Below are 42,866 nucleotides of genomic sequence, written 5' to 3'. Positions count from 1 at the left end.
GGGCAGAACCCCTCCCCCGCGACCGTCATGCGGATGCGGGGTGAGAACGACTAGCCGACGGCGGCGGAACCGCACCAGCGGCGGTTCCAGCGCCGGGGGCCCGAATCCGGGCCCGCGGCGCGGGCGTTCGCGCGAACGGCCTGACAGTCAGTTCCAGCGCAGCAGATACGTCAGGTGATGCGGCGCGTCGCCGGGCTCCTGCACGTCGGCGATCTTCACGGGCTCGCCGCCGGGGACGAAGTCGGCGCGGAACAGTCCCCACGGGCCGCTCTCGCCTTTGGAGAGGAACGCGAAGCTCTTGCCGTCCGGGGCGAGGACCGGGTCCGAGTTGGAGCGGTCGTTCGCCGGGACCAGCTCCTCGGTCTTTACGACCTTCTTGTAGTCGGCCGAGAAGGTGACCTGCTGGAACTCGTCGCAGACCAGCGTGGTGGCGTCCCGCCAGAAGACCGGCTTGCAGCCGAGCTCCGGGGCGTCGAGGCCCGCCGTCTCGATCGGTTCCAGGAACTCGTTCGCGCCGACGCGGCCCTCGGCCCCGATGCGGGAGAGCCACAGGCTGTCCGCCGAGCCCCCGGCCACGATTCCCCCGTCCGGGGCGGCCACGTAGTCGCCGTCATCGGTGGCCAGCACGGTCGTCGCGGTGGGCCCGTCCTGCTTCATCAGATCGCCGAGCTTCGCGTAGGCGACCCTCTCCTCGGACGTCAGGCCCGCCTTCGGGTCGCGGGAGGCGACGTCGTCGCTGGACTGGAAGTCGTGCTCCCCCATGTCGTACCAGAGCCGGCCGGTGACCGGGTGGAAGGCCACCCCCCGGTTCTTCGGGCGCTTGCTGAAGGCGTCCTTATCGGGCGCGCCGACCTCCTTGCCGGTGGCGACGTCCCAGGCGCCGGCCCGCGACATGCCCTTCATGCCGGCGACGAGCGTGTAGTCCTTGTTGAAGGCGAGGGCGACCTGGTGCTGCGGACCCCCGCTCTCGCTGGTGGGGCAGCCACGCGCCGGCTCCACGCCGTTCGGCAGGATGGTGCTGCGCGTGGCCACGATCGAGCCGTCCTTGAGGGAGAGCGACTCCACGGTCAGCGCGTAGTCCCACCCGCCGCCGCCGTACTCGATCTTGTGGCAGAAGGAGAGGGTGACGGTGTTCGGCTGCGCCAGCGACGCCGTCTTGACGTCGCCGCCCCCGGCCTCGCCCTTCCCGCCCCCGGAACCGGAACTGCCGACCGTGGTCGGGTCCGTGCCTCCGCCGCAGGCAGCGAGCAGCAGCGCGGCACTTGCAGCGAGTCCGGCCTTGGCGATACGTCGTCCCATGTCAGGAACCCCCGTGCAGATCGCGGCGCCGGGTCGGACCCGGCCTCGCAGTCGAACTCGGGGAACGCCCGCCGCCGTTGACAGTGTCTTATCAACAAGCTGAAGCAGACGATCATTAAAACAGGCCGGGTCGGCGCTACCGAATCCGGTGTCCGGGGCCCGTCCGGTGAACAGCTCGGCACGGGCCAGGAGATTGCGCCGCTTGACCCGGGCGCCTTCGCCGAGTGCGTGAGGAACACGGGTGCCGCCATCCACCCGGTCACGGGCCGGCTCTGGTACGCGGAGCAGTCTCATGGCTTCGAGTCGAACGACCCCTTCGTCTCGCGTGACCCGAAGGCCGGCTACGCGACCGTGGAGAGGATCCCCTTCGAGAAGATCCCGGACCTCCTCAAGAAGGACGGCGCCACGGCGGCGACCATCTTTGCGACGAACGACGTCTAATGCCCTGCCACTCCCACCACGGCGATCGTGGCCAGACGGGACATGGGGATCCGGGTTGCCGCTCGCGGCTCAGGCGCCGGCTCCATGGTCAACCATTCCCTGTTCGTGGCTACGGCGAACCCGCTCGAACACCACCTGCTCTTCGAGAGGTTCTTGAGCGAGCGGCGGACATCGCTGCCGGACATCGACGTCGACGTGGAGTCCGCGCGACGCCTTGAGGTCTACGACCGGATCATCGAACGCTTCGGCCGCGAGCGAGTCGCGGTCACCGGGATGCCCGAGACCTACCGCGCCCGCCACGCGCTCCGCGACACCAGGCTCGCGCTCGGTGCGCCCCGCACGTCGTCGACAAGGTGGCGAAGGCGTTCCCGCACATCCGGGCCTGCGACATCCGCAGCGCGTTCGCCGAGCTCCCCGAGCTGCGCCAGCTGAACGCGGAGGCCGGCTCGTACGGTCTGTTGTGGGAGCTGGCGGAGGGCCTGGACGCGATCCCGCGCGGGATCGCGATGCACCCCTGCGGCGTCATCCTGTCCAACTCCACCCTCCTGGACCGGCTGCCGGTACAGCCGACCCCGGGCGGCCAGTACCCGATGGTCCAGGCCGACAAGGAGGACGTCGAAGACCTCGGGCTGCTCAAGCTCGACGTCCTCGGCGTCCGGATGCAGTCCGCCATGGCACACGCGGTCGGCGAGATCCGCCGTACGACGGGGGCAGATCGACCTCGACAACCCCGACCACGTACCGCTCGACGAAGTCTTCGCGTTCAAGATGATCCAGGACTCCGACACTGCGTCGGCAGCTTCGGGGCATACGGGTTCTGCCGCGCACACGCGGTCGCGTTCGCGGTCCCAGCCCCGCAGTCCGCGTGGCTGAAGGCCCATCATCCAGCAGCGCTGTACGCCGGCCTCCTCGAGCACGACCCCGGCACGTGGCCGGCCCGCGTCATCGTCGCCGACGCCCGCCGCCACCACGTGCCCACCCTCCCCGTCGACATCAACAAGTCCGCCGCCGCATACACCGTGGAGGACACCACCACCGGATGGGCGGTACGGATCAGCCTCTCAACGGTGAAGGGCATCTCACAGGCCGAGGTCGAGCGAATCGCGGCAGGCCAGCCCTACAACTCCCTGCAGGACTTCTGGCAGCGCGCCCACCCCTCACTCCCGATCGCCGAGCGGCTCATCCGGATCGGCACCGACCCCACTCCAGGGCGACCTCACCAGGCGCGACCTCATGCTCCAAGCCGCCGAACTCCACCGCCACACCCGCACCCGCCCCGGCGCCGGGCAGCTCCCCATCGACGACACCCTCATGACCGCCGGACCCAGCGGCCTGCGGGAGATGACGAGCCGCGAAGTCCTCGACGCGGAACTCCAGGTACTGAAGATCGACGTATCCCAGCACCTGATGGAGCACCACCACCGGCTCCTGCGCGAGATCGGCGCCACCGACGCCAAGCACCTGCGTGCCATGCATCCAGGGCAGTCGGTCCTGGTCGCCGGCGTCCGCGCCTCCACGCAGACCCCACCCATCCCGTCCGGGAAGCGGGTCATCTTCGTCACCCTCGAAGACGGCTCCGGACGCGTCGACATCGCGTTCTTCGAGGACTCCCACGAGGACTGCGCCCACACGATCTTCCACAACGGCCTCCTCCTCGTCCGCGGCACAGTCGAGGCCCGCGGCCCGCGCCGCACGGTCGTCGGACAGATGGTGTGGGACCTCGAGGAACTCGCCGCCGCCCGCCGCGACCACGGCCCCCAGGCCGTCCTCGACATCCTCGGCCGCACTACCCCCGCACCGACCCCGGCCCAACCGGCCACTTCACCGCGGACACTCGTCGACGGAACCGCAGCGCGAAGCTCCACCCCTACGCCGACCTCCAGCCCGCCGGCACCCGCTCGGTAGCCGCGCTTGTGGCGGCGGTCGTCGGCGTCCGCAAGACCCGGCAGGTCGCAAGGCCGGTTAGAACCGAGCCGTAACGTGCTGTAGCGCCTCGGAAGGACATCACAGAAGTTGAGCCAGGACCCGAGAAGGTTCTGGCTCAGTTTCTGTGGTGTGGTCAGAAGCGCCAGCGTCTGGCCGTGCTGCGGGATGGCCGAGGGGTTGCCTCCGACGGCCCGATTCGGCTGGCAGTCAGGGGAGGGGGATCCGGGTCGTACGGGCACAGTGGCGAATGAGGGCCCTCCTGCCGCTGCATGGCGCCACGTACCAGGACGCAGTAGTCGTGGCGTACCCGCGGGTTTCCCCCGCCAGAGTGGGGAGTAGGGGCAAGGGAGCGGCTAGTGCGGCCGGCCAGGGACTCAAGAGTGTCCGCGAAGTGCCAGCTCGTCGCATACTCCTGGCCTTGGTGGTGCCACTCCGTGCGGCTGACCGGTCTTTCGAGCACAGCCTCGAACCATTCCGCGCACCGCTCAGCCAGTTCCTCGGTTGTCCCCGACGCCCGGAAGTAGCCTCGGTCTGGGCGCTCATGAAGGTTGAACAGCTGGTCGCAGACCGTCCCGGCCTCCACGTGCCCGCCATAGAAGTGCACGGCCCACTCACCCAACAACGTGTTTCGCTCGTCGTCGATCAAGGCGAGGTGGACCAGGAGCGACGAATCGTCCTCGGGACGACCCACGCCGGTGTGTGCCAGTGCGGCGGTCCAGGATTCGGCCCGAGCCTGCAGACCCGCGATGAAGTCAAGTTCGTCCGGGTCGAAGTCCCAGGGTTCCCCGCCGTACTCCTCGGGATCTTCCACCAGGAACCAATTCTTGCTCACGGGAGCGACTCTAAGTCATCGTTTCTGTTGGTGCGTGGTGCCGGGCATCGTGGTCGTCGGCGGGAGCCGATGGCGAGGGGACGGGTGCGGCAAGTGTCTGGAAGCGTACAAACGGCTTTGACCGAGTTGTGGCAGCAGCACTGGCTCAACTGTCCTCCGGTCGGGTACAAGCTCCGCAATCCGTACCGGGATCTCTGGGTGCGCTTCCACAGCCTGCCGGAGTCGAAGCGATACGCAGAGGACGAGAGCGAATACGCCGTCGTCCTGGAGCGGTACAACACCGTCCTCGATGAGTTGTTCGCCGGTGGGGATGTCTATGTGATCACCCCGGTTTGGGCGACCGAAGCCGAGGTTCCGCCGTTCCAGCCAGGCGATGGCTACTGGCAGACCCTGCTGGTGAAGGACGATCCAGACCCGGAGTTCCGTACCTACTGCCACCTCTTCGCCGCCCGCCGCCCTGGCGATACGGCTGCCTCGACGAGTTGCTCCGTGACATCGCGGACGACAAGGTGGCGAGAGTTCTCATCACCGACACCCAGATGCGGCGCATCTACCACCCCTACGACGGCAGCGCCGATGTCTTCCTCACGACGCCCGGGGAACGGGATCGGATGCGCGATCGGCATGCCGACTGGCTTTCCAGCCACCCGGTCGGTCTCTGACGAGACAGGCTCGCTACCCCGCCCACGTCACCGGGTTCAGGCAGTCAGCCGACGGAAGCAGATGCGGAGTGCCGCTATGCCGACGAAGGCGAGGAAGTGTTCGGCCTTGCGTTCGTTGCGTCGGTGGAGTCGTCGGCATCCGGCCAGCCAGGACACGGCCCCATTCTCGGCAAGGTCGTCGCCTTGCTGCGCTCGCTGTGACGCATGCCGCCCAGCGCGCTGGACCGCGCCGCCCCTTCCCCGGCTGCCCACGGCAAGGGCCCAGGCGCGCCCGGCCGTTCTCGTGGCCGGGGCAGTGGAACTCAGCGACGCAGCATGTCGACCAGCTTGTCCGGGTCGAGGATCGGGGCGCCGTCGGGGCCCTTGAAGTGCTGGTCGATCCAGATCGGCGGGTGGGCCTTGCGCGCGGGGTAGTAGTGGTTGCGCCAGTGGCCGCGCACGATCCACCGGTGCCGGTCTCCACGCCCTACGCCCGCGCTGACTCCGGCCTGCTGTGGCACGTCGTGGTGGCGTAGGCGGACGCAGCGGACGGCAGTCAGAAGGTTCGGGTCGATGCGAGTGATGTGCTTCGCCGGCGATCTCGGGGCCGCAATGCCCTCCTCGCGGGCGAGAGACTGCACCGGCCGCGCTGGGCCGGGTCCGGCCGGAGGAGCGAGCAACGAATGCAAGCGTGTTCATGAACACAAGGGCTTGAAAAGGCACGAGCGCAGGTGCCGATGGAGACCTTGCGCTTCTCGAAGTGCGTGAGGAAGGCGTCCCATTCCTCCTCGGTGGGGATTCGATACTCATCGCTGGGCCGGGTGGCCCTGCGGCGGTCGGGCGGCGCCACGCCACGCGAAGCACCCCGACCTTCGTGGTCGAGCCTTCACGCTCACCCCGGCCGAGCACCTTACGGACGGGTGGAATCGTTTCGGCTTCGTCCCTTCGAGCGGAATCCGAGTCCGAGGTGCGGAGGGGCGGCCCCGCCCGCTGGCACGATGCGTCACGAAATGATCCCTTGCTCCGCACTCGCCTGGTTCGCGTGTCAGTAGGGGATTCGTGTGCACGCGGGAGACAGAATGCCGAGTCCTACCCCACCATCCTCCACCCCACCAAACACCGGCCCGGCCGCGCCACCGGCCGCTCCGCCGTCATCACGGAGGTCCACCCGGCGTTGTCTGGGACGACGCCTGGTCGCGGCCGCCGCTGCGACCGCCCTGCTCCTACCCGGCCTGTGGCTGATGCCCGGGCTGCCAGCCCCGGCCGAGGCCGCCGACCCACCGCCGCTGGCCATGACCGTCACCGTGAGCCTCGACTGGTTCGAGCGCTTCGAGGTACCGGACGACGGCATCAACGAGGAGGGCGAGTTCTATCCGGAGGTGAAGATCGGGGACAACGCGCTCCAGACGGGCAGGATTGTCTCCGACGACGCCTTCCACGCCAGCACCCTCTCCAACCCGTGGGTCTTCACCCAGCAGGTCACCCTCTCCGGTATCCAGACCACGTTCCCCGTCGGCATCCAGATCAAGGACGAGGACGGCGGAACGAACTTCGCGGACGACCGGATGGACATCAGCCCGCAGAACCAGGACATCGACCTCAACCTCACTTACAACGCCCTCAACGACACCTGGACCGGCGACTCACTCGCCTACGGGTTCATCCCACCGGCCCCGCCGTGCACCGACCGCGCCGGGAACCCGCAGGGTCAGGTGTGCGCCATCGGCGACGGCGACCCCAACTTCCCCAACGACGGCGACGGCAAGCGGGCCGCGGTCGGCGTGACCATCACCACCAGCAAGCACAGCGACGCCGACCAGGACGGCATCGCTGACCGGTACGAGCGCTTCGGCGTGCGCAACCCGGACAACTCGATGGCCGTCGACCTGCCGGCTTTCCAGGCGGACCCGCTGCACAAGGACATCTTCGTCGAACTCGACTACTCGGACCGCTCCCAGCCGTCCCACGAGGCGATCCAGGCGGTCGAGCACGCCTTCGCGGCGGCCCCGCTGTCCAACCCGGACGGCGCGGACGGCATCACGCTGCACGTCGACTCCGGCGGCCTGCACGACAAGACGGCCATGGAGGGCCCACCGGAAGGCACCTGCACCGACGGACGGGACAACGACGGCAAGGACGGTGTGGACGGCGCCGATCCGAACTGCAACGACCGCGAACTGGGCGTCGAGGACTTCAAGGCTGCCACCTGTGACAACGGCATCGACGACGACACGGACGGCAGGCCGGACGACCAGGACCCGGACTGCATCGTCGGCGACGACCTAGGGGGCGGCAACCCGATCGCATTCCCGCTGGCCAACTGCAACCTCGACGCTGACTACCGCGACACGAAGGCGCGCAATCTCCAGCTGCTGCGCCAGAAGGCGTTCAACTACGTCCTCTACACCACCCGGGATGTCGACACCGACGGCGCCGGCCCCGACACCGGCTGCAACAGCGGAGGCTGGGGCGCCGGAACCGACGTCATCCTCTACCGCACCGACGCCGGGTCGCTGATGCACGAGCTCGGCCACAACCTCGGGCTCCACCACGCGGGCACGGACGCGAAGCCCAACTGCAAGCCCAACTACGTGAGCGTCATGAGCTACTCCATGCAGGACGGCATCCCGCGCGTGGGCGGCGGAACAATCGTCGACTTCTCCCCGGCCCGCATCACCTTGTTCGGCCAGCCGCCCAGCGAGACCGAGCCGGGCCGGTCCGAGGCAGTGCTGCCCGAGCTCAAGGAGGACGACCTCCGCGAGAACCGGGTGCTCGACCCGAGAGACCGCCTGAACCAGTTCGTCTTCTCGGACGGCGCGGGTGCCGTGCGCACCGTCCCCCTGAACCAGAACCCCGACTGGAACGGCGACAACCGGCCGGGCTTCGGCGACGACGGCGACGCGGTCCAGGTCGTCAACATCGACGCGACCGGCCCGGACGACTGCGCGAACGCCAGCACCGACGAGAAGCTCCAGGGCCACAACGACTGGGCCCGCGTCCAGGCGTACATGCCGAACCGCTTCCCGGTGGCCGGCGGCGCGCCGCCCGTGAGCGAGGGGCCGCCCCTCCCGACGGCGGAGGAGGCCGCGCGGATCCGCGCGCTCCGCAACACCACCGACCTCGCCCTGACCCTCACCGACGTCCCCGACCCGGTCGCCGCCGGTGAGCGTCTGACCTGGACGGTCGGCGTGACCAACAACGGTCCGAACTCCTCCACGTCCACGCAGATCACCACCGAGCTGCCCGCCGATGTCACCGACCCGGCCACGACCGGCCCCTGCCTGATCTCCGGCCGGACCGTCACCTGCAACCTCAGCGAGGTGCCGCAGGGCGCGCACCGCCAGTACACGATCAGCGCGCTCGTCCCCGCCGACCTCGTCTACCGCAACGGCAGTCCCAAGACGATCACCACCACCTCGGCGGTGGCCAACCTCGCCGGCCCGGACTCCCGGACGGTCGACAACACCGCCACTGCGGACACCAGGGTCATCGCCAAGGCCGACGTGTCGATCAGCGGTGCCACGGCCACCAGCCCGCTGGAGGTGCTCATCGGCGAGCCCGCCACGGCGACCCTGGAGGTCACCGTCGCCAACGCCGGACCGTCCAGCCCGGTGGGCACCCTGCTGACCACCCGGGCCACCACCGACGCCGGGGTGAGCGTCTCACCGGCGACGGAGACCGTCCAGCAGACGGCACTGCGCGTGGGCACGCCGCAGAAGGCCACGTACACCGCGCGGCTCTCCTGCACCACGCCTGGCGTCAAGAACGTACGGCTCGACTCGACGCTGGCGCTGAAGAACCCAGAGGACGTAGACCCGAACCCGGGGAACAACACCGCGTCCACCACATTCCGCGTCGACTGCGTCGTGCCGATCGCGATCAACGTGCGGCCGGGCGGCTTCCCGAACTCCATCAACCTCAACACCGACGCCTCACTGGCCGCGCTGACCACGCGGGGCGGCGAGTACGGCCTGCCGCTGGCCTTCGACGCGGCGGCGATCGACGTGTCCCAGACTTACTGGGGCCTGCGGGAGCGGCTGTTCAATACCGCCACCCCGGCCGGCGCCCGGGAGGCCCATGGCAGGGGCCATCCAGGTGACTCCTACGAGCTGGACGAGCGCACCCGCGACGGCGACACCGACAACGTTATGCACTGCAGGCCGAGTGAATCGGGGCTGACCCTCACCTCGACCCGCGCCTGTCTGAAGGGCAAGTACCGGGCCCCGGGCGGCCAGGTGTACACCTACCTGGGCTGCGACTCCGTGAGGGTGGTGAACTGACACCCGGACCGGACATGCCGTGGGCACCCACCTCCGGGTGGCGGCCCTGCGGCCGGTCGGCGACGGGCAAGCCCGTCGGCGGTCAGCCGACGGCCCCGCTGCCGGACACCATCACCCCGGGGTCGCCGGCCGGGCCATGAACGCGTTTTTGCCTGATCCACGCCACAGTCGACCGCGGCGCATGGGTGTGCCAATCGCGGAGCGCGTATGCGCCGCCGGCGCCGACCGTGGTCGCGCGGCCGCGCTGCTTGCCGAGACCGCGAACGGCCGACGAGTGCGTCGTCGACCCCGTCGCCGATCTCGGGCTCGGTACCCCGCACTTCCCCGAGCCGACCGTGGTCGGCGCTGATCCGGCGACGGGCGGGGCGATGCGGCTGCTGCGGCAGCGGTGCGAGGCGGGGATGGTCGCCCGCGGCCTCGACCTCGACCAGACGGCGATGGACCAGCTCGACTACGAGCTCGGCATCATCGACCGACTCCGCTACGAAACGTATTTCCTCTCGGTCGCCCAAGTCGTCGCCAATGTACGGGACATGGGGATCCGGGTCGCCGCCCGCGGCGCCGGCGCCGGCTCCGTGGTCAACCATTCCCTGTTCGTGGCCACGGCGAACCCGCTCGAACACCATCTGCTCTTCGAGAGGTTTAGCCGTCTGCGTACCTCACCATCGGCGAGATGCTCAACTTCAAGGGGTTCGGCCACGGCCTGCCGATGGAGATCGTGATGGACCATCTCCTGACCGGCGGCGGCCGGACGGAAAGGACGCGTCAAGGTCGTCCCTGTCCAGGTGGTACGTGGCGACGAACCGCGCGCGTGGACGGACATCCACGCGGCGATCGTGGACCTGCTCGCGGGCCATCTGCCGGCAACGGACCGGCGGTAGCGCTCTCCCGGGGGACGCCTGTGCCGGAACTCTTCGTGGGGCGGCCACGAGGGCTGTTGTCAGAGGCGATTGGCAAGATTGCGGCCATGAATGTCACTCCTGTCACTCCGCCACGGCCGATCGACGTTGCCGCGGTCTTTCCCCAACTGGCTCCGCTGGCCCGCACGGCGACCCGCCTACACCCCCGCCCTGGGGCGCCGACGTGGCACGACAGCTCGATCGGCGGGCCGCTGCTGTGGCCCGCCGAGGAGCCGTGGCCGCACTGCGAGGAACAGCATGTGGTGGATGGCATCAACCCAGCCCAGTCCCCGGCGGATCTGCGGCTGGAACGACGGATCTTCGCCGCCTCGCACGGCCGGGACCTGACTCCGGAGGAACGGGAGACTCTCGAGCGGATCCGACCCCCTCTGACGTATCCGGTGAGGCTGGCGGTCCAAGAGTACGACGGCCCCATAGCGATGCTGCCCGTCGCGCAGCTGTACGTAAGGGATGTGCCCGATCTGAGCCCGCCGGAGGGCAAGGACCTGCTGCAGGTTCTGTGGTGCCCCTTCGATCATCCGATCATGCCCAGGACCCTGCTCTTCTGGCGTTCGGCAGCCGCCGTCACCGACATTCTCGACACGCCCCCCGAGCCGCCCGCAGTGCAGTTCGACGGCTATCTACCGGAACCGTGCGTGCTCGAACCGGAGCAGATCACCGAGTACCCCGACCATCTGGAGCTGAGCGAAGAACTGCGGGAGCAGCTCAAGCAGTGGAATGTGCCGCAGGCAGCAGAGGAAGACATGGACCCGGACACGTACTACGACTGTGTGCTGTCCAACGCACCCGGCTGGAAGGTCGGCGGCTGGCCCGCTTGGAACTCCACCGACCCCAGCTCGCAGCCCTGCTCCGAGTGCGGCACCGGCATGGAGGTCCTGATGACCGTCGCCACGTTCGAGGAAGGGGACGACGCCGGGAACAGCTGGTCTCCGCACCCCCACCCAGGTGCTGGACCGTACCCCGGCCACCGCGGCTACAACGCGACCGGTGTCCAGATAGGCAGCGGCTACCGGCAGCACCTGTTCGTCTGCCCGGCGGAGCCCGAGCATCCGCACATCGAGTTGATGACGTAGCCCGTCCGCAGTGTGCAGCCGGGGCGTCACGGTGCGCGCATGCCGTGGCGCCGGGTGGCCGCGAGGCTCAGGGTGCCTGGCTGCGGCCCCGACATCCGAGAAGGAAGCAGGCCATCCCTGACGCGACCGCGACGCATCGCCCCAGGGCGGCGGGCGTCGCTGCCGGACATCGACGTCGATGTGGAGTCCGCGCGACGTCTTGAGGTCTACGACCGGATCATCGAGCGCTTCGGGAAGGAGCGGGTCGCGGTCACCGAGATGCCCGAGACCTACCGCGCCCGGCACGCCCTCAGGGGCACCGGGCTCGCGCTCGGACAAGGTGGCGAAGGGTAGCCCGACTCCTCGCACTGCCGCCCCGTTCCGTCCCGGAACCGGATAGCGTCGGGGTGTGCGCATTCGCTCTGCCGCGCCCCCGATCACAGACCCCGCAAGGCCGGTGCGTCGCCGCCGGCCGTGCTGCGCCGCCCTGAGACGGTCACCGACCACCGCCGGTCAGTAGCCGCGCCAGATGTTGTCGAACGCGGAGTCCTCGATCGCCTTGCGCTGGCGTACGGCCCCCAGCTCCTGGACGGCGTCGCCGACGGCGGCCAGTACCGCCGCGACCGCGTCCGCGGCGAGCTCCGGCGCGTCCTCAGCCGGCGCGTCACGGATCCCGACGACGGACGCCAGAGCGGCGAGCACGGGCCCGCCCGCCGCCCAGCGCTCCTCGGCCCGGCGCCGGACCGTCGAGTCGACCGGCTTCGCCGGCCCGGTCCGCAGCGGATTCCGACGGCGAGGCGGGGGTGCCAGACCCTCCCGCGCCAAGTCGTCGACGTACGCCGAGGAGAGCCCGCGGCCCCGCCGCCACAGCCAGTCCTCGACCGACTCGTACGGCTCCTCGCGCTTGAGCGCCACGACGGCTTCGTCCAGCAGCGGGTCCCCGGTCGGCGCCTGGGCCCCCGGCAGGATGCGGTCGCCGTCCACGACCAGCGCCCCGGCCTCGATGAGGTCGAACACCTCGGCCCCCGCCAACGCCAGCGACAGGTCGCCCTGCTCCACGGGGCGGTCGGGCGTCACGCCCAGGGCGACGATCGAGAGGTCCCATGCAGTGGTCATGAGCGGCTCCACATCGGTCGGCCGATTACGGGGCGAGAGCGTCGGGGCGGCCACGGCGGGCATCCCCGGGTCGATTCTCGCCGCACCTCGGGCATCGCGCGCCCCGTTCACGCAATCGGCCCCGCCGACACGACCTCAGCCGCGGTGAGCGGCCGCGTAGTTGCGGAGAAAGAGCGCTTCGACCTGGGCCATGTGCTCGATCTCCGTCGGGTCGACGCTCTCGTTCGGAGCGTGAATGAGGCACCGGGGCTCCTCGACACCCATCAGGATGATCTCCGCCCGCGGGTACTGCTCGGCAAGGACGTTGCACAGCGGGATGGAACCGCCCTGTCCGAGGAAGGCCAGGGGCCTGCCGTAGACCTCGCTCATCGCGTCACCGAGGGCCGCGTAGGCAGGCCCGTCGGTCGCGGCCCGGAACGGGGAGCCCGAGCTCTCCGACTCGATCGACACCCGGACGCCCCAGGGCGCGGCGGTGTCGAGGTGCTCGGCGAGTGCGGCGGAGGCGGCGGGCGCGGACATGCCGGGCGGGATCCGGAGGCTGACGCGGGCCCTCGCCGTGGCGGGAACGGCGGCCGCGGACCCGACGACCGGCGGGCAGTCGATGCCGAGGACGGTGACGGCGGGGCGTGCCCAGAGCCGGTCGGCCACCGTTCCGGTTCCGGTGAGGCGGACCCCGTCGAGGACGCCGGCGTCCGCCCGGAACTGCTGCTCGTCGTAGCCGACTCCGTCCCAGACCCCTTCGCAGTCGAGGCCCTCGATCCGGGTGGCCCCGGTCTGCGGATCCCGGAGGGTCGAGAGCATCTGGACGAGGGCGGCGAGCGCGTCCGGGGCCGGGCCGCCGAACATCCCGGAGTGCACCTCGCCCTGGAGGGTGTCGACCGTGACGACGACGTTGGCGAGGCCCCGCAGCGTGGTCGTCGCGGTCCCGACACCCACCGCGGCGTTGCCCGTGTCGCAGACGAGGAGCGCGTCCGCGACGAACTCCTCCGGGTGCTCGGTCACGTACCGCTCGAGTCCACCTGTGCCCTGCTCCTCCGAGCCCTCGGCCACGAACCTCAGCCCGACCGGGATGTCGTCGCCCAGGGCGCGCAGTGCGGTGAGGTGCATGACGATGTTGCCCTTGCAGTCCGCGGTGCCGCGCCCGTACCAGCGACCGTCTCGCTCGGTGAGGGTGAAGGGCGGCGTCGTCCACGCGGCGTCGTCGAGCGGGGGCTGGACGTCGTAGTGGCAGTAGAGCAGCACCGTGGGCGCGCCGGGAGGCGGCGGACGGTGCCCCAGGACGGCGTGGCTCCCGTCGGGGGTCTCCACCAGGCGTACGTCGCTCAGCCCGGCGGCGCTGAAGGCGTCGGCCACCCACTGCGCCGCCCTGCGGCACTCCTCGGGCGGGTACTGGCGGGGGTCGGCGACCGAAGGGATGCTCACCAGCTCGGTGAGGTCCGCCTTCGCCCGGGCCATCAGGCCCGAGATCCGCGCCGTGAGACCGTCGTCGGCCATCGTCAGCTTCTCCGTACGGTGTCGTCGGTCTTCAGGTCGTCCAGGTCCTCGTCGAAGTCGTCGACCTTGTCGGGGCAGTACACCTCCAGCACGATTCGCTCGATCTCGACCGCCTTGCTGTCGGCGATGACGGGACGCATGCCCGGGCCGGTGGCGCCGTTGGACAGCTGCTGGACCTTCCACAGGGCGTTGTTGAGAGCGGCGCCCGGGTCCTCGCAGACCGGGCCGCCGTCGGTGCCGAGGATGCTCTCGGTGATGTCCGTGTCCGGCGCCGGGTAGCCGGCCGCGACGAGCTTCGCACTCAGCTCGTCGGCCTTGGCCGCCGTCTGGTTGTTCTTACGGACGGCGCTGTACTGGACGAGTCCGACGACCACGAGACCGACGAGGACGACGATCGCGCCGATGTAGATCCACTTGTGCTGCGCGGCGAACTGGGTGGGGCTCACGCCATGTCTCCCTTCGCTTCGGCGGTGCGCCAGCCGGGCTTGCGGAACCGCAGGAACAGCCAGGGGATGAGCAGGCCGAGGACGCCCAGGCCGCAGCCGATGAACAGGACGTACGACCAGACGCTGCTGCCCCCGAACTGCGAGGGCGGGACGAAACCGATGACGAGCGCCGCGAGCGAGGCGAGCAGGCCGACGGTGCAGATCAGACCGATCGCGGGCACCCGGTAGCCGCGGGGATGGTCGGGCTGGAGCTTCCTCAGCCGCATCGCCGCGACGAACATCAGCAGATAGACGATCAGATAGACCTGGGTGGTGATCGTCGAGAAGATCCAGTAGACGCTCGACACGTTCGGGATGAGCGCGTACATCAGCGCGATCACCGAGGTGACGACGCCCTGGGTGACGAGGATGTTCTGCTGGACGCCGAACTTGTTGAGCTTCTGCAGGAACGGCGGCAGATAGCCCTCGCTGCGCGAGATCTCCAGCAGCCCCTTGGACGGACCCGCCAGCCAGGTGAGCATGCCCGCGAGGGAGGCCGAGATCAGCATGACGGCGGCGATCGGGGTCATCCATCCGATGTCGAAGTACGCGAAGAAGGCCTCGAACGCCTGCATCACACCGGCGGTGAGGCTGAGCTGGTCCGCCGGGACCACCCAGCTGATCGCGAGCGCCGGAAGGATGAAGATCAGCAACACCAGGGCGACCGCCAGGAACATCGACTTCGGGTACTCCTTGGCCGGGTCCTTCAGCGACGAGACGTGGACCGCGTTCATCTCCATGCCCGAGTACGACAGGAAGTTGTTGACGATCAGCACGAGGCTGGCCAGGCCCGTCCACTGGGGGAGCAGATGGCTGGCGGTCATGGGGGCGGCCGAGGGGTTGCCCTGGCCGAGGAAGACCATGCCGAGGACGACGAGGATGGTGCCGGGGATCAGGGTGCCGATGATCAGACCCCAGCTCGCGAGTCCTGCCAGGGCCTTCGTCCCGCGTGAGGAGACCCAGACGCCGGTCCAGTACAGCACCATGATGACGATGGCGGTGTAGACGCCGTTGGAGGCGAGGGCCGGGTCGATGATGTACGCGATCGTGGAGGCCACGAAGGCCAGCAGGCTCGGATAGTAGAAGATCGTCATCGCGAACTGGCACCAGACCGCGAGGAAGCCGAGCGGCTTGGACAGGCCCTCGCTCACCCACCGGTACACGCCGCCGGTCCAGCCGGAGGCGAGCTCGGCGGAGACCAGGGCGGTGGGCAGCAGGAACACGATGGCCGGGACGAGGTAGAGGAAGACGCAGGCCAGCCCGTAGACGGCCATGGTGGGGGCGGCACGGAGGCTGGCCACGGACGCCGTCGTCATCAGGGCCAGCGTCACCCACGTCATCGTGGGAGCCGACGCGGTTCTCGCGTCGGCTCGGGCCACCGGCTTCGGCACATCGGCCGGTACGTCCATCGAACTCATAGGTCCCTCCCGCACGGGCGACTTGGGTGCCGCCAGTCTTCGTACGGGAGGGATCGTGCGCACGACGGGTCGGCCATCGGAGTGACACCGAGGCCCCGCGAGGCCGAGCGCCGGAGCGCGATCCATGCCCCGAAGGCATGCGTCGAGGTGCGTCCCAGGAGTCGCCGTAGATACGAGGGCCAGGATCCGTGTGACCTGCCCTCCGGCCTGCCCGGCGAGTCCGCGCTACGGGCTGGTGGTGGGCGTCTGCCCGGCGGCGACCGGGTTCGGCTCCGGCCGTCGGGCTTCCTGTTCGAAGGTCCGGAGCAGGTCCGCAGCGACGCTCACCGCGATCGTGGCCGGTTCCTTGCCCGCGATCCCGGCGATGCCGATCGGAGTCTTGATCCGGTCGATGGTGGCGGCGTCGTGGCCGCCCTCGGTGGACAGGCGGTGCCGGAAACGCGCCCACTTGGCGGCCGAGCCGATCAACCCGATCGAGCCCAGACCACTGACGCGCAGGGCGGCGTCGCACAGCGCGGCGTCCTCGGCGTGATCGTGCGTCATGATCAGAGCGTGGGTGCCCGGCGGCAGCTCCGTGAGCACCTCCTCCGGAAGCAGTGGCACGTGGTGCACGTGGATCTGCGCCACCGCGTCCGAGAGGACGCCGAGCCGTTCGTCGGTGAGTACGTCCGGGCGGGTGTCGACCAGATGCAGATCGAGGTCGTGACGGGCCAGGATGCGTGCCAGCTCCAGCCCCACGTGCCCGACGCCGAAGATCGCCACTGCCTGGACCACCGGCAGCGGTTCGAGCAGGACGCTCACGGCTCCGCCGCAGCATTGGACGCCATGACGGCTGGTGACCTTGTCGTTGAGGGCGAACTCGATCAGCTCCGACTCCGGATCGGGCGAGCCGATCAGCTCTCGGGCCCGGTCGATCGCGACGGCCTCGATGTTGCCGCCGCCGATCGAGCCCCAGGTCTCGGTCCGTCCCACGACGAGTTTGGCGCCGGCCCGGCGGGGCGCGTGGCCGCGCACGGTCGCGACGGTCACGAGCGCGCCGGGTTCCCGGCGGGCCCGCAACCGCGCGACCGCGGCGACCCAGGTCATGTCAGGCATTGCTCAGCGTGCTCGTGTCGGTGGGGATGTCACCGGCGTCACGAGCGTGGTCGTCACGCCGCTTGCCGCTCCCGCGGGCCGCTTCGACGGCCCAGTACACCGCCTCCGGTGTTGCGGGGGACGCGAGCTCCACGCTCACTCCGGCGGGCCCGAACGCCGCGGCCGCCTGCCGCAGCGCTTCCCGTACCGAGAACGCCAGCATCAGCGGAGGCTCACCCACGGCCTTGGACCCGTAGACCGCGCCCTCCTCCGTCGCGTTCTCCATCAGCCGTACGTTGAACTCCTCGGGCATCTCCGAGAAGCTGGGCAGCTTGTACGTACTCGCCGCCTGGGTCAGCAGCCGGCCGCGGTTCGGCCCGTCACCGGTGTCCCAGCGCAGGTCCTCGAGCGTCAACCAGCCCGCGCCCTGCACGAACCCGCCCTCGACCTGGCCGATGTCGATCATCGGGGACAGGCTGTCGCCGACATCGTGCACGATGTCCACGCGCCGGATGCGGTACGCGCCGGTGAAGCCGTCCACCTCCACCTCGGTCGCGGCGACGCCGTAGGAGAAGTACTTGAACGGCGAGCCCTTGAACGACTTCACGTCCCAGTGCAGCCCCTCGGTCCGGTAGAAACCGGCCGCCGACAGCTGGACTCGCTGGAAGTACGCGGTCCGCACCAGATCGTCCCAGGCCACCTCCGCGTCGTTGCCGAGTACGCGCGCCACGCCGTCGACGATGCGCACATCCGAGGCGTTCGCCCCCAGCAGGGTGCCGGCCACCTGCAGCAGTCGCCCGCGCAACTGCTCGCAGGCGTCCTTCACCGCCGCACCGTTGAGATCCGCGCCGGAACTGGCGGCGGTGGCGGAGGTGTTGGGCACCTTGTCGGTCCGCGTCGGGGCGAGCCGCACCTTGTGGAGCGGGATACCCAGGGTGGTCGCGGCCACCTGCAGCATCTTGGTGTGCAGGCCCTGCCCCATCTCGGTGCCGCCGTGGTTGATCAGGACCGAGCCGTCCTTGTAGATCAGCACCAGCGCGCCGCCCTGGTTGAAGGCGGTGAGGTTGAACGAGATCCCGAACTTGATACCGGTGACGGCCAGCGCCCTCTTGGCGTGCGGGTGCGCGGCGTTGAAGGCCGCGATGTCACGCCTGCGGCCGGCGATGTCGGCGTCGTCCCGAACCTGGTTCCAGAGGAGGGAGATCCGCTCCGGGTGAGTGACCGGCTGTCCGTACGGCGTCGTCTGGCCCTGCCCCTTGCGGTAGAAGTTCCGCTCCCGCAACTCCATGGGATCCAGGCCGAGCAGCGGCGCGCACCGGCCCAGGATGTCCTCGATCACCAGCATGCCCTGCGGTCCGCCGAATCCGCGGAAGGCGGTGTTGGAGACCTTGTTGGTCCGGGCGATGCGCCCGACGACCCGCGCGTGGGGAATCCAGTACGTGTTGTCGATGTGGCACAGCGCGCGGGCCACCACCGGCTCGGACAGGTCCAGACTCCAGCCGCCGTCCGCGGTCAGGGTGGCGTCCAGGGCCTGGATGCGTCCTTCGGTGTCGAAGCCGATCCTCCATGTGGCCTGGAACCCATGGCGCTTGCCCGACATGGTCAGGTCCTGCGTCCGGTTGAGCCGCAGCCGAACCGGTCGGCCGGTCAGTGTGGCGCCGAGCGCGGCGACGGCGGCGAATCCGTGCGGCTGCATCTCCTTGCCACCGAAGCCGCCGCCCATCCGCAGACACTGCACGGTCACCTCATGGCTGTGCAGGCCCAGCACGTGCGCGACGATCTCCTGCGTCTCCGACGGGTGCTGGGTGCTGCTCTGGACGAACACCTGCCCGCTCTCGTCGACGAGCGCCAGGGCGGCATGCGTCTCGAGATAGAAGTGCTCCTGGTCGGAGAACTGGAACTCGCCGGTGAACACGTGGGCGGAGTCGCCGAAGCCGGCGTCGACGTCGCCCGTCACCATGACGGGCCGGGCGCCGTGGAAGCTGTCGGCCGCGATCGCGTCCTGCAGCGTGATCACGGAGGGCAGTTCTTCGAGTTCGACCTCGACAGCCGCCGCGCCGAGCCGGGCCGCCTCCAGCGTCTCGGCGAGCACCCAGGCGACCGCGTGGCCGTGGAACATGACCTCGTCGGGGAACAGCGGTTCGTCGTGCTTCATCCCGGCGTCGTTGACACCGGGCACGTCGGCACCGGTCAGCACGCGGACCACACCGGGCACGGCGAGCGCGGGCTCGGTGTGCAGTGCCGTGATCCTGCCGTGGGCCTTCATGACCTGGACCGGGTAGGCGTGCAGCACGTCCTTGGTCCGGTGCACCAGGTCGTCGGTGTAGAGCGCGGCGCCGGTGACGTGCAGGTTGGCGCTCTCGTGCGGCATCGAGACGCCGACGACGGGCCTTTCGGGACGCTCGGACAACTGGCTCATGACGAGACCGCCTCGGTGGTGTGCGCGTACAGCTTCAACAGGCTCTGGCCGAGCATCGCGGAGCGGTAGCCGGCGCTGGCGCGGTGGTCGTCCATGGGTGTGCCCTGGGCCCGTAGCACCCCGGCCGCCGCCTCGGCGGTCTCCGCCGTCCACGGCTTGCCCTCCAGGGCCGCCTCGGTGGCGAGGGCGCGGATCGGGGTGGCCGCCACGCCGCCCAGGCCGATGCGCGCCTTGCGGACGACCCCGTCCTCGATGTCGAGCGCGAAAGCGACCGCCACGCTGGAGATGTCGTCGAAGCGCCGCTTGGCGATCTTGTGGAAGGCCGTGACCGGCGACAACGGCAGCGGGATGCGTACCGCCCGGATCAGCTCCCCCGGTCGGCGCACGCTCTGCCGGTAGCCGGTGAAGTAGTCCGCCAGCGGGACTTCGCGTTCACCGTCGGCGTCGGCGAGCACCACCGACGCCTCGAGCGCCAGCAGCACCGGCGGACTGTCACCGATGGGGGAGCCGGTACCCAGGTTGCCGCCGAGGGTCGCGCTGTTGCGGATGAGCCGGGACGCGAACTGCGGGAACAGCTCCGCCAGCAGGGGGACACCGCCGTCGAGGCGTCGTTCGATCTCGGTGAGCGTCAGCGACGCCCCGATCTCGATGTGGTCCGACTCGACTCGAAGCCCCCGCATCTCGGGCAGCCGGTCGACGGCGATCACACAATCGGCCCGGCGGGAACGGATGTTCACCTCCACGCCCCAGTCGGTGCTTCCGGCGACCACCACCGCGTCGGTCCGCTCGCGCAGCAGCCGCAGCGCTTCGGCGAGGGTGCTCGGCCGCAGGAACGCGCGACCGTCCTGGACGTACTCGGTGGCGACCGGCTCGGGCGGGGACTGCTCGCGACGCTGCGCCAACGGGTCGCCCTCGGTGGGCGTGCCCACGGCGAACGCCGCGTCCCGGATCGGGCGGTAACCGGTGCAGCGGCACAGGTTCCCGCTCAGCGCGTGCAGATCGAAACCGTTCGGGCCGTGCTCGGAGTCGGCTTCCTCGGCCGAGTCGGCGTGCGCGCAGCGGTCGGGCCGGTAGTACTCGGCGGCCATGCTGCAGACGAACCCCGGTGTGCAGTAACCGCATTGGGAGCCGCCGCGGACGGCCATCTCCTCCTGCACGGGGTGCAGCGTGGGCGTCCTGCCGGTTACGCCGGCGGTGGCGAGACCTTCGGAGGTGACGATCTCCTGACCGTCGAGCGCCGCGGCCGGGAGCAGGCAGGCGTTGACCGCCACCCAGTCCGTGGGCTTGTTCACGCCGACACGGGCCACCAGGACCGAACAGGCCCCGCACTCACCCTCGGCACAGCCCTCCTTGGTGCCGGTGAGGCCACGCTCGCGCAGGAAGTCCAGCACGGTGGTGTGAGGGGCAGTCGGTGAGAGTGGAGTTTCTTCCCCATTGACCGTGATCCGCGCCGCTACCATGGCACATCCTCATTTCGGTGCGCGGTCGATCCAATTGTCCAAGTCGCCATTTCGGGAGCCTTCTGTTTCGGTGGCGCAGCTCGAGAACCCGGCGCGTAGACCAGCATGCAAAGGCATGCCGAAGCCGGTGACAGAGATCGGAAGATACCGGGGCCACAAAGGGGCACGCCGGAAAAGGGGGCTGTTCAGCAGCCGTGTGCTACACGGCCCGGAGCCCAGGCGGTCTCGTGAGCGAGGCGATGCGCTTCGGAGATGATCGACATCCGAATTCGCCTCCTTCCATGAACTCACGAACCGGTGCGCCCGAAGCTACGTCGCCGCAGGTCCACCGGTCAAGCCTAGGGTGCGGAGACGGGGCGTTTCCGGCGGAATCCTGGGTCGGGGCACAGGGCACAGGGCACGGGGCACGGGGCACGGGGCGCGCACGGGGCTTGGGGGACGCCGGGCCCGGGGCGGTGGGTGGCGGAGCGGGTGGGCGGGACCCGGCGACGACACCGCCGTCGCCGCCGGCCGCGCTACGACGGAACGGCGTCACCACCTCAGGTGGTGACGCCGTGACCGGCTAGAACAGTCGTCGGGGCAGCGTCACTTGCCGTACCACGCGTTGTGGACGCTCAGCGTCGACGTGTTGCCCTGCTTGTCCGTGACCACGGCGGAGAACGAGATCCCCTTGTCCTTCGCCGGATTCGTCACGGAGATCCTGCCGTTCTGGACCTTCACCGGCTGCCAGGTGCCTCCGTCGTCGTAACTCACGGACATCTTCAGCGACTTGAGATTCCCTCCGGCCGCCGAGCCCTGCACGGTCACCGGGACCACGGCCGGCGTGCGCTGCGGGGCGCGCGAGGCGAGGTCGACGGGGGCCGCGAAGCGGACCGTGGACACCGGCAGCGCCGTCGTGGCCGCGACCTGCTTCGAACGGAAAGTGAAGGAGGTCTCGACGCGGGTGGAGGCCGAGGCGGTGTTCGCCGAGCGCTCCACGGACGTCACCAGCCGGTACTCGGCGTCGGCGGCGTCGACCGTGAAGGGCCGCGAGCCGCTCAGCGGATCGTCGTTCCGGCCGACCTCGACGCCGTCGCGGTACAGCGTCGACGTGGCCGAGGTGTACGGCGTGGACCCCGAGTGGCCCTGGCCGTCGGCGAACAGGGGCACGGCGCCGATGAGGTGCTGTTCGCCCGTGGTCGCGTCGGGCGCGGTGCGGAAGACGCCCATCCGCTCGCCAAGGAGCGGGCCGAAGACGCCCGTGTTGAACGTCTCCCGATACGTCCTGCCTGCCTCGTAGCGCTTCGGCCGGAGCATCTCCCAGCTTCCCTCCCAGGCCGGGTAGCCCCACTCGTCGGGCTCGCCGAGCTGGTCGAGCTTGGTGAGCCACTCGACACCGTCGGCGGTGGAGACGAGGAACGTGCGCATGCCCGGTGCCGCCTGCGGTGCGGAGAACCCGTTGCCCTCCGGCGCGCCGGGGATATGGGCGAACGGCGAGACGAGGGCGGACTTCCCCGGGGCGGAGGCACCGAGACCGACCTTGAGCGTGGCCAGCTCGTCGGCCTTCACGTGCTTGGTGTAGCCGGTGGTGACCCTGTCGGTCCTGCCACCGAAGGCCACCGAGTACTGGGTGGTGGCGTCCTTGAGGAAGTGCGCGTCCCAGGTCTGCAGGAGCGAGCCGTCGGTGACGGCCGGACCCATGTGGGCGGTGCGGAAGCCGGTGAAGCCCCTGAGGACCCAGCCGTTGCCGACGCGACCGATCCCCTCGGTGGCGACCTCGTAGTAGGTGCCCCCGTAGTCCGCCCGGTCGATGCCGGGGACGGTGAGGTCCACCGGCTTGGTGGTCCGCGCGTCGGCCGCGACCGTGGTGTCGCCGGTGATGTCCAGCTTCGGCTGGGCGATCCAGTCGGTGCCCTTGGTGAAGTCCGACGGGTCCTGGTAGACGGCCGTGTTCAGGGTGTACGAGCCCTTGGGCACACGGATCGTGTGGCTGCCCGGGTCGTTGTCGACGCGGGCCTCGAAGCCGGCGGCCGGGCCGGCGACGCCGATCAGCGTGCTGGAGAAGTTCTCGGCGTCGGTGCCGTCACGGCCGACGGTCCTGAGAGTGAGGTCGTACGACTCCGCCTCCCGCACGGCCACGGCGGCCGTGCGGACGGACTGGCCCCCGTCGGTGGCGGTGACGTAACCCGAGTACGTGCCGTCGGCGTCGCCGATCCTGGTGTCCGCGACGAGGTCGACTTCGGCCCGGCCTCCGGCGGGCACGGTCACCTTCGAGGCGCCGAGAGCGAAGAACCCGGCCGGGGCGGGCTTGCCCTTCGGGTCCAGGGTGGACACCGACAGGTCGAGGGTGACGTCGGTGGTCCCGAGGTTGCGGTAGGCGACCTTCCGGCTGACGGGCTGGTCGTCGGTGTGCGGCCACCGCGCCGTGCCGAAGTTCAGCGAGACCGGATCGGCGATGACGCTCTGGACCAGTGCCTTGTCGACCTGGACGCGCCCCGAGCCCTGCTGGAGGGCGGTGTGGTCGCCCCCCTTGGTGGATGCGGTCAGCGCGCCCTTGAGCTCGGTGGACTTCCAGCTCGGATACCGCTGCTTCAGGATCGCCGCCGCGCCCGCGACGTGCGGGGTGGCCATGGAGGTGCCGTCGAGCTGCAGGTACCCCGGTGCCGGGTGCGGTGTGCCGGGGCGCGTGTCGAGGAAGCTGCCGGGAGCGGCGGCCGCGGTGATGGCGACGCCGGGGGCGGTCACGTCCGGCTTGACGGCGCCGTCGCCGACGCGCGGGCCGGTGCTGGAGAAGGGCGCCAACGTGTCGTCCTTGTCGACGGCGCCGACGGTGAGCGCGGCGTCCGCGCTGCCCGGCGAGCCCACCGTCGACGCGCCGGCCTCGCCCTCGTTGCCCGCCGCGACGGCGAACAGGATGCCCTTCTCGGCGGACAGCCTGTCGACCGTGGCTTCCAGTGGGTCGACGCCGGGGCTGTCGGGGCCGCCGAGACTGAGGTTGACCACGTCCGCGCCTTCGGCGGCGGCCCACTCCATGCCCGCGATGACGGCCGAGTCGTCGCCGTAGCCCTCGTCGTCGAGGACCTTGCCGCTGATCACCTTGGCACCGGGGGCGACGCCCTTGTACCGGCCACCGGACTTGGCGCCGCTGCCCACGGCGATCGACGCGACGTGGGTGCCGTGTCCGACGCGGTCGACGGCGTCGGCGGAGGCGGAGAAGTTCTTCTCCCCGACGACCTGTGGCTTCAGGTCGTCGTGGGTCTTGTCGACGCCGGTGTCGAGGACGGCGATCTTGACGCCCGTACCGTCGTATCCGGATTCCCACGCCTTGTCGGCGCCGATCTGCCGGACGCCGTTGTCCAGCCTCGCGGCGCGCACCCCGTCCAGCCAGACCTTGCCGATGCCGGATGCGGTGGCGCGCGCACCGCTCCGCTGCCGGTCGGTCAGCGCGTCCCACACCCTGGCGACATCGTCCTTCGACGTACGGATCGCGTCGGCATCGATGGTCGGGAACGTGCGCCGCAGCTGGGTGTCACCGGCCGCGCGCACCTCGGCCCGTGCGGCGCCGGCGCCCCCTTCGTACTGCACGATCAGCTTGAGCCCGTCCCGATGGCTCTTGCGCAGTCGCGCGTCGGTGAGCACGTCGAGGTCGAAGAGCCGCTGGTCCAGCCTGCCGGCGGCGATCAGGCGCTGGGCGTCGCTGGGCACCACCAGGGTGTGGTCCTTGAGGCGCCGCACCTGTACGGGTATGTGTTCACGGCCCTCGGCGGACTCGAAGCCCACCATCCGGCCCTTGCCGTCCACCACCACGCGGTCACCCGTGATGAGCGTGATCCGCGGGTTGCCGTCGACGTGTGCGATGTCTGGTGCGGCCGTCGCGGCGGCGATCGTCGCCGCGGGACCGGTCATGCCTGCCAGCAGTGCCACCGATGTGGCCGCGGCGATGGTGAAGGCGCGTGCTCTGTGCACGTGTGCGCGCAAGTCTCCCCCAGGAGCTTGGGATGAGGTCGGGTGGTCGTCACCGGCCGGGGGCGCGCAACGGCGCCCGTCGCCGGTCAGCGCAGTATGTGAGGCGATCAACGCCCGTGCCGGGGAGGGGGATTGAGCTGCGTGGTTTCAAGCCATCCGGAAGACCGCGAGTTCGATGGGGCCACGACGGCTCCGTGACGGGACTGTGACGCCCGAGCGATCCTTGCGCGACACCGGCGCTCGCCGACCCCTCCGGATCGCAGTCCCCGCACGCCTTTCGAGCACCGGAGTCCTCGCGGTCGGAGCGTGTCCCTCCAGTTGGCTGTTTCCGCATGCGGATGAAACGGCCTTCCGCCCCGGCCACGGCCGGGTGCATCGTCTGCGCCGGTCAGGAACCGGGAGCGGGCCGGACGAGGCCCGCGCGCATGTGCGGCGTGTGGTCCTCGAGGATCTTCAGAAGCCACGAGCTCCGGACGGCAGGCAGCCGGACCAGGGTGTGCCGGAACGCTCCCGCGTCGACTCGGAACACGTGATCCGGACGCGACGTGGGCGGGTCGAAGTCGTCGCGGAGAACGCCGTCGGGCCTGCCGCCCGACCTCGGGACGGGCAGATCCGGCTCGGGTGAGACCAGCCAGAGCCACACCCCGACCGGCAGTGGCACCAGGTACGCCGAGGCGCCCGGGGCCTCCGAGTCGGCCGGGTCCCAGACCTGCCCCGTCTGCGGATGGGTCGGTACGAGGAGGATGTCGGCTCCCTCGTCGGGGGCGGGCCGTCCGGGTCCGGCGAGGACGGCCCGCCGCGCCGACGGGCCCGCGGGCAGCAGATCGTCGATGGCCCCCTGGAACACGTCCCCGATCAGACCGTCCGGGACCGTCACCGGCCGACCCTCCGATGCCACCAGGAGATGCGCGAGTGCCCGGCCGGCCGCAGCCTCCCACTGCGGGCTCCACGACCAGAGGCGGTGCGACCCCGCCGGGGACCCCCACGTGGTGACCGGCTCGAACGGAGGCGTGCCCTTCGCCACCGCCATCAGCTCCGCCCACGACAGCGGGCCGGTATCGGCGATGTCGACGGGGAGCCGGCGCACGCGGTCCGGCGCGAGCCATACCGCCTGCCAGAGCGAGCAGTCGTCGATCCGAGTCGCCACGGGCAGGCCGCAGGCCTCGCAGGCCATGTTGGGGCCGTCGGCCCCGTCGAGACCGCAGCAGGCGCCGCCACGTCTCTCCGGGATCAGGCGGGTGTCGCGGGTGTCTCCCGGTGCGATGACGATCGCGCCGGGGGCGCCGTCGGACAGGGCGTAGACCGGCGCGTGGACACCGCGGGCGACCGCCTCGTCCGGACCGATCTCCTCCCACCTTCGCCATGGTGGCCCCCAGGGTTCCGGGTCCACGGCGAACGTGCCCGACTCCATGAGCACCGGAAGCTGAAGCCCGTTGCCGTACTTCTGATGGGCGTGGGCCGGAAGGGCGACCTGGGACAGCGAGGCGGTGAGCTCCGCACCGCATCCCGCACACACGAAAACGAACAAATGCCCTCCGTCTGGGAAACGGAGGCATCATCGCAGCTCGTCAGCGGCCGGCCAATCGAGTTTGTCGCGCCACGTTCCTCCCTCCCGTGGTGCGAGGGGAGCCCGGTCGTCACCGTGATACTAATACCGGTATAAGTATTGGATCGACGTGATGCGAGGAGCCGACACGTGGTGGAGATCAAGTCCGATGCCGCATTGGACGCGATGCGGGAAGCCGGGCGCGTGGTGGCCCGCGCCCTGGCCGCGGTCCGGGAAGCGGCCGGCGTGGGGGTGTCCTTGAAGGAGCTGGACGAAGCGGCCCGGTCGGTCCTGGCCGAGGCCGGAGCCGGCTCCCCGTTCCTGGGGTACCGGCCGTCCTTTGCCCCGGTCGCGTTCCCGGCCGTGATCTGCACGTCCGTCAACGACGCCGTGTCGCACGGCATCCCCACCGGTTACCGCCTGCGCGACGGCGACCTGGTGAGCATCGACTGCGGCGCCCGGCTCGACGGCTGGACCGGCGACGCCGCCATCACCCTCACCGTAGGAACACCACGCCCCGGCGACCTCGATCTGATCGACGCCACGCAGCAAGCCCTCGACGCCGGCATCGCCGCGGCCCGGGTGGGCAGTCGTATCGGCGACATCTCCCACGCCGTCGACACCGTCGCCCGCAAGGCGCGCTGCGGCATGCCCGCGGACTTCGGCGGCCATGGCATCGGCCGCCGCATGCACGAAGACCCTCATGTCCCCAACCGCGGCCGCCCCGGCCGTGGTTTCCCCCTCCGGCACGGCCTGGTCCTCGCCATCGAACCCATGCTCATGGCCGGCGGCCGTAACACCTACCGCACCGACACCGACGGCTGGACCCTGCGCACCACGGACGGCAGCAGAGCCGCCCACATCGAGCACACCGTCGCGATCACCGACCAGGGCCCCCGCATCCTGACCTTGCCGTGAGGTCCTCCCGGACGCTGACGGGGAAGGGGTCGCTGCCGGAGCCGGAGCCGGGACCGGGACCGGATCGCGATCTCTCCACGGGCAGGACTCTCGCCCCCTCGCCCGGGCGTCGACGCCTCACTCCCGGCGTCGACGGTGCCCTCCCGACGCACTCCAACCGCCGTCCTATTGTTGGCTGATGCGCCCAGACCCCATTGACCGCCCAGCGGATCTCGACATGGTCCGTGAGTCCTACGACCGCGTGGCCGACAATTACGTCGACATGGTCCTGACGACGGGATTCGGCGACATCCGTTGCCATCCATGGCTCAAGGCGTCGATCGACGCCTTCGCCGACACGGTGAGCGAGCTCGGTCCTGTCCTCGACGTCGGCTGCGGGCCCGGAACGGTGACCGCCTACCTCGCCGAACGCGGACTCGACGTGTCGGGAGTCGATCTCTCGCCCCGCATGATCGAGAACGCGCGCCGTCTCTATCCGGAATGCCGCTTCAGCGTCGCCTCCGCCACCGAACTCGATCTCGGAGAAGCCTCACTTGGCGGTGTGCTCGGTTGGTGGTCACTGTTCAACCTCCCTCGCGACGTCCTTCCCCAGGTTCTCGCCCTGTTCGCGCGTGCCCTGAAGCCGGGCGGCCACTTCATCACGGCAACGCACGTCGGCGACGAAGACGTGGTGCGCACCGAGGCGTACGGAGGAGTGCCCGTTCGTTGGACCACTCACAAATGGCGGCCGGAACAACTCGTGGCCCTGATCGAGCAGGCCGGACTGCGCCCTGTCGCCGAACTCCGGCTCCCCGCGGAAGAGCTGAGCGGTCCGGGCCTGGTCATCATGGCCGAGCGCCCCGCCTGAGGCCCGTGTGGGCCCGGCACGGCGCCTTCCGTGCACCGGGCCCGGGTGCGATGCCGACTTCCGGTTCCACCGCGGACCCGGCAGCTCAACGTTCCCAACGGGCCGCGTCCAGAGGGTCGAACGGGTTTTACCAAACGGTCGACCAGCTGTGAGCCGCCGTGCCTTAACGTCACTGCATCACTTGATCACGACCACGGGCGTCTCCGGCGGCTCATTCAGCCCTCCGGCCAGGCAGCCCGCCAGGAGGCATGCCATGACCGTCGTCGACATTCGGAGCACGGCCGGGGAACTGCCCGACGCCTGGGACTCGATCCTGCTCGGGAAGATCGGGCATACCGAGGTGAAGGTGCTGCGGATGGACGGAAGCCCTGTGGCACCGGAATCCCATGACACAGCGGAAGCGCTGCTGGTCGTGGAGGGCACGTTGCGGCTGGAGGCCGGCGGTATCGAGGTCGAAGTGAATGCGGGGGAGATGTACATCGTCGAGGCGGGAGTGGAGCACGCGGTGCGCCCCGGCAGCAGGGGCACGCTCGTGATCATCGAACGAGCTTCGGACGCGGCTTAGGTCCGGGTGCGCGGTCGGCACAATCACGGCCGACCGCCCCGGCCGTTCGAACTGACCCGACACTCGGGACTGTCCCGGCCGTCCGGACTGACTCGGTCGTCCCGGTCTCCGCGACCTTCCCGGCCGTTCGGACTCACCCGCCGTCTCGACCTTCCCGACCGTCCGGACTGATGCGGCCGTCCCGGCCGTCCCGGCCGTCCCGGCCGTCCCGGCCGTCCCGGCCGTCCGGTGCTCCCGGTCCGTCGCTGTCCGCAGGAGCGGCTCGGCGCAGTGTGCGGATCGCCGGGATCGCGAGCAGCGCGACGCAGCCCGCCAGGCAGGTGCCGGCGGACACCAGCAGCAGGCGCCCCGGGGAGGCGAGGGCTGTGGCCGGTCCCGCCAGTATCTGGCCGAGCGCGATCCCGGACACCGAGCCGGCCAGCTCGTACGCGGTGACCCGGTTGAGCACCGCAGGTGGGGTGTGGGTCTGCACGCTGGTCGCCCACATCACCGACCAGAACGCCAAGGCCCCGCCGCCGAGCGCGTGGCACACCAGCAGCACCGGCAGGCCGGCGCCGAGCGCCACGCAGAGCGGTAGCACGGTGTACAGCACCATCGCCAGCGCGCCGGCTGCCAGCGGCCGGGCGGGGCGCAGCCGCAGCGCCAGCAGGCCGCCGAGCACCGTTCCGACTCCGAGGGAGGAGACCACGAGACCATAGGCGTTCGGGCCGAGCCGGGCGCCGATCAGTGTCGAGCTGAGCGGTACGAGCGGGCCGAAGAGCAGCACGCCGTACACCACCCAGATAAGGATCACCGCCCACATCCAGGTGCGTGCGCGGAACTCCTGCCACCCCTGGCGCAGGTCTCGGCGGAGTGAACTGCCGTTGCGGGCGGAGGAGTCGGCGCCGCCCGGAGCGTCCGTTGCCGTCGCGGCCGGGGCGAGCCGGATCAGCGCGAGGCAGAGGGCGCTGAGCAGGAAAGTGCCGGCGTCGATCGCGTACACGGTCCCCGCGCTGGTCAGCGCGATCAGCAGCCCTGCCAGGGCCGGGCCGAGCAGATGGGCGAGCGCGTCGGCCACCTTGAGCGTGGCATTGGCCCGTTGTGGCTCGCGGGCGACCAGCGGGACCATCCCGTTCACCCCCGGCAGGAACATCGCGACGGCCGCACCGGCCACTGCCGCCATGGTCGCCAGCAGCCAGAACGGCGGCGAGCCGGCGAAGAACGCGACAGCCAGCGCACCCTGGGTGAGCACCCGGACGAGGTCCGCGCCGACCATCATCCGGCGTGCGCCGAACCGGTCGGCGAACACCCCGCCGAACAGGACCAGGAGGACGAACGTCCCGGTCCAGATGCCGAGGACGAAGCCGACCCCGGAGATCCCGTACAGCGGTCCGACCGCGAGCGCGGCGGCGACCGGCATCATCGCGTCGCCGAGCAGCGACACCGCGCGGGCGGCGAAGTAGAGCGTGAAGCGCCGATCCCACAGTGGTGGTCGGGCGGGAGGAAGGGCGGTCGGCGGATCGGTCGGGGCGGCCCCGGTCTGGTTCTTCGTCTGCGCGGTGGTCACAGCACAGATGTTGGACTAGACCAATCAGTCAACCCAGTGTCCCGAACGACATGAAGGGGTACTTTCGCGCCATGACGCTTCGTTCGCTGTCGAAGTCCCCGGCGCTGCACCGGGTCGTGGCCGTGCTGCAGCCCCCGCAGTCGACGTTCCCGCTGGCGTGCGCGACCGAGGTGTTCGGCTCCCACGGCCCGGCGATCCCCGCCCGCTACGAGTTCGGGATCTGCACCGAACACCCCGGCCCGGTGCGCACCCAGGCCGGCTACGACATGCTGGTCACGGCAGGCCTGGACGCGTTGGAGCGCGCGGACACCGTGCTGGTCCCCGGTTGGCAGCAACCGGTCGGCACCGAGGTGCCGTCGGCGGTGGTCACGGCGGTGCGCGCGGCGCATCGGCGCGGCGCACGGATCGTCGGCATCTGCTCGGGCGCCTTCGTGCTCGCCGCCGCCGGACTCCTCGACGGCCGACGGGCCGCGACGCATTGGGCCCGCGCCGCGGAGCTGTCCGCACGGTTCCCGCAGGTCCAGGTCGACCCCGCGGTGCTGTACGTGGACCACGGGGACGTCGCAACGAGCGCCGGATCGGCGGCCGGCGTGGATCTCTGCCTGCACCTGGTGAGCGTCGACCAAGGCGCCGCGTACGCGATGCGGATCGCCCGTCAGATGGTGATGCCGCCACACCGCGAGGGCTGCCAGCTGCAGTACGCCGAACTGCCCACCTCCGGACCGGTCACCGATTCGCTGGCCCCGCTGCTGGAGTGGTTGGCCGGACGACTCGACCAACCGGTCAGCGTGGCCGAGATGGCGGTCCACGCGCAGGTCTCGGCCCGCACGCTGACCCGGCGCTTCACCGAGCAACTGGGCATCAGCCCCGGACGATGGCTCCTGGACCGGAGGATCGCCGCCACCCGGGCCTTCCTTGAGGAGACCGATCTGCCCGTGGAAACGATCGCGCGCCGGGTCGGCCTCTCCTCGGCCGTCAACCTCCGCCGGCGCTTCCACGAGGCACTGCGGACCACACCTGCCGCGTACCGGCGGGCCTTCCGAGCGGAGAAGGCCGGCTAGGGCGCCGAGGGCGGCACACGCACTGCGCTCTCGGCTCGGTGCACGCCGGTCGGGCGCCCACGGCGGCCCCGATCGGTAGCACGTACGTCCCCCGACGGTCGGCCGCCGGTCTGAAGCGCGCGCCGTGAGCGTCCCCAGATCACGCGAAGCCAACGCGGCAGGTCACCCCAAGCCCCGCCCGGGCCAACCAGAACGCTCAGGGGCCGACCGCGGCGCTCGGTGAGGTGTGCCGGCGGCGAGCCAGGTCGGCGGGAGCGGACGACGGCGTCACTGCCCGGTCGTTCCAAGGGTCTGGTCGGCCGTCGCGAAGCGGTGCTCCGTCGGCTTGAGCACTTCGTAGAGGTAGCCGAAGTACTCCGTTTCCGCCGTGCCCGTGAGCACCGCCAGCAGGAAGGCGAGGCACCCCGTTTCGTGGTGCTCCCACAGGGGGCCGCGCCCCTCGTTGTAGAGCACGGTCCACTCGTCGGGGTGCTGCCCGGGGCGCGCCAGCCAGTACAGGAACGCCCCCGTACCCTCCTCGAACGCCCACGGCAACACCCGCGCCCCCGCCTCCAGTAGGCCGGCGGGCTTGTCCTCGAACTCCCACAGGCCCGCCAGGATCTCGTCCCGTTCCGTCGTCTGCGCATGCAGGTCGCAGTCGTCGTAGGCGGAGTCGGGGACGAGCAGCCAAATGGCGTCGTCGAAGATGCCGGCGCCGTAGGTCTCGACGAGCTGCTTGTAGTCGGCCGGCAGAGCCGCACCGAGGGCACGCTCGGCTTGCGTCCAGTCCACCGCAGGTGGCGGACTGACGGGCGGCGGGCAGAAGCGGACGAGCGCATCGAGGGAGACCATGGAACGGACGCTACCGGGAGACCAGTCGGCACCTGTCTGCCATCACACTCTCAGACGGAGCTGCGAGCCTCTTCCTGGTCCGGCTCCGGTATCGGACTCTTCTTCTCGGCAGCAGGCAAGGCAATCAGCAGCACAACTGCTCCGAGGAGTGTGATGACCGCGATCCAGCCCGCGCCGACGTGCATCGCATGGATGAACGCATCATCAGCAGCCTGAGCGAGAGTGGGCCGGTGGATGGCGGTGGCGACGTGGCGGGCCTGTTCGGCGGAGACTCGCGCCTGATCCTGCACCGGACCGGGTGCACCCTCCAGCGAAGGTTCGATCGCACGTCGGTACATGATCGACATGATCGTGCCGCCTACGGCGATTCCGATCACGCTGCCGGTCTGTCGCACGGTGTTGGTGACGGCCGATCCCGAACCGGCCTGCTCCAGCGGCAGTTTGCCGAGCAATGCGGCCGTGACGGGGCCGATCACCATGCCGATCGAGAGACCCTGTATCAGCAACAGGATCTCGATCCAGACGAGTTGAGTTTGGAGTCCGAGGAACCCGTACCCGCCCATGGTCAGCGCAGCCACGGTCAGCGCCGGCACGGTGACAAGACGCAGCGAAAGGCGGCGAACCAGGCGCGAGGCAAGGGGCGCCCCCGCGAACGCGCCCAATGCGGTCGGGATGTTGGCCAGACCCGCCTTCATCGGCGAATATCCGAGTGCGCCTTGCAGGTAGAACGCGTTGTAGAAGGTGATTGCGGCTACACCGAAGAGCAGCAATCCGAGCGCCACATTGCCGCCACCGAATGTGCGTTGCGCGAGCAGTCGCGGATCAAAGCTGGGCACCTTGATACGCAGTTCGACGAGTACGAAAACGGCCAGCAGAACCAGACCGACAATGATCGGCGCCCAGACGTCGGTACGACTCCACGCGGCCACCTGCCCTGCCCGGATCAGCCCGTAGGCCAAGGCCACGAGCCCGCTGATCGACAGCAGCATCCCGGCGGGGTCCAGTGGCCGCAGAGTGGGGCTGTGGAAATTCGGAACCAGTACGGCGAGCCCGACCAACGTCAATGCCGCGACCGGGACATTGATCAGAAAGACCGAACCCCACCAGAAATGATCGAGCAGGAACCCGGCCAGCACCGGGCCGGCGGCCATTCCGACACCGGCCGACGTCGAGAAGATGCCGATCGCGGCAGCCCGCGCGGGGCCGGTAAAGGTCCACATAAGGATGGCCAAGTTGGCGGGCGTGATCAGCGCGCTGCCCACCCCCATCGCAGCTCGAGCCGCAATCAGCTGGCCCACATCGCTTGCGTATGCAGCCCACAGCGAGGACCCGGCGAAGAGCACCAACCCGCTGAAGAACACTGTCCGGTGACCGAATCGATCGCCCAATGCGCCTGCAGTGAACATCAACGTGGCGAAGGCCAGAGTGTACGAACCAATCGCCCATTGCAGCTGACCGGGATTGGCCCCCAGTCCACGGACCGGGTCTGCAAGCGTCTCCAGCGTAGTACTCAGGACGGTGTTTTCCAGCCAAATCAACAGCGAGCACAACATAAGAACGGCAAGAATCAACTGCTGCCTGGACTTCGGCAACGTTGGAGGCGCGGTCATGGAATCCTTCGGATCTCGATCGGCGGGAACCTGAACGACTGGACCATAAGTAAACTCAACGACGCCGTCAAGCTCGAAGATTCTTGCCAATACTGTTGCGACTGAAGGGACTTTATGCCCTCCGTCAGATGTGCGGACCGAGGAATTCTGTGCCCTCTGGCGGATGTGCGAGTCGAATAATTCCATGACTTCCGGAGAGTTGCGACTGAGCAGATTTCATGCCCTCCGGTGAGCAGTCGCACCGCGCCCTGCGACCGCAGCCCGGTGCAACGGCACTCACCTGACGCTTTACCGAGCACCGTTGGAGTTTCCGGGCGGACGGGTCGAGAATCCTGTTGAGATCCCCAGGGCCAGCTGGGCAAGACAGCCGAAGCGCGCCCCCGCGATGCCCGTTTCGTTCGTCCTCGACGAGCGGATGGCCGGCCCAATATCCTGCGCGAAGTAGGGACTGGAGGTTCCGGTCGGCGGCGGAGGCCCAACACTAATGATCACCGGAGTCACCAGGGAGCCCGCAGCGTGACCGGCACCACGGAGGCCCTTGGCGGGTCGGCCGCAGTCGACGATGCAGCACGAAGTGTCACGCGCCCGTTCTACGTATACGCCGTGCTCGCCAACACGCTGTTCCAGCGCGGCGTTTTCGTCCTCTTCCTTCAGCAGCGAGGCTTCTCCGCCGGGCAAGTGGCCCTACTGCAGACACTGCTCTACCTGGTCAGCGGACTTGCGGAGTTGCCGACGGGAGTCATCGCCGACCGAATCGGCAGGCGTGCCAGCATCGTGATCGGCCAGATGCTGATAGCCGGATGTCTGCTCGGCCAGGGGACGTTCTCCAACTACTGGGTGTTCCTCGCGCTGTTCATCGGGCAGGGCGTGGGCATGGCATGTGTGTCCGGCTCGGAAACCGCCCTGCTGTACGACCTGCTCGTGCGTCGTGGTGCAACGGCCGGCTACGTCAGGATCAAGTCCCGGTTCACCATGCTCGGGACGGTCACCTCGGGAGCCGCCATCGTCCTCGGCGGCCAACTGCAGCGGATCTCCTGGGGAGTCGTCTACGTCGGTTCGGCGGCGTGCCTCGTCCTGGCCGTTGTGGTGCTGATGTCACGGGTGCCCGAGATCCGCGGCGCGGACGCGGTGGACGAGCAGGACGGAGCCGAGGAGCACGGCGACGCCACAGCATGGCGGGCGATGCTTCGGGTCGCCACGCCGGCGCTCGTGACGCTTGTCGTGGTGTCCGGACTGATGCATGCGACGTTGACGCCGTACATCATCTTTACGCAGAAGACCCTCTCCGATCAGGGAGCGGGCACCGCATTGGTCAGCGTGGTCATATCGGCGGGATTCTTCGCCGGCGGGCTCACTCCGCTGCTGTCCGACCGCGCGGACCGGCGCATCGGGTATCGGGTCATCGTCCCGGTGTCCCTCCTGACGCTCGCCGCGGCACTCGGCCTGAGCGGCCTCGGCCTTGTCTGGGTCACCATCACAGTGTTCCTGGCCCTGGTCGGGATTCCCGAGATCACCGCCGTGATCGTGGACAACGTGTTCAACGAGGCCGTGCCGTCGCGCCACCGGGCGAGCCTGCTGTCGATGATCGCATTCGTGGAGTCGGCGCTCATCGGCATCGGCTATCTCGTCCTCGGCGCGCTCATGGACGGGCTGGGCTCCAGTGTGGGCATGGCCACCTACGCCGTGGTCCCCCTGCTGGCATGTCTCCTGTGGCTCCCGGTGCTCTTCCGAGGGGCACGGGTGACCGCCGAGATCGAGAAGCCCGCCGACCGAAAGGCATCCTGAAACAGACCATCTCGAGCAACGCTCCGCCCGAGGGCAGGGGCGCGGCGCGTTTAAGGTCATGGCGGTCGGACAGGCGCCGGTAGAGCACTGGGCGGCTGGTTCCGGCCGCCGTACGACAGCGTCCATCCGTCCAGCTCCTGGCGGCCCCTGACGGAACCCCGTTGTGGGTCTCCGACGCCGAGCCAGGCTCCACCCCGGACATCACCGCCGCCCGCTGCACGTCCTGCCCGCGTTGGTCGAGGCGGCCGCCGACGGCCTGCCGACCCTGGCCTACAAGGGGTCAGGCGTCGGCGGTGGCTCCGTCTTCCGGGAGCAGTTCGGGCATTCCCTCCACCAGCACTGCGACCCCGACCACTTCGCCGGCCTCGGAACGGCCGACCCAGACGGGATAGGTGCCGTCCCCTGTCGTCGCGAAGGCCGCGAGTTCGCCGCCGGAGGCCTGGTCCCGGGTACGCAGCAGGTACATGGAGTCGCTGATGTCCTCGTAGACGTCCGGGTTCAGGTCCGGGTCTCCCTGGATCAGCCCTTTCTCGAAGAGCGCGATGAGAGGTTCCCAGGCTCCGGCATCGGCGAAGCAGCCGGTGGCGCCATCGGTGTCGAAACCGGAGAACTCGTTCTCGATGAACAACCGGCGGTCGTCGTCGGGCCTGAGCGCCATCTCCCAGGTCGCGGCGGGGACCTCGCTGACGAGCAGGCGGACGGCCATAGTGTCGGTGCGCGTGACCTCGCTCCTCCTCCACTCGCAGTGGTAGGTGTGTCTGGCCTGTGCCTCCTCCAGTGCGTACTCCCCGGGCGGTACGGGGACCGTGATGTGCGGGCCGTCCTCGTGGTCGATGTCCGGGCCTGAGACGGCGAGCAGCCCGCTGGGCACGCGCAGGGTGCCGACGCGGCGTGGTTCCACGGTCGTCATCTCGGGGTGGTATCCGTCGGTCACGCGTACCCCGGGCCGGAACAGCTCACCGATCGGGCCGGGCTGCGCGGGGCGGGGTGGACGCCAGCAGGTGGTGGGCGCGAGCCCGCTGCCGTCGGTGGCCGCCGCGGCCGGCGCGGTGATCTCGAAGACGGGCGACTCCGTCAGCCCTTGCGACCGGGCGGAGAACAGCGGCCATTCTCCGAAGGCAGGCCGGTCCGTCCAGCGCTCGTCATCGCCTACCTTGGGCACGGTCACGAAAGAGCCCCCGCGCTTGCCCTTGGACTCCTCTTCTCGTTGGCCCCTTCCGTCAGGGAAAAGCTCCACGGTGATGCGCGGGCACCCTTCGTCGAACTCCGCCATCTCCGGGCCGGTGTAGTGCCAGCGGACGGCGTACCGGCTCAGCAGCCGCGTCGGGTCGTCCAGCAGCCGCATGTCCAGCTCGTGGGTACGGCGGCCCTGCGCGTCGTAGACCCACAGCCCGACATAGTGATCCCGCCAGGAGACGAGCCGAACCTCCAGCGGAGCCTCCCGGCCCGCCGCCCGGTACACCACCACGTACGGAAGCCCGGCGGCATCCCGCTCACGGGCCTCTTCCACGGGTATCGGCCGCCAGGGGACGCGAGTCTCCAGATCCCACGCCTGCGCGTACCCCACCTCGACCACCATTGCCGCTCCCCTTGCTCGCGTACGTAACGAGCCGCAACATAGCCGCCACCTGTGACAACGCCCTCGCCGGGCCGGGCGTGAGCCACCCCCGCCCGCGCCAACGGCCCGTCCAGGACACCCAGAACGCGCGAGGGCCATCGACAACGCTCATCGTGACGACGGCGCAGTGTCGTGCGTGCCGGCGCCCAGTGCCCAGCGTCAGGCGTCGGTGGATGGCTGGTGGGCGGTGAGCTCGGCCTTCTGCATCCGGCAGTTCCTCGGCGGGCAGCAGCAGTGACATCCGGCTCCGGCCTCATCGCCGAGGCCGCTCGCAAGGTCGGATGCGTGCAGGCAACCGGCTGGCGGCCGGCCCTAGGATCGGTCCGGCTGCAGGGCGGGAACGGATGGAGTGAGCGATGGCCGGCAAGGTCACGGCGGTGAGCCGTAATGGGACGTATTCGTTCAGCAAGCCCAACCGGGAGTCCGTCACATTGCTTGCCGGGCTGGGGGTGGAAGGGGACGTTCACGCTGGTGAGACGATTCGTCACCAGTTCCGCATGACCTACGAGCCGGACCTTCCGAACCTGCGACAGGTCCACCTGATGCACGAGGAACTCTTCGACGAGCTGGCGCTCAAGGGCTTCGAAGTCTCCGCGGGCCAGCTGGGCGAGAACATCACCACCCGAGGCGTGGACCTGCTCGGCCTTCCCGCGGGCGCCCTGCTCCACCTCGGAGCGGAGGCCGTGCTCGAGGTGACGGGGCTCCGAAACCCGTGCGCGAAGATCAACGACTTCCGTAAGGGCCTGCTCGGCGAGGTCTTCGCCCTGGATCCCGACTCGGGAGAGTTCACCTTCAAGTCCGGCATCATGGCCGTGGTCCGCCGCGGTGGACCCGTACGCCCGCACGACCCCATAGAGGTCGAACTCCCACCCACCCCTCACCACCCGCTGGAACGCGTCTAGGAGCCACGTTCCCCGGAGCTCTCGTCGTCCATCACAGAGGACTCCCGGCTCCAGCTCAGCTCGTGCACCGCATCCGCCGCCTCCCTGCGCACATCGAGGTGGGGGTGTTGCAGGAACCTCTCAACGATCGGGAGCGCCGCCTGGTCGTGAGTCGAGCCCAGGATGCTCAGGACGTAGTCCAGGAGCAGCGGTTCGAAGCCGGCCGCGCCGACGGCGAGCGGCTCCACCACCCGATAGGGGAGCTCGTGGTGCGTGGAGGCCGAGCAGATCGCATGCAGCGCGGACTCCCGCACCGCGTGACCCTCATCGGAGAGCGCGATCGTGACGAGACGCTCGATGACCCGCTCGGCATCGTCCTGGGTCAGGCGGCCCGTCTCCAGTACGTCGCTGACGGCATCGAGACAGGAGTCCCGGCGGTCCGCGCAGGAGGCGTCCACCTCCTTCCACGCCGACTCGATCAATGCCGCAAGGCCCTGGTACTCGTCCACAGCCAGAGCATAGGAGCCGGTCGGCGCCTCCCCCTGAGGGAAGGTGAGAAGACAGGGCTTGACGTTCCTTGTGGGATCAGCCGCGGTGAGCCGTCGGGGACCCGCCGGGGACCCGTCGAGGAAGCGGGAGTGCGGAGTGGTCGGCGGTGGCACCGAACGGCACCAACTTGGCTATTTGGCGCCCTTCTGGCCCAGAGGTGATCACAATGTGAAGGAACTGTGCCGACGTCCGGAGCCGTCGAACACGCTGCGGGCCGGCACCGCGCCGCCGTCGGCTCGCCCGTGAGTCGGAGGCCGCCCCTGTAGCCGAGTTGATCTGGAGTGAGCGTGACGCCTTCGCACCTTCCTGCCGCGCAACCGGACCCGACCGCCGCCGCCCCCGGCATCGGCACCGCCTTCGACGCGGTTCCCGACCTGGACGGGGAGCTTCGCTTCGACCAAGCCGCCCTCGACGCGGCGTCCACCGACTTCGGCCACTTGGTCAGCCGGCCGCCCGCCGCGGTCCTCAGACCGGGCTCGGCCGAGGACGTCGCCACGATGGTCCGCTACTGCCGGGAGCGCGGACTCAAGGTCGCCGGACGGGGCCAGGGGCACTCCACCCACGGACAGGCCCAGGTGCCCTCCGGGCTCGTCATCGACCTCGGCTCGCTGGATTCGATCGAGATCCGCGACGACACCGCCATAGTCCAGGCCGGGGCGCGGTGGAGCACTCTGGTCCAGGCCACCCTGCCCATGGGTCTCACCCCGCCGACCTTCACCGACTACCTCGAACTGTCCTTGGGCGGCACGCTGTCGGCCGGTGGCCTGGGCGGGCAGATCAGTCGCCACGGCACCCAGGTCGACAACGTGCTCGAACTCCAGGTCGTCACCGGTGAGGGCGAGCTCACGACCTGCTCACCCACCGAGCGCCCCGACCTCTTCCGAGCCGTCCTCGGCGGCCTCGGGCAGTGCGGGATCATCACCCGCGCCACCCTCTCTCTGGTCCCCGCGCCCCGCTCCGTACGGCACTACGTGATGTTCTTCGGGAGCGTCGCCGCGCTCACGGGGCAGCAGGCCAAGCTGATCGCGGACGGGCGGTTCGACTACCTCGTCGGCCAGGTCCTGCCCACCCCGGACGGCTGGGCCTACATGATCGAGGCCGCCGCCTACGACGGGTCTCCCGCGGACGACGCCCGGCTCACGGACGACCTGGAGCACACCTCGGTCGAGGTCCAGGACGTGCCGTACTTCGACTTCCTGAATCGGCTCGCCCCGGGGGTGGAAGCCTTCAAGTCCATGGGGGAGTGGGCGCGGCCGCACCCCTGGTACGACAGCCTGCTCCCCGCGTCCACCGTGAACGCCGTCGTCACGGAGACGCTCTCCGGTCTCAAAGCGGGCGCGCTCGGCGTGAGCGCGGTCGTCCTGCTGTACCCCGTGCCCACCGCCCGGTGCCGCACCCCGCTCCCGGTCATGCCTGACGAGGAGCTCGTCTACCTGTTCTCCCTCCTCAAGACCGCCTCTCCCGGGGCGGATTCCGCCGAGGAGATGGTCGCCGCGAACCGTATTCAGTACGACGCCACCGTCGCCGTCGGCGGCTGCTGGTACCCGATCGGTTCCGTACCGCTGACGAGGGACGACTGGGTGCACCACTTCGGCCCCTTCTGGTCCGAACTCGAGGCCGCACGGCACCGTTACGACCCCGACGGTGTCCTCACGCCCGGTCAGCGCATCTTCTGACGTAGGCGTAGACGTAGACGTGCAGGTGTAGCGGAGGCTGTCCGGAGCGTCTGCATCCGACACCTCAGGGTGCGGACGAGCGCGCAGGTCGGCCCACGGCTCCGTTCGCGGGAACGGGTTCTGGGCCGACTTCGGTGCCGCGCAACGTTCCGCTACGGCTGGGCATCGAGGAGGCGGATGGAAGGTGGCGGCGGCACAAGTCCTGCGCGAAGGCAGGCAGTCATCGCCCGCCGCTGCTTCCGGTCCTCCGGATCGACCCAGTTCGATGCGGGCCCAGTCACGGTCGTCGTACCGCGCGGCTGCTCGGCCTACTTCCGCTCGCGGAGGTACGCCTCCAGTTCCGCGGCCCCCGTCAGCATCGCCCGCCCGCGGGTGGAGAGTCGGCCGCGCCAGTCGTGCAGTGCGGCTTCCAGCGGCTCCAGCCCGCCGGCCGTTCGCACTTGGGCGATCAGCGGGGCGATCTGCTCCAGCAGGTAGCCGCCCCGCCTGAGTTGGTGGGCCAGCCGGGCGTCCCGTACGGCGGCCTCGTCGTAGACGCGGTACCCGGTCAGCGGGTCGCGGCGCGGGCGCAGCAGCCCGGCACGCTCCCATTTGCGCAGCGTCGCCGGCCGGATGCCGAGCTCTCCCGCCAGCGGCCCGATGAACGTGCCGCCGGGTCCGGACACCGCGCTTGGCTCGGAGGCCGCCTCGGGCTCCAGGTCTCGGAGGGGGTTCTCCACGGCCTGGAGGGTCCGGCGGTCGTCGAGGAGCTGGGCGTGGCTCTCGTCGATGAGGCGGAACGCCTCCTCTGCCGCGCCCTCGTTCACCGCCCGCATGATCGACGTCGCCGTCTGATGGCCGTGGCCGGGTACGAGGGCGAGGAACGCGCGCAGCGCCCCCGCATGCAGCGGCGTGTAAGTGCGGTAGCCGTGCGGTGTGCGACCGGCGGCCGGGAGGATGCCGGCCTCCTCGTAGTTCCTGACCGCCTGCGTGGACAGACCGTGCTCGCGTGCCAGGTCGATCGGCCTGAGCCGATCCTCACTTTGAGGGTTTCGCTTCATGGACCCCCGCGATCCCCTCAGTTTCGTGCAAAAGTTTCAACTCTTGGTTCAACGATAGCGTTGAAGGCATGGCTACCGACATCAAAGACACCGCCCATGCCGTCGAGGCCGCCACCGTCATGCGGCTGCTCCCCAACCGGCCGCGGGTGCTCGCGCTGGGCGAGCCCACCCACGGCGAGGACACGCTGCTCGACGTGCGCAACGCGCTCTTCAGGCAGCTCGTCGAGGAGGAGGGCTACCGGACGATCACGATCGAGAGCAGCTGCCTGGCGGGCCTGATCGTGGACGACCACGTCACCTCGGGCACGGGCACCCTCGACGAGGTCATGGAGCGCGGCTTCACCCACGGCTTCGGCGCGTCCGCGGCCAACCGCGAACTCGTGCGCTGGATGCGGGCGTACAACGACGGTCGGCCCTCGTCCGAGCAGCTCCGCTTCGCCGGTTTCGACGGCCCGCTGGAGATCACCGGCGCCGAAAGCCCCCGGCAGGCCCTCACCACGCTCCACGACTACCTCGCGGCGGGCGTGGAAGCTGACCTGCTCCCCTGCACCGCCGAGACACTCGACCGCGTGCTCGGCGCCGATGCCCGGTGGACCGATCCCGCAGCGATGATGGACCCGGCTCAGTCCGTCGGGCAGTCGGCCGAGGCCAAGGAACTGCGGTTGCTCGCCGACGATCTGGTGGCTCTGCTCGACGAGCAGACACCGACCCTGATCGCGCTGACCTCGCGGGAGGAGTGGGACCGGGCGCGCCTGTACGGACGCACCGCCACCGGTCTGCTGCGCTACCACTTCTGGATGGCGGACACGTCACCGAGCCGTATGACGAGGCTGGTGGGCTTGCGGGGTCGGATGATGGCCGACAACCTCCTCGCCCTCGCCGAACGGGGCCCGGTACTGGTCTTCGCCCACAACGGCCACCTCCAGCGCAACAAGAGCACGATGCGGCTGGGTGACCTGCGGCTGGAGTGGTGGAGCGCCGGTGCGCTCGTGAGCGCCCACCTGGGGGAGGGGTACGGGTTCCTGGCCATGGCCCTCGGCACGATCCGGCACCAGGGAGTGGACACCCCGCCGCCGGACACCGTCGAAGGACTCCTGTACGAACTCCCGGAGGACCGCCACCTCCTCGACGCTTCCCGCCTGGCCACCGCCCTCGGCGACACACGGCCCGCGCCCCGCGTCTCTCCCTGGTTCGGCTACTCCCCGCTCGACCCGGGCCACCTGGTGGACAGCGACGGCATCGTGTTCGTGAAGGACGTCCCGCAGACCTAGTGCTGTTCGAGGGTTACGCTGCCCGCTGCCCGCTGCCCGCTGCCCGCTGCCCGCTGCCCGGTCACGTCGGCCGCGTCGGCTGTTCGAGGGCTGACCGTGCCCGCCGGCGGGAGGCGGCGGCGGTGGACCCGTGAGCCGATCTGAGCTTGATGCCCCTATGGATGTCAAGCGGCGACGCTGGCGGGTCCTGTCTGGTCAGCCGGAGTGTTCGCTGGGACGAGAAGTCGGTAGATCTCTCGTGCGACGTAGCGTTTGAGGCAGCGGATGATCTCGCGGCGTGTCTTGCCCTCGGTCAGACGTCGTTGCAGGTAGTCGCGGGT

At 69.8% G+C, this 42,866-nt stretch carries 31 protein-coding genes and 4 pseudogenes; 16 read left to right on the top strand and 19 right to left on the bottom strand.

Annotated features, from left to right (window positions below; translation table 11 throughout):
- Positions 1-147 precede the first annotated feature (147 nt).
- Positions 148-1,299, bottom strand: a complete 1,152-nt coding sequence (locus ACFQ7Q_RS25850; protein WP_383559148.1) for a hypothetical protein — start codon at positions 1,297-1,299, stop codon at positions 148-150.
- 228 nt (positions 1,300-1,527) lie between these two features.
- On the opposite strand from ACFQ7Q_RS25850, the gene ACFQ7Q_RS25845 reads away from it, so the two are divergent.
- The 3 genes and pseudogenes from ACFQ7Q_RS25845 (at position 1,528) to ACFQ7Q_RS25835 (ending at position 3,645) form a co-directional block, all read left to right on the top strand.
- Positions 1,528-1,740 carry a hypothetical protein gene (locus ACFQ7Q_RS25845; RefSeq protein ID WP_383559146.1) on the top strand — a complete coding sequence of 71 codons (213 nt, stop codon included), beginning with the start codon at positions 1,528-1,530 and terminating at the stop codon, positions 1,738-1,740.
- Between the two features lie 42 nt (positions 1,741-1,782).
- Positions 1,783-2,873, top strand: a pseudogene (locus ACFQ7Q_RS25840) (hypothetical protein); the annotation flags it as partial.
- Between the two features lie 100 nt (positions 2,874-2,973).
- Entirely contained in the window at positions 2,974-3,645 is a 672-nt protein-coding gene (locus ACFQ7Q_RS25835; RefSeq protein WP_383559144.1) for an OB-fold nucleic acid binding domain-containing protein, read from the top strand.
- Between the two features lie 154 nt (positions 3,646-3,799).
- Here the strand turns inward: ACFQ7Q_RS25835 and ACFQ7Q_RS25830 are convergent, their stop codons facing one another.
- Positions 3,800-4,498: a hypothetical protein gene (locus tag ACFQ7Q_RS25830; protein WP_383559143.1), complete on the bottom strand. Its 699-nt coding sequence runs from the start codon at positions 4,496-4,498 to the stop codon at positions 3,800-3,802.
- Between the two features lie 509 nt (positions 4,499-5,007).
- Between ACFQ7Q_RS25830 and ACFQ7Q_RS25825 the strand changes: the two genes are divergently transcribed.
- A complete protein-coding gene (locus ACFQ7Q_RS25825; protein WP_383559142.1) occupies positions 5,008-5,160 on the top strand; it encodes a hypothetical protein in 153 nt (50 codons plus the stop codon).
- Between the two features lie 36 nt (positions 5,161-5,196).
- Here ACFQ7Q_RS25825 and ACFQ7Q_RS25820 read toward each other — a convergent pair.
- Positions 5,197-5,319, bottom strand: a pseudogene (locus tag ACFQ7Q_RS25820) (IS5/IS1182 family transposase); the annotation flags it as partial.
- A gap of 143 nt (positions 5,320-5,462) precedes the next feature.
- Positions 5,463-5,660 carry a hypothetical protein gene (locus ACFQ7Q_RS25815; RefSeq protein WP_383559140.1) on the bottom strand — a complete coding sequence of 66 codons (198 nt, stop codon included), beginning with the start codon at positions 5,658-5,660 and terminating at the stop codon, positions 5,463-5,465.
- Between the two features lie 720 nt (positions 5,661-6,380).
- On the opposite strand from ACFQ7Q_RS25815, the gene ACFQ7Q_RS25810 reads away from it, so the two are divergent.
- From ACFQ7Q_RS25810 to ACFQ7Q_RS25795, 4 genes and pseudogenes are all read left to right on the top strand, one after another.
- Positions 6,381-9,419, top strand: coding sequence for a hypothetical protein (locus ACFQ7Q_RS25810; RefSeq protein ID WP_383559138.1), 3,039 nt, complete (start codon positions 6,381-6,383; stop codon positions 9,417-9,419).
- A gap of 19 nt (positions 9,420-9,438) precedes the next feature.
- Positions 9,439-10,081: pseudogene (locus tag ACFQ7Q_RS25805) on the top strand (hypothetical protein); the annotation flags it as partial.
- Between the two features lie 305 nt (positions 10,082-10,386).
- Positions 10,387-11,412: a hypothetical protein gene (locus ACFQ7Q_RS25800; RefSeq protein WP_383559136.1), complete on the top strand. Its 1,026-nt coding sequence runs from the start codon at positions 10,387-10,389 to the stop codon at positions 11,410-11,412.
- Between the two features lie 147 nt (positions 11,413-11,559).
- Positions 11,560-11,727, top strand: a pseudogene (locus tag ACFQ7Q_RS25795) (hypothetical protein); the annotation flags it as partial.
- Positions 11,728-11,904: 177 nt separating this feature from the next.
- Here ACFQ7Q_RS25795 and ACFQ7Q_RS25790 read toward each other — a convergent pair.
- From ACFQ7Q_RS25790 to ACFQ7Q_RS25750, 9 genes are all read right to left on the bottom strand, one after another.
- The gene (locus ACFQ7Q_RS25790) at positions 11,905-12,507 is read right to left on the bottom strand and encodes a GPP34 family phosphoprotein (RefSeq protein ID WP_383559135.1); all 603 of its coding nucleotides are present in this window, start codon (positions 12,505-12,507) and stop codon (positions 11,905-11,907) included.
- Between the two features lie 135 nt (positions 12,508-12,642).
- Positions 12,643-14,001 (bottom strand): dipeptidase, encoded by a 1,359-nt coding sequence (locus ACFQ7Q_RS25785; RefSeq protein WP_383559133.1) that lies wholly within the window; start codon positions 13,999-14,001, stop codon positions 12,643-12,645.
- Between the two features lie 2 nt (positions 14,002-14,003).
- Positions 14,004-14,447, bottom strand: a complete 444-nt coding sequence (locus ACFQ7Q_RS25780; protein ID WP_383559132.1) for a hypothetical protein — start codon at positions 14,445-14,447, stop codon at positions 14,004-14,006.
- Positions 14,444-15,904 carry an APC family permease gene (locus ACFQ7Q_RS25775; RefSeq protein WP_383559130.1) on the bottom strand — a complete coding sequence of 487 codons (1,461 nt, stop codon included), beginning with the start codon at positions 15,902-15,904 and terminating at the stop codon, positions 14,444-14,446. The genes ACFQ7Q_RS25780 and ACFQ7Q_RS25775 overlap by 4 nt, the downstream gene beginning before the upstream one ends.
- Before the next feature lie 225 nt (positions 15,905-16,129).
- The gene (gene xdhC, locus ACFQ7Q_RS25770) at positions 16,130-16,990 is read right to left on the bottom strand and encodes a xanthine dehydrogenase accessory protein XdhC (RefSeq protein ID WP_383559151.1); all 861 of its coding nucleotides are present in this window, start codon (positions 16,988-16,990) and stop codon (positions 16,130-16,132) included.
- 1 nt (position 16,991) lies between these two features.
- Positions 16,992-19,397, bottom strand: coding sequence for a xanthine dehydrogenase molybdopterin binding subunit (gene xdhB, locus ACFQ7Q_RS25765; protein WP_383559129.1), 2,406 nt, complete (start codon positions 19,395-19,397; stop codon positions 16,992-16,994).
- Positions 19,394-20,857, bottom strand: a complete 1,464-nt coding sequence (locus ACFQ7Q_RS25760) for a xanthine dehydrogenase small subunit (RefSeq protein WP_383559126.1) — start codon at positions 20,855-20,857, stop codon at positions 19,394-19,396. The genes xdhB and ACFQ7Q_RS25760 overlap by 4 nt, the downstream gene beginning before the upstream one ends.
- A 585-nt stretch (positions 20,858-21,442) precedes the next feature.
- Complete coding sequence (locus ACFQ7Q_RS25755) at positions 21,443-24,742, bottom strand: S8 family serine peptidase (protein ID WP_383559149.1); 3,300 nt, start codon at positions 24,740-24,742, stop codon at positions 21,443-21,445.
- Between the two features lie 448 nt (positions 24,743-25,190).
- Positions 25,191-26,330: a hypothetical protein gene (locus tag ACFQ7Q_RS25750; protein ID WP_383559125.1), complete on the bottom strand. Its 1,140-nt coding sequence runs from the start codon at positions 26,328-26,330 to the stop codon at positions 25,191-25,193.
- A 168-nt stretch (positions 26,331-26,498) separates the two neighbouring features.
- Here ACFQ7Q_RS25750 and map point away from each other — a divergent pair, with 168 nt between their 5' ends.
- From map to ACFQ7Q_RS25735, 3 genes are all read left to right on the top strand, one after another.
- The gene (gene map, locus ACFQ7Q_RS25745) at positions 26,499-27,266 is read left to right on the top strand and encodes a type I methionyl aminopeptidase (protein ID WP_383559124.1); all 768 of its coding nucleotides are present in this window, start codon (positions 26,499-26,501) and stop codon (positions 27,264-27,266) included.
- A 217-nt stretch (positions 27,267-27,483) separates the two neighbouring features.
- On the top strand, positions 27,484-28,113 hold the full coding sequence (locus tag ACFQ7Q_RS25740; protein ID WP_383559122.1) for a class I SAM-dependent methyltransferase: 630 nt from the start codon (positions 27,484-27,486) through the stop codon (positions 28,111-28,113).
- 253 nt (positions 28,114-28,366) lie between these two features.
- Positions 28,367-28,678, top strand: coding sequence for a cupin domain-containing protein (locus ACFQ7Q_RS25735; protein ID WP_383559120.1), 312 nt, complete (start codon positions 28,367-28,369; stop codon positions 28,676-28,678).
- 133 nt (positions 28,679-28,811) lie between these two features.
- On the opposite strand, the gene ACFQ7Q_RS25730 is transcribed toward ACFQ7Q_RS25735, so the two are convergent.
- A complete protein-coding gene (locus ACFQ7Q_RS25730) occupies positions 28,812-30,224 on the bottom strand; it encodes an MFS transporter (protein ID WP_383559119.1) in 1,413 nt (470 codons plus the stop codon).
- 71 nt (positions 30,225-30,295) lie between these two features.
- On the opposite strand from ACFQ7Q_RS25730, the gene ACFQ7Q_RS25725 reads away from it, so the two are divergent.
- Complete coding sequence (locus ACFQ7Q_RS25725) at positions 30,296-31,285, top strand: GlxA family transcriptional regulator (RefSeq protein WP_383559117.1); 990 nt, start codon at positions 30,296-30,298, stop codon at positions 31,283-31,285.
- A gap of 267 nt (positions 31,286-31,552) precedes the next feature.
- Here ACFQ7Q_RS25725 and ACFQ7Q_RS25720 read toward each other — a convergent pair whose 3' ends face one another.
- Positions 31,553-32,116 carry a hypothetical protein gene (locus ACFQ7Q_RS25720; RefSeq protein WP_383559115.1) on the bottom strand — a complete coding sequence of 188 codons (564 nt, stop codon included), beginning with the start codon at positions 32,114-32,116 and terminating at the stop codon, positions 31,553-31,555.
- Between the two features lie 50 nt (positions 32,117-32,166).
- Positions 32,167-33,726 carry an MFS transporter gene (locus tag ACFQ7Q_RS25715; RefSeq protein WP_383559113.1) on the bottom strand — a complete coding sequence of 520 codons (1,560 nt, stop codon included), beginning with the start codon at positions 33,724-33,726 and terminating at the stop codon, positions 32,167-32,169.
- 516 nt (positions 33,727-34,242) lie between these two features.
- Between ACFQ7Q_RS25715 and ACFQ7Q_RS25710 the strand changes: the two genes are divergently transcribed.
- Positions 34,243-35,511, top strand: a complete 1,269-nt coding sequence (locus ACFQ7Q_RS25710) for an MFS transporter (protein ID WP_383559112.1) — start codon at positions 34,243-34,245, stop codon at positions 35,509-35,511.
- 280 nt (positions 35,512-35,791) lie between these two features.
- Here the strand turns inward: ACFQ7Q_RS25710 and ACFQ7Q_RS25705 are convergent, their stop codons facing one another.
- Positions 35,792-37,090: a DUF4241 domain-containing protein gene (locus tag ACFQ7Q_RS25705; protein ID WP_383559111.1), complete on the bottom strand. Its 1,299-nt coding sequence runs from the start codon at positions 37,088-37,090 to the stop codon at positions 35,792-35,794.
- 395 nt (positions 37,091-37,485) lie between these two features.
- On the opposite strand from ACFQ7Q_RS25705, the gene ACFQ7Q_RS25700 reads away from it, so the two are divergent.
- Positions 37,486-38,031, top strand: coding sequence for an MOSC domain-containing protein (locus ACFQ7Q_RS25700; RefSeq protein WP_383559109.1), 546 nt, complete (start codon positions 37,486-37,488; stop codon positions 38,029-38,031).
- Here ACFQ7Q_RS25700 and ACFQ7Q_RS25695 read toward each other — a convergent pair.
- Positions 38,028-38,519 (bottom strand): HEAT repeat domain-containing protein, encoded by a 492-nt coding sequence (locus ACFQ7Q_RS25695; protein WP_383559107.1) that lies wholly within the window; start codon positions 38,517-38,519, stop codon positions 38,028-38,030. The genes ACFQ7Q_RS25700 and ACFQ7Q_RS25695 overlap by 4 nt on opposite strands.
- 327 nt (positions 38,520-38,846) lie before the next feature.
- Between ACFQ7Q_RS25695 and ACFQ7Q_RS25690 the strand changes: the two genes are divergently transcribed.
- Positions 38,847-40,235 carry an FAD-binding protein gene (locus ACFQ7Q_RS25690; protein WP_383559106.1) on the top strand — a complete coding sequence of 463 codons (1,389 nt, stop codon included), beginning with the start codon at positions 38,847-38,849 and terminating at the stop codon, positions 40,233-40,235.
- 308 nt (positions 40,236-40,543) lie between these two features.
- Here the strand turns inward: ACFQ7Q_RS25690 and ACFQ7Q_RS25685 are convergent, their stop codons facing one another.
- Positions 40,544-41,275, bottom strand: coding sequence for a TioE family transcriptional regulator (locus ACFQ7Q_RS25685; protein WP_383559104.1), 732 nt, complete (start codon positions 41,273-41,275; stop codon positions 40,544-40,546).
- 68 nt (positions 41,276-41,343) lie between these two features.
- Between ACFQ7Q_RS25685 and ACFQ7Q_RS25680 the strand changes: the two genes are divergently transcribed.
- On the top strand, positions 41,344-42,546 hold the full coding sequence (locus tag ACFQ7Q_RS25680) for an erythromycin esterase family protein (RefSeq protein WP_383559103.1): 1,203 nt from the start codon (positions 41,344-41,346) through the stop codon (positions 42,544-42,546).
- Positions 42,547-42,866 lie beyond the last annotated feature (320 nt).

Source organism: Streptomyces sp. NPDC056527 (assembly GCF_042794475.1).
Classification (GTDB): domain Bacteria; phylum Actinomycetota; class Actinomycetes; order Streptomycetales; family Streptomycetaceae; genus Streptomyces.
The sequence above is the reverse complement of the archived record's forward strand: the minus strand, read 5'-3'. Positions and strand labels throughout refer to the sequence as shown.

Excerpts from the sequence above, each read along its gene's own strand:
- ACFQ7Q_RS25760 (WP_383559126.1), bottom strand. The coding sequence starts at position 20,857 with ATGGTAGCGGCGCGGATCACGGTCAATGGGGAAGAAACTCCACTCTCA.
- ACFQ7Q_RS25800 (WP_383559136.1), top strand. The coding sequence starts at position 10,387 with ATGAATGTCACTCCTGTCACTCCGCCACGGCCGATCGACGTTGCCGCG.
- ACFQ7Q_RS25810 (WP_383559138.1), top strand. The coding sequence starts at position 6,381 with ATGCCCGGGCTGCCAGCCCCGGCCGAGGCCGCCGACCCACCGCCGCTG.
- ACFQ7Q_RS25700 (WP_383559109.1), top strand. The coding sequence starts at position 37,486 with ATGGCCGGCAAGGTCACGGCGGTGAGCCGTAATGGGACGTATTCGTTC.
- ACFQ7Q_RS25705 (WP_383559111.1), bottom strand. The coding sequence starts at position 37,090 with ATGGTGGTCGAGGTGGGGTACGCGCAGGCGTGGGATCTGGAGACTCGC.
- ACFQ7Q_RS25740 (WP_383559122.1), top strand. The coding sequence starts at position 27,484 with ATGGTCCGTGAGTCCTACGACCGCGTGGCCGACAATTACGTCGACATG.
- ACFQ7Q_RS25715 (WP_383559113.1), bottom strand. The coding sequence starts at position 33,726 with ATGACCGCGCCTCCAACGTTGCCGAAGTCCAGGCAGCAGTTGATTCTT.
- ACFQ7Q_RS25835 (WP_383559144.1), top strand. The coding sequence starts at position 2,974 with ATGCTCCAAGCCGCCGAACTCCACCGCCACACCCGCACCCGCCCCGGC.
- ACFQ7Q_RS25735 (WP_383559120.1), top strand. The coding sequence starts at position 28,367 with ATGACCGTCGTCGACATTCGGAGCACGGCCGGGGAACTGCCCGACGCC.
- ACFQ7Q_RS25720 (WP_383559115.1), bottom strand. The coding sequence starts at position 32,116 with ATGGTCTCCCTCGATGCGCTCGTCCGCTTCTGCCCGCCGCCCGTCAGT.
- ACFQ7Q_RS25725 (WP_383559117.1), top strand. The coding sequence starts at position 30,296 with ATGACGCTTCGTTCGCTGTCGAAGTCCCCGGCGCTGCACCGGGTCGTG.
- ACFQ7Q_RS25850 (WP_383559148.1), bottom strand. The coding sequence starts at position 1,299 with ATGGGACGACGTATCGCCAAGGCCGGACTCGCTGCAAGTGCCGCGCTG.
- xdhC (WP_383559151.1), bottom strand. The coding sequence starts at position 16,990 with ATGACCTGGGTCGCCGCGGTCGCGCGGTTGCGGGCCCGCCGGGAACCC.
- ACFQ7Q_RS25680 (WP_383559103.1), top strand. The coding sequence starts at position 41,344 with ATGGCTACCGACATCAAAGACACCGCCCATGCCGTCGAGGCCGCCACC.
- ACFQ7Q_RS25775 (WP_383559130.1), bottom strand. The coding sequence starts at position 15,904 with ATGAGTTCGATGGACGTACCGGCCGATGTGCCGAAGCCGGTGGCCCGA.
- ACFQ7Q_RS25785 (WP_383559133.1), bottom strand. The coding sequence starts at position 14,001 with ATGGCCGACGACGGTCTCACGGCGCGGATCTCGGGCCTGATGGCCCGG.
- ACFQ7Q_RS25790 (WP_383559135.1), bottom strand. The coding sequence starts at position 12,507 with ATGACCACTGCATGGGACCTCTCGATCGTCGCCCTGGGCGTGACGCCC.
- xdhB (WP_383559129.1), bottom strand. The coding sequence starts at position 19,397 with ATGAGCCAGTTGTCCGAGCGTCCCGAAAGGCCCGTCGTCGGCGTCTCG.
- ACFQ7Q_RS25685 (WP_383559104.1), bottom strand. The coding sequence starts at position 41,275 with ATGAAGCGAAACCCTCAAAGTGAGGATCGGCTCAGGCCGATCGACCTG.
- ACFQ7Q_RS25755 (WP_383559149.1), bottom strand. The coding sequence starts at position 24,742 with ATGACCGGTCCCGCGGCGACGATCGCCGCCGCGACGGCCGCACCAGAC.